The sequence below is a fragment of the Pseudanabaena biceps PCC 7429 genome, from assembly GCF_000332215.1.
Classification (GTDB): Bacteria; Cyanobacteriota; Cyanobacteriia; order Pseudanabaenales; family Pseudanabaenaceae; genus Pseudanabaena; species Pseudanabaena biceps.
The window spans coordinates 1-49,310 of sequence record NZ_ALWB01000009.1 but is presented as its reverse complement, the minus strand read 5'-3'; the positions used below and the strand labels follow the sequence as shown (position 1 = coordinate 49,310).

Sequence of the window (49,310 nt, the reverse complement as noted above, 5' to 3'; positions counted from 1 at the left end):
CTGAAACCTCAACAATGCTAACCAGTTGGAAGAAGCAAGAGGACTTGCAATTTCTTAATGAAGTTAGCAGTGTGCCGTTACAGCAAGGGCTAAGACATTTACAATCCACGTTTACTAATTTCTTCGCAGGACGGGCAAAATATCCCAACTTCAAGAAAAAACATCACGGTGGGAGTGCTGAGTTTACCAAGGCTGCTTTCAAGTGGAAAGATGGCAAAGTATTTTTGGCTAAATGTTCTCAACCTTTGGATATCCGTTGGAGTCGTGAACTTCCTGAAAGTGCAGAGCCATCAACAATTACGGTGAAACTCTCGCCCTCTGGACGGTGGACTGTATCTTTGCTAGTTGATGTCGTAATCGAAACATTACCTGAATCTCCTAATCAAATTGGCTTGGATTTGGGCATTACTAGCCTGATGGCTTTAAGTAATGGCGAAAAGATTGCCAATCCTAAAACATTCAAAGCTAAGCGCCGTAAATTGCGTAAAGTACAGAAAGCGCTTAGCAGGAAAAAGAAAGGATCTAATAATCGCCACAAAGCTAGATTGAAGGTCGCTAAAGTTCATGCAGCAATTAGCGATGCTCGGCTTGATTTCCTTCACAAGTTGACAACTCGACTGGTTCGTGAAAACCAAGTGATTGCAGTCGAAGATTTGTCTGTGAAGAATATGGTCAAAAATAGAAAACTCGCTCTCTCGATTAGTGATGCTAGTTGGGGTGAAACAGTCAGGCAACTGGAATATAAGTGCAACTGGTATGGTCGTACTTTTGTCAAAATTGATCGTTGGTTTCCTAGCTCTAAAAGGTGTGGAGATTGCGGTTATGTTGTGGATAAGTTGCCTTTAAATGTCAGAGAGTGGGATTGTCCTAAGTGCAGTACGCATCACGATAGAGATGTAAATGCTGCAAAAAATATTCTTGCCGCAGGGCTTGCGGTTAATGTCTGTGGAGCGACTGTAAGACCTGAAGAGAGCAAATCTCGGAAGGCTGGTGCTATGAAGCAGAAACCTAAGTCGTGAGTCTTAGGAATCCCTGTCACTTCAGTGCGGGGTGGATGTCAATAGTGATTAGCTTAACTTACAGCGCTTTGCGCTCAAACCCAAACCAAGGAAATTTTTGAAAGCGTTGCTTTGCAACGCTTTCAAAAATTTCCTTGTGGTTCGTTTGATCGGTAATTGCTGTAAGAAATGGCGTAGCCATTTCTTAACTTGGTATTAAACGTTAAATTAAGAGGCTTGTCGTCACGGTTTTGTGAAAATTTAGTTTTGCGGCTTCTCCACTTGCCCTAATGGCGCTTATGATTACAGTCAATGATGCAATTTCATCTTGAAAATGATTGGCAAAGTAATTAGCGGCAGATACCAAATTATCCAAAACCTTGGAGGCGGAGGTTTTGGGCAAACTTTTTTGGCGGAGGATTTGCAATTGCCAGATCATCATAAATGCGTGGTTAAAAAGCTAAGTCCGACATCCAACGATGCTTTTGTTGTCAAAATCGCTAGTCGGCTCTTTGAAACGGAGGCGAGGGTTTTACATCAACTTGGTAGTCATGATCGCATTCCCCGTTTGCTAGCACACTTTGAAGAGGATAGTGAATTTTATCTAGTCCAAGAGTTAATTGAAGGGGATGACTTGACCCAAGAACTGATCGCCAAAGATCGCACAGTTGATGGCTATCCCGTAGGACGAATGAAAGAGACCCAGACGATCGCCTTTTTGATGGACATATTAGAAACTCTTGATTTTGTGCATCAGCAGGGGGCAATTCATCGGGATATTAAACCTGCAAATTTAATGCGTCGCCATGGCGATGGCAAAATCGTATTGATTGATTTTGGCGCAGTTAAACAAGTAGGTACAGCAACAGCTATTGGCTCTACGGTTGCGATCGGGACTGATGGTTATATGCCCAACGAGCAGGCGATCGGGAAGCCTAGACCCTGTAGCGATCTCTATGCCGTAGGCGCGATCGCCATTCAAGGACTGACAGGGCTTGCGCCCAATCTCCTATCTGAAAATCTGGAAACAGGAGAATTAGCTTGGCGCAACGCTCCAGCCCATGCTGCTTTTAAATATCGTGCAGTGGTTAGCGATGGATTGGCAAGGATCATCGATAAGTTAGTTAAATACGATTTTCGCGATCGCTATCAGTCTGCCGAAGCGGTATTGACAGATTTACGCAAATTAGATTCAGCGATCGCGCCCACACTCGTATCTAATACCAAGCAGACGAATTTTCAAGAAATAACTTCATCCTTTGAGGCGCATGACAATGTGGCAACTAAGTTCTCGCCACTGAAATCGCCAAGGGATTATTTCCCAATCAATCGTAGAAAAAACCAATTGGTAGCGATCGCCCTAGGAATTGTCTCGGCGATCGCCCTTGTGGGGACAGTGATGTTTTTGCGTCCATCTTCCGTAATCAACAACAATGTGAATGTCAGTTCGCCCAATTTTAAATATCTATTCCTATCTGAACGCCCGATTGAGATCCAAGATGTAGCAGGCAAAAGTGAGTACGAATTGGATATCATGCGCAATGAAATATTTGCCAGATACGGTCGCCGTTTTCAAGATCCTGAATTGCAAGCTTATTTTAATAAGCAGCCTTGGTATAAACCCATCTACGAACCCGATCGATTTCCTGAAGGTTTACTCACTTCCATCGAGCAGCAAAATGTTGATTACCTGCTTAACTTTCAAGTTCGTTCTGCTCAAAAAACTAGTAATGCGAATACCTGCGATTACACTAAGCGGGTAATTTCCGATCCCAATCCGCCAATCAACGTCCGCCAAGGAGGAGGTGTGGACTATGCGATCGTGGGTAAACTGAATAATGGTACGCAGATTACGGTGACAGGTGAAAAACAGGGTTGGTTGCAAATTTCTGACCCGATCGCAGGTTGGGTTGCGGCGAATCGGACAAAGCCAATATGCCTCTAAATTTAGCCTTTTAAATTTAGCCTTTTAAATTTAAAAGGCTAAATTTAGCCTTTATGTACGACCCTGAAGAACGAATCACGGTAAAATTCAATCTATAGCAATGCTTTGCGCGAACCTAAAATATCGCTTAAAACCTTGATTAAAATCTCACTTATTGGATTGATGCTGTGACGACTGAAATTTCTGATTGGAGCGATCTAGAAGCCGAACTCCAAGAAACTAAAGCCCTATTAGAAGAAGTCGAACAGCGTTTTTTGCAGGTTCGTCGCGATGCGCTCCTACAACAGGAACTGAAAACAGAACGCGAACAGATTCGATCGCAAATTGATAATATTGCGGATGCGCGTCCCCAAAAAAATAATTCTCATAAATCAAAACTTGGGCGTATACCCGATCACAAACATGGTCGAGTGCCTGCGAATAACGCCAATAACTATGCCAATCTCTCGAAGGACGAACTTTTGAAACAACTTCAAGAAGTAGGCGATCGCCTCGAGCAAGTGGAGGCAAATCTAGAAAGTCGCTTGCTCTCTTGGAGCAGTTTTCGCGAACCCTTTTGGCAGATCGTCCGTTTTGGGGGACTCGGCATCATCATTGGCATAGTTTTACGCAGTTGTGCCTCTTAAGTAGTTAACCCAGAAGAGAATACCGTCTGCGGAGCAGATGGTATTCTCTTCTGGGTTTTAAGTTTACTTATGCTTAGCTACTATAGCTACCGCCAGTTTTGTTAGAACACAATTAAAACCCAAAATAGTGTTGCCGCGCAGAGCGCGGCAACACTATTTTTTATGTCCTGATACAGTCGATGGCAACTATAAAAACAAAATACTTTGAACCTTTTGAAAGTGAATTCTGTCAAAACCCCTGTACAGATAATTAAGCCTTCTACAAAAGGGGAAAACCAAATGTTTCTTAACATCAAAAAGTTGGCAGCGATCGCTTGTGTAAGTATGGCGGTTGGAGTAGCTACAATTCCTAGCATTGTCTCGGCTCAAAATTCTTCTCAACCTAGCAGCACCGAAACCCGTAAACCTCATAATGGTAATGGCTGGAAGAAGTTGAACTTGACAGATGCTCAAAAAGCTCAAATGAAAACTATTCGTGAGAATGCGAAGACTCAAACCGATGCCGTATTGACTCCCGAACAACGCGACATCCTCCAAAAATCACACCAGTCTGGTGATCATAAGGGGGTATGGAAGTCGCTGAATCTCACTGATGCGCAAAAGCAACAACTGAAGACGATCAGGGAAAATACTCAAGCGCAAATGAAGAGTGTCTTGACTCCCGAACAGCAACAACAAGTTAGTCAGATGAAAAAACGTTAATTCTTACAATAAGGAACTTGCTATAAGTAGCTAGAGAGCGTACCACCCGCGTAGCGGGCGGTACGCTCTCTAGCTACTTAATCCAAAGATGAGTGGCGGCGCGCCACTCATCTTTGGGGTTTTGACTATCTCTTATACCAATTCACGAAAGTGTGACAACGCTTTTGTGAATTGGTATTACTCCTCTTGGGGAACTTCTTTCCATAAATTGGACATTTCGCGAATACTAGAAAAGGTTCCATTTCCTAAAATTAAATGATCCAAGAGTGGAATACTTAACATTCTTGCCGCTTCAAGCAGTTGGCGAGTAAGTTTTATGTCCTCAGTACTGGGATTTGTATTTCCCGAAGGATGGTTATGGGCAACGATTAGCCTGACCGCACCACTCTTTAAAACTTCCCGAAAGATATCGCGGGGATGGGCGAGGGTTTCGGTCGCTGTACCAATCGTGATCACCCTCTGGGCAATAATGCGATTTTTACTATCTAGCATCACTACAGCAAGACGCTCTTGGGTTTGCCACATGAGGTCTTGACTGAGAGCAGCAGCAGCGATCGCAGGATCAGTAACTTCAGTCAGATCGGGCGGTTTAGCATAGAGCGCTCTTTTACCTAACTCGATCGCCGCCAAAATAGCCGTTGCCTTTGCGGGACCAACTCCTTCAATTTGCATCAATTCCTGTGGCGAGATATTTTGTAATGCAGCAACAGGATCGCTGGTGCGGTCTTTACCAATGGTTTGCAAAATTAACTGCCCCAGCCCCACAGCAGAGAGTTTGCCTGCCCCCTGTCCCGTCCCCAGCAAAATAGCAATTAATTCGGCATTAGATAAACTGCGAACTCCTTGACTGAGTAATCTCTCCCTTGGGCGATCACTCTCAGCCATATCTACAATTCGCAGAGAATAAGTCATTTTAAGAATCCCAGAAATAAGCACATAGATATTCTGTAAGCATCGCATTGGATAAACCTATGCGCTGAGCATCCACATTAGAAATTTGGGTTTGCAGAATGGTTTGACACTGAGGTACAAACTTTTGCTTTTCTGGTGCTTTTGCCTTCAATTTTTTCAACTGACTTACGGTTGCAGGATTGACATTATTTGCCAAAGATTCAGCCCTTTGTTGTGTTTCCGCCCATTTACTAATTTGCGTTAGCTCGTTGCGATAGGTCTTGAGGCGTTTTTGCGCATCGGGATAGAGAATAGAGTCGGTGGGAATCTCTTCCAACATCTTGATCGCTTGCTGCCGCTTCTCTTGGGCTGATTTCCAAACGGTAAATTTATGGGGTGGATTTTGGGTCGATTTCGCTGCATCAATAGTGATGTTTTTGGCAGATTCTAATTTTTTATTGGCATCCTGTTCGATATTTATCCTGCGATCAAAATCCGCTAGTTTGGGACGTAAGGTGGTTAACTCAGCTTGAGCATCTGCGTATAAAGAAGCTGGGCGATCGGGAATATTTTCTAACTGGGAAACTATACTTTGCAGATTATTGCGAGTTTCAGCAAGGGTTTCTAGTTTAGAGATCTTTTTAGGATTGACATCTTGATTGCTAAAGTTGCGCGCATTGGCTAAGAACTGCTGCTGATTAGAGCGCTCCCACACTAACCAACAACAGAGCCCCAGTACAGTGACCGCCGCTAAGGCAAAAGCACCCGAAAAGAGTAAGGATTTATTGCGCGGATAGGCGGTTTTAACGGGTTCAATCGCTGTCTCAACCTCCGAGACAACTTTTTTAGGGATGCGTTTGGTCGGTGGCAGTGGTGGTGGCAGTGGCATGGGTAAGGATGCAGGAACCGCCACCGTAGGCATATCTAGGCTAAAGTCTTCATCGTCGAGCAAGTCATTTTTCTGTTCTAGAGGCGATCGCTCTTGGCGCTCTTGGCGTTCTTGGCGTTCTTGACTACTTGTGCCACTACTTAGATCGAAAGGCTCGGTTTCAAAGGACTCCAACTCAAATTCATCTTTGGGGATACCCTCCAGCTTAAAGGCTTGCAGATCGAGATTGTCAAAGTCAAAGTCCCCATTACTAGCTCTCACGGTTTCATGGCGCTCAAAACCGTTATTGCCGTTATTGCCATTATTGCCATTATTGGCTGAGGTTTTAAGATCCTGATCGATACTGCTCTTAAAACTGCTTAGCTCATCCGCAAGCTCTGTTTCCAGATTTTTATGCTGAATCTCAGTTTCTTCCCCATCATCAGGAAATACCAGACTACCAAGCTCACTGATACTATCAAAATCTTCTAGTTCATCGGGATCGAGTTCAATTAATGGCAAAGGTGGTTTAATATCGCCAGTTCTTTGCCACTCAGGATGTTTTGCCCCAGCTAGCCTGCCATAGACAATTAAGCTATCCGCGCCATCAATTGGCAATCTATCAATGCGGCGTTTCACAATATCATAGAGGGATGCATAGTCAAGATCGTCCCCCTCAGATCTGGTAATCAAAACGTGTAACTGAGATTCCTTGCGGCGGATTTGGGTTTTTACCTTATAGTTTTGAAGGTCTTCTTGTAGAGCACTGACAATGCTAGCCTCGTCCATCTTGAGATCCTCATCCTTGCGTTTCGATCGCACATATTAAACGAAAAGTCTGACAAATGACTACAAAAAGATGAACTTTTTGCTTCAAATTTATAATATATCTCGACGCTGGTGGACAGAGTTTTCATTGCAAACAAAACTAATGGCGCTAATTACGTTACTAGTTTCTTTGCTCATGAGTGCTGTCACCTTTTGGGCAGTTAACGACATTCAGACTGATGCGCGACTTAATGATACGCGCTTTGGCAAAGATTTAGGGTTGTTACTTGCGGCTAATGTTGCGCCCTTAGTTGCCAAAAACGATCTCGAAGAAGTGACCCGTCTTTCTAAAGAATTTTACGATAGTAGCTCCAGCATTCGCTATATTCTCTATGCCGATCCTGATGGAGAAATATTTTATGGTATTCCCTTTAATTCTAACGAGGTCAAAAATTCTTTAAGCATCAGAAGACGTATTCAGTTACCCGAAGATCCGATGATGCGTCCCGATCGCCCTTTAGTGAGACAACATATCACACCGCAGGGTGAAGTCACCGATATTTTCGTCAATTTACAGCATGGCGGCAAGGCTTTAGGCATTATCGCGATCGGCATTAATCCCAATCCTACGGCAGTTGCCTCATCGAGCCTGACTCTAGATGTGACCACGGCAGTATTTGTCTCGATCTGGGCTATGGTAATTTTGGGTGCGGCTTCAAATTCGGTAACCATTACCCGACCGCTGCGGGAATTGGTCGCGGGGGTACAAAATATTGCTAAGGGGAATTTCAAACAAAGAATCGATTTGCCTTTTGGCGGAGAATTGGGGGAATTAATTCGCAGTTTTAATGATATGGCTCAGCGCCTCAAAACCTATGAGGAGCAGAATATTGAGGAGTTAACCGCCGAAAAAGCAAAGCTCGAAACCTTAGTTTCCACGATCGCGGATGGCGCATTGTTACTTGACTCGGATATGCGGATTGTCCTTGCTAATCCTGCGGCAATCAAAATCATGGGGTGGGAACAGGATTTAGAAAAAAATAATTGGCAAGGTAAAAGCATTCTCAATATTTTGCCCGATCGCCTCAGTGCCGATCTGGGGAGATCGCTAATGCAGATTGCGACGGGTGATCGTGAAGGGGGTGAATTTCGGATCATGGCTTCTGGGGAAAAAGATTCGGTGCTTGCCCATGCCTTTAGAATCTGGATTACGAGCGTTTTAAGTTCCAGCAATGCTATTAAAGGAATCGCGATCACGATTCAGGACATCACCCGCGAAGTGGAGTTAAATGCAGCTCAGAGCCGTTTTATTAGCAATGTCAGCCATGAATTACGCACGCCCTTATTTAACATCAAGTCCTTTATCGAAACTCTGCATGAATATGGCGATGAGTTAAGCGACGATCAGAAAAAAGAATTTCTCGGTACGGCAAATAGCGAAACCGATCGCCTTACTCGCCTTGTTAATGATGTGTTGGATTTATCGCGCTTAGAGTCTGGACGGCAATACCATTTCACGGCGATAGACCTCTCGGAAACCGTAGAACAAACGGTACGCACTTACAAACTGAATGCTTCCTCTAAGGGAATCGATCTGATCTATGAAATTGCCCCCAATTTAGAAAGAATCTGGGGCAATTACGATTTAATTTTGCAGGTTTTATCGAATCTGGTGGGTAATGCCCTGAAATTTACGGATATGGGCGGTAAAGTGATCATTCGCATCTATCCTTGGCAAGACCAAACCACTACTCAGCCCCATCGTACGGTCAACTATGTGCGGGTAGAGGTGGAGGATACAGGCTATGGCATCCCTGCGGAGGACTGCGATCGCATTTTTGATCGTTTTTATCGCGTTGAGGATAAGGTGCATACCCTTGAAGGCACTGGTTTGGGGCTATCGATCGTCCGTAATATTGTCGAAAAGCATCACAGTGTAATTAATATCAAGAGCGAAGTTGGTGTTGGTACGACCTTCTGGTTTGACCTCAGTGTCTATCAAGATCGCTGTGAGTTACCTGTAACGGCAGCGATCGCGGCTCCCGTCCAAGCGATGACGATTTAGGAATTATGACTAAATGTTATTTTAGGGTTGTTTTAGGAGATTAAGTCGATGATTGCTCAAGCAAAGCTAATTCCAGAAGTAAGCCAAGAAGATCATCAAATCATTATGTCTGCTGATGAGTACCTTGTTTGGGAAAGTCAGCAAGAAGAAAAATATGAATATGAAAACGGTAAAATCATTGCGATGACAGGCGGCACAGTCCCTCACAGCCAAATTCCTGCCAATTTAGCAGCCTTGTTCATACCGCATCTGCGAGGAAAAGGATGCAAAGTATCGGTCAGTGAGGCCAAAGTTCTTGTTAGATCTCGAAAATATTATTATCCTGATGTGGTCGTGTCCTGTGACAATCGCGATCGCTTCTCCCGTGATTTTTTGCAATATCCTGTGCTGATTGCGGAAGTTTTATCTCCTACTACCGAAGCACGCGATCGCGGTATTAAGCAGCAAAGTTATATGGCGATCGATACGCTGCAAGCCTATATCCTGATCGACTCAGAGCGTCCTATTGTCGAAGTTTATCAAAGACATAGCGATCGTGCTTGGGAATATCAGTCTATAGCGATCGAGCAGACAACTTTTGAGCAAGATGATCCTCTTATTCATATAACTAGCATCGATCTCCAATTCCCTTTATCTGCCCTCTACGAAAATGTTGATTTTCTTGATAGCTCGCAACTGTAGGGTAGATATATTGTTAGTTAATCAAAATTGCGCTGCTCCAGTTCAGGCGATGTCTGTTTAGTGGTGTCGCTGCTGCCACAGCAATTATCTCTGGGTTAGCATTAGATCATGAAGTAATTCAAAGGTTACTCAGGAGTGAGATCATGGAAGAATCAGTTGTCTATCAAGAAATTTTGCGCGAAGGTTTGGCGAAAGGAGAAGCTAAGGGCAAGGTTGAAGCAACTAACCAAATTGCGCTAAATATGTTGCGTTCCAATATGTCTCCAGATTTAGTAGCTCAGGTAACTGGGCTAACCCTAAAACAAATCCAAAAACTCCAAAAAATCTCTACAAAGCAGTCTCGGACAAAAAAATCACCTTAATTAAGATAATTAACTCACGCCACTATATAAACACTTAGTAAAATCATGAACGATATAAAAGCTATTGAATCTGCAATCGGATTAACATTTCTCGATAAAAATTTACTTTGGCAATCACTAACTCATACAACTTATGCACGATTTATTGGTACTCCTGAAGCTCATAACGGATGTTTAGCGATTTTGGGAGATACTTTGCTTGACTTAATTGTGGTTGAGCATCTCTATAAAATTTATGGCAACCAGCATGGCAAGCAATTTATTTCTGATGAACGGGATAAATTGGTAAATAAGGATGAAAATCTAAACTTATTTTCAGAAAAGATTTGTCTCAATAAACTTGTCAGGGCTAAAAAGACCAATGATCTAATTAGCTCAGAAGATATTATCCGCTCTTTTAAAGCATTGTTAGCTGCAATCTATTTGGATCAAGGATTAGGTATAGCCCAAAATTGGTTTATAAATCAATTTCTCTCGCATCTAGACTCAGATAGAAGTAAGACTATAGAGAATAAACTATCAATAGTTGATATAGCAGTTATTGAAAAGGCAATCTCGCATGAATTTTGCAATGAAGCATTCCTTCAAACAGCAATTACAGAGCGTTCTTATGCCGTGCGCTGGAAAAATGCTGGTGACCATAATGAAGGTTTGGCACTTTTAGGAGATTCTTTGTTAGATTTCATTGTTCTCGAATACCTCTACAACCTCAAAGGTAAATATGGGAAAGGTAAGTTGTCGAGTAATCGAGACAAGTTGGTGAAGGATAACACACTAGAATTTATTGCTAACAGATTGGGCTTAGCACGCTTTATTCGCCACGATGGAATGTTGGGGACTAAAAATTTGACGGATGGGTTAGAAGCTATATTAGGGGCAATATATCTTGATGGGGGACTGAATGTTTCAAGAGATTGGCTCTTTAGGCAGATCCCAAAAGAAATCATTACTCAGATAGAAAATCAGTTTTGCCAAGATGAATCTATGTCGCAGTTTTTACCTGCAAATATTTTCAGTACAGATTCTTTAATTTCATCAATAGACATAAGCTATAGCAAACTTAATGATTTATTGAGCAAGGGACAATGGCAAGATGCCGATCTAGAAACAAAGGAATTGATGTTGCGTGTAGTCGGTGAAGTCAATTATTTGCCGAGCGAATTAATTGATACTTTTCCCTGTGATGATTTAGAAATAATCGATCAACTATGGACACATTATTCAGAGGGAAGGTTTGGTTTCAGTATTCAAGTCAAGATTTTGAAAGAGGTAGAAGAAATTTGGGACAGTTTTGGAGATCGCGTTGGTTGGCGAGTCAATCAAGTTTGGCAATCTAAGAATGACCGCATCTATGACTTGAATGCCCCTAAGGGACATCTTCCCTCAGCAGCCATACGTGCTGCGGGGAAAGGCGCTAAAACTAGGATGCAAGTCTTGAAACGGGCTGAAATATGTAGATTGTAAAAAATTTGACTCGGATCTTTTTGATCCACCACTTTCAAGGTAGAAGTTTGACTTATGCTAATTCAAAAAATTATTCAAGAATTGCAAGATATACCAGAAGAAAAACTTGCTGAAATTTATGACTTAATACATTACTTTCGACTAGGTTTAAATAAAGAGCGATCGCAACCTCGCATCCCCGGTTTATTAACAGGAAAACTTGGCGATGCATTTTTTGAACCATTGCCAGAAGAGGAACTTCAAAAATGGGAATGAGCTATCTAATTGATACTCACATCCTTTTGTGGTGGATTTTTGACGATCCAAAGTTAGATACAAATTGTCGAGATATTATTCGTAATCCAGACAACACAATTATTGTCAGCAGTGTATCGGCTTGGGAGATCGCAACCAAATATCGCATTGGTAAATTACCTGAAGCCAAACAAATTGTCGAGCAGTATTCAGATATTTTGCGTCAAGCCAAATTTGTTGAAATGGCGATCGCCACAAACCATACGCTACGAGCAGGAAGTTTACCAATTAACCACCGAGATCCATTTGATCGGATGATTATTGCTCAGACTGAAATTGAAAACTTACCTGTTATTAGCTATGATGCAGCTTTCTGCACTGGACTGATTCGGGTAATTCCTTCGTAAATCTTGCAACTCTCCAAAATCTATGGCGATCGCCCCAATTCTAAAAGCTGAAAATATCTCGAAATCCTTTGGCGGTATTCATGCCGTAAGTAATGCCCAGATTGAAGTCCCTGCGGGAAGCATCACAGGACTGATTGGTCCCAATGGGGCAGGAAAAACCACATTTTTTGGATTGCTGTCGAACTTCCTCAAGCCCGATCGCGGCACAGTCCAATTTAACGGAATGCCAATTCAAGGCAAGCCTCCCCATGCGATCGCCAAACTCGGTATGATTCGTACCTTTCAAGTGCCGCGAGTCCTGTCGCGATTATCAGTGCTAGAAAATATGTTGCTAGCCGCACAGGATCAAGTGGGGGAAAAGTTTTGGAATACTTGGTTCCAAGGACAAAAAATCGCGATTCAGGAACGGGAAAATCGCGAGAAGGCAAGACATATTCTGGAATCTGTAGGCTTAATTAGGATGGCGGATGACTATGCAGGTTGCTTGTCAGGTGGTCAGCGTAAATTATTGGAGATTGCCCGCGCCTTGATGACCGATCCCAAATTAATCCTGTTGGATGAGCCTGCGGCGGGAGTAAATCCTGCCTTAATCGAAGAGATTTGCAGCTATATCCAAACATGGAATCAAGAGGGAATGAGCTTTTTGATTATCGAACACAATATGGATGTGATTATGTCTCTGTGCGATCGCGTCTGGGTCTTAGCCGAAGGTCACAACCTTGCTGATGGCTCACCCGCCGAAATTCAAACCGATCCTAAAGTTTTAGAGGCATATTTAGGCTCATAGACACGTACAATGTACTGTACATATAATCACTAGGTGACTAGTTATGAATGCAGTTACTTATACCTACGTTCGCAACAATCTTGCAAAAACCTTAGAAAAGGTTTGTGATGATCATGATCCTGTAATTGTGACCCGCCAAAATCAAAATTCGGTGGTGATTATGTCACTTGAGGACTACGAAGCTCTTGCTGAAACAGCTTATTTATTACGTAGCCCCAAAAATGCTCAGAGGTTAATTAGGGCGATCTCTGATCTAGAATCTGGTAAGGGCAAGCAGAGAGAACTTGTCGAATGACGATAACTTTCTCTGATGATGCATGGGAAGACTATCTTTACTGGCAACGTACCGATCCCAAAATCCTCAAACGCATTAATACGTTAATCAAAGAAATTCAACGCACTCCCTACGAAGGCATCGGTAAACCCGAAGCTTTAAAACATAGCTTTGCGGGATATTGGTCAAGACGTATTACTGACGAGCATCGCATTATTTATAAAGTGGAAACTGATTCTTTGCTAGTTGCTCAACTTCGTTATCATTACTGAATTTCATGCAGCTACAATCTTTTAATGTCTTACTACTAGTGCCGACTGGCATTAATGCTGCAATTGGTGGCTATGCAGGAGATGCCTTGCCAGTGGCGAGAGCGATCGCTTCCATTGCCGACCATGTAATTACCCATCCCAATGTACTAAACGGCGCGAGTTTATATTGGTCGATGCCCAATGTTTTATATACCGAAGGCTATGCGCTTGATCGCATGGCAAGGGGGGACTGGGGATTGCGTCCTGTGAGGGCTAATCGCATTGGCGTAATTCTTGATCGCGGCATGGAGTCAGACCTAGAATTGCGTCACCGTCAGGTGATCGCAGCGGCACAGGCAACACTGGGGTTAAATATTACCGATGTAATAGTTACGGATTGCGACCTTGGGGTGGAGCTGCGGTCGGGAGATTCGGGGGCAACATGGGGGACGATCGCCAATCTCGATAGTCTGTTGAGAGCCGCCGACAAATTAATTAAAGTTTCGCAAGTACAGGCGATCGCTGTTGTCGCCAGATTTCCCGACGATCCCGATAGTGAAGCCTTACAAAACTATCGCCAAGGTAAAGGCGTGGATGCCCTCGCAGGAGCCGAAGCTGTCATCAGTCATGCGATCGTTCGCGAATTTGCGATTCCCTGCGCCCATGCGCCTGCCTTGCAACCTTTGCCCCTCGATGCCAGTGTTGCGCCCCGCGCCGCAGCCGAGGAGTTAGGCTATACATTTTTGCCCTGTGTTTTGGTGGGATTGAGTCGCGCTCCCAAGATTATTCGCGATCGCACTTGGCTTAAACCTGAAGATATTACGGCTGATGATATTAGCGCGATCGTTACGCCCTATAGGGCCTGTGGCGGTGCGGGGCTACTCGCGTTGAATCCGCTTCCTCATGTGCAAACCATCTTTGTTAAGGAAAATCACACAGCCCTAAATGTTACCCCTGAAATGCTCGGTTTGAAGGGAATTACCGTTACAAATTATTGGGAAGCGATCGGGATACTGACCGCCATCAAAGCAGGAATTAATCCCCAAAGTTTGAGGTGATTACCACCCTTAAATTTAATCCCAAGAAGAGAAGGTTGGCGCGAAGCACCAACCTTCTCTTCTTGAGGTTTTATGCTTGCTATAGAAAAAATCAAATCCGAAAAATGAAAAACATAGATGCGGTACGAAGTACCACATCTATGTTTTTGACAGCAATTTTCGATCAAAAGAACCACAAGAAGCTGTTTGAAAGTGTTGCAAAGCAACACTTTCAAACAGCTTCTTGGTTTGGATTCGATCGCCAAGCGCTGTAATTTTTATGTCCTAAAAATCAAAGTAGATAAAGGGGAGTTTGTTATCAGGGCTGAGAATGCTAACGAGAAACAGGCTAACGGGAACTAGAAATAATTTTACTTGCCAATGTAATTGCCACTTAGAGCGATCGCATCGATAGGCAATTAGCGATAAAAACACGATCCCCCCCATTAATAGCGAGATCTGCCCCACCGTAATCCCAAGGGACTCCACGTAGATTTTTACCCCAAACTGAGGATCGCTTTGATAGCCCCAGAGCCTTTGTAAAAACATATTTGTATCCGCTAAGTTGGGTAAACGAAAAGGAATCCATCCCAAAAAGACGACCAACTGTGTAATTGCGATCGCCAGAATTTGCATGGGCAATGGCTTCCAAATTTTATTTAAGCCCTCAAATACCGAGCAAACCTCCATCCAGAGACGATGTAACACTAGCGCCGCCCCATGCCAAAGCCCCCAAATAATAAAGCCCCAGTTTGCGCCATGCCAGATCCCGACCACTAACATAATAATCATCAAGTTGAGGCAAGTGCGCCATAGCCCACCCCTAGAACCGCCAAGAGGAATATAGAGATAATTTCGCATCCATGCGCCGAGGGTCATATGCCAACGTCGCCAAAAGTCGGAAATACTTGCCGAAAAATAGGGGAAATCGAAATTTTGCGGCAGCTTGAAGCCTAATAACAACGCACTACCCCTCGCCATATCGATATAGCCACTAAAGTCGCAGTAAATCTGAATCCCATAGGCAAATAGGGCAAGCCAGAGATCGACGCTACCAGCGCGTTCTGTATTGCGAAAGGTAAGATCAACCAGTCTCGCCATATTGTCAGCAACGATGCCTTTTTTGACAGCGCCACAGGTAAAGAGCCAAACTCCTTCGACGATATCGAGTAAAACGGGGCGCGATCGCGTGACAAGTTGAGGCGCAAATTCTTGATATCGGGTAATTGGTCCCGACAGCAACTTAGCAAAGAACAACTTGTAAGCAGCAAAGTTCAGAAAATTCTTAGCAGGAGTATTTCCCCGATAGGTATCAATTAGATAGGCGATCAGCTCAAACACAAAAAAGCTGAGGGTAATCGGTGGCACAATGTTTGTCTTTGCCCAGATCGCCAGCGAACTTCCCGCAGGTAAGCCCGTAATATTGCCGATCGCCGTCGCCACAAAAGGAATGTATTTAAATCCAAACAGTAGCAGCACATTAAAAAATATCCCCACAAATAGCAGCCACTGCTTTAGGAATCGATCGCCTTTACGAATTTCTCCGCCCAACCAAAAGTTAATTGCCAGCATTACCAATAACAACCAAACATATTGCCTCTGGATAAATGAATAAAACAATAAACTTGCCGTCAAAATAACTAACAAGCGTGCTTGTACATTTGGTAAGAGCCAATAAATGATCGCCGTAATGATCAGGAACTGAGCATAATCAAGGGAAAGAAAATCCATTTTTGCGCCAGTTACAAACTGAACAAAATGGAGGTAGAGAAAATCCATTGTTAGGAAACTACTTCAGGTTCGGGCAAAACAAGCAGCACCGACGGATTTTCAAGGGATTCAGCATCAATTGGATCGATTGACTTGATCGGAACCCAGCTTGGCAATGTCGGACTCGCTTCTTCTACCTGTAATTGGACACAGGGAATTGTATCTGAAAGTATGGAACTTGCCATCATGCCTGTATGAATCTCAACATGCGCTGAGGCGATCGCCTCAAAGATCAGATTTTGTCCTGGAAACACAACTCGCTCAAAATACCATTGCGGCACATTGGTAATTCTGGCAATTTGAATTTTGCTGGTGGCATTTACATAGGAGCAGACAATCTTTTCGTCGTGTAAATCAGCAGGTAACGGATCAAATATGGACATAGTATTTTTTATATAAAGTTATTTAAGCAAAAATCAACAAGACTTTTGAAGATATAAGCTAACCGTAATTGGTCGCAAACCTAAAAGTATTCTCAATTAACCCAAATAGACCCTGCCGATATGTTTGGAATTAACAAGAAGAATAATCTTGACATTTTGCCCATACATAAAGCTAACACTCAATATGAATTAGCGATTGTAAACACTACTACCAACTAGTAACTAGGCGATCGCCAATTTGATCCCCATCACCTTAACGAGATCCCGACCACAGAACTAGCAATAAAGTGAATATAATTAAGATATGTAAAGACTTAGCGGGTAATGCGCAACGATTTCCAAAGATAAAAATCATCGCAGAAACCTGAAAAATAATAAAACGAAATAAGAAATAATTTAGATTCAGAGATAAAAATTAATGACAGGCATAAATTTTATAAAAAACAATGACACGGAATTTAGGGATCGCAGGGATCATGATGGAGAATCGAAAATACCTCAAGAGTGCGATCGCATTCTCTATATCCGCCTCCCATGCAACCCCATTTTTCCGATTGGCGTAGTTTATTTATCCGATCACATCCATAAGGTCGCCCCTTCGGTGCAGCAAAGCATCTTCGACCTAGGCACCGTGCCCCCGCTGGATTTTTATGCGGCGCTAGATCGCGAGATCGATAGGTTTCAGCCCAACCTATTAGTTTTTTCATGGCGTGACATTCAGATCTATGCTCCCGTGGGCGGACGAGGTGGCAACCCCCTCCAAAATGCCTTTGAGTTTTACTATGCCAAAAATCCTTTCAAGAAATTGCGCGGAGCAGTGAATGGCTTACGCCTCTTTACCTCTTACTACACCGAGCTATGGCGCAATTCTCAGCTCATCAAACGGGGTTTAAGTCGCGCCCAGCGCTATCAGCCCCAAGCTAGAGCCGTAATCGGTGGCGGCGCAGTCAGCGTTTTTTACGAGCAGCTAGGTAATTTCTTGCCCAAAGGCACGATCGTCTCCGTGGGCGAAGGTGAATCCTTACTAGAGCGGTTGGTACAGGGACGGGAAATCGCTAGCGATCGCTGCTATGTAGTGGGTGAAACCAAACCCCGCGCAAGGCTCATCCACGAGCAGCCTGCACCGATCGAAAAAAGCGCTTGCAATTACGAATATATCGAATCGATTTGGGAAGATTTTAATTACTATTTTCGCGATCGTGACTTTTATATCGGCGTACAAACTAAGCGCGGATGTCCCCATAACTGTTGTTACTGTATCTATACCGTCATTGAAGGAAAACAAGTCCGCATCAATCCCACCGATGAAGTAATCAAGGAAATGCAGATTCTCTACGATCGTGGCGTTCGTAATTTCTGGTTTACCGATGCTCAGTTTATTCCCGCCAAGAAATTCATTGATGATGCCATTGAATTACTGGAAAAGATCAAGGCTTCAGGTATGACGGATATTCACTGGGCAGCCTATATCCGTGCGGACAATCTCACCCCCTATCTCTGTCAGTTAATGGTTGAGACGGGCATGAGTTATTTCGAGATCGGCATTACTAGCGGCTCCCAAGAATTAGTCCGCAAAATGCGTATGGGCTATAACCTCAAGTCCGTCTTGCAAAATTGTCGCGATCTTAAAGCAGCGGGTTTTAATGAGTTAGTATCGGTCAACTATTCCTTCAATGTCATCGATGAGACGTTAGAAACCGTTCGTCAAACGATCGCTTATCATCGCGAACTAGAAGCAATTTTTGGTGCTGACAAAGTGGAACCTGCGATCTTCTTTATCGGCTTACAGCCCCACACCCATTTAGAAGACTATGCTTTCAAGAACAACATCCTCAAAGAAGGCTATAACCCCATGAGCATGATGCCTTGGACAGCCAAGAAATTGCTGTGGAATCCCGAACCCCTCGGCTCCTTCTTTGGCGAAGTCTGTCTAGAGGCATGGAAGCGTGATGATGACGATTTTGGTCGTACCGTAATGAATATTCTCGAAGAACGTCTAGGACGCGCACCATTAGAAGAGGCCCTAGCTGCTCCGATGAAAGAGTTAGTCAATGTCTAGGTAGTTCTAGGCAAGGATTTATAGCTAGCTGCTGTCAACTGTATCAGAACATAATACCAATTCCAAAAATGGCGTTGCCATTTTTGGAATCTCAAAACCTTACTGGGTTTGTTTTATACCAATTCACTGAAGTGAGGCAACACTTCAGTGAATTGGTATAAAACCCAAAAGAGGGTTGCTGCGCGGAGCGCGGCAACCCTCTTTTGGGTTTTGATTTTGTCCTAACAAGAATGGCGGCAGCTATAATATGTAACCAGCATGTAAAATAACATTTATGGTTCAAGCCGCTAGTCCCCAAGTCAAGTTCCTCTCCTACGCAGAATACTATACCTATGATGACGGCAGTGATAATCTCTACGAGTTGGAGGATGGAGAATTAGTTGCAATGCCACCCGAATCAATTTTTAACTCTGATGTATCAATGCGACTATTGTTCGCATTAGGTAAATTTATCCCCTCCCATTTATTGAGATATAAAGAAGTCTCCATTGAGGTAAGCGGTCGTCGAGCTAGGGTCAGAATTCCCGATCTAATCGTCTTAGGCGAAGAATGTCGGGCGGCGCTAGAAACCACGAAAAGAGGAACAATTACCCATGATATGCCCCCACCATTAATGGTAGTTGAAGTAGTATCTGCTGGGCATGAGAATGAAGTTAGAGATTATCGCTTTAAGCGCTCTGAATATGCGGCACGGGGGATTGCGGAATATTGGATTGTTGATCCTGTGCGCAATCAAATTACCCTTCTATCTTTAGTGGAAGGGTTTTATGATCAAACAGTCTATATGGGGGATATGGCGATTAAAAGTATGGTCATCCCAGAAATTGAAATTAGTTTGAGTGATATTTTGGGCTAGATTTTTCATGCAAGATTATCCTCAACAAGTCCGCGATCGCCTAATTAATTATCGCCAGCTATTTCAAAAGGAACTAATAGAAACAGAACTATCGCAAATATCAACCCTTGAAGAGAAGTTAGATAAAACCACGATCGCGATCGCCGTTTTCGGTATGGTTTCGCGGGGAAAGTCATCAATAGTTAATGCACTTCTAGGGCAAAAGCTGAGCGAAACAGGGGCGACCCATGGCATAACACAGGATATTGCCATATATACATGGAATGCTAGCAACAAAATTCAACTGCAATTAATTGATACGCAGGGCATTGATGAGGTGGGCGGTGAGGAAAGAGCGGCGATCGCGCTAGCCACCGCTAAGCAAGCAGATCTAATTTTGTTTACGATCGCTGGTGACATGACGAGGTTAGAACAAGAAGCGATCGCCAATCTGCAAAAATTTTATAAGCCGATCTTGTTGGTATTTAATAAGGTGGATCTTTATCCCGATTGCGATCGCCTTGTCATTTATCAATCATTACAAAGTCCTGAATTGCAAAAGCTAATCTCACCAGAGGAAATCATCTTGGTGTCAGCAGAGCCAAAACCCGTCAAGGTGCGCGTTCAATATAGCGATGGGCGCAGTCAAGAGATTTGGGAACCGACATTTCCCGATATTCAAGACTTAAAGCAGAGAATCCTCGATCTCTTAAATATAGAAGGGAAAGAACTCTTAGCGATGAATGTATTGCTCTCGCTTTTAGAGATTCAAAACTCCGTTACCCATCGCCATTTAGCAAAATTACGCAGTGCCACAGCGATCGCGGCGGCAATATTCATCACTGAAGCGATCGGGGTATTGATATCGCCTCTTCCTTGGCTAGATGGGGCGATTAGTTTCGGATTTAATGGATTGTTAGCCTTGTGGGCGATCGGCAAATATCCTACACAAAGGAATTATTTATGGCTCATGGCAATCATCGCGATCGCTTGTGGTACTGGTGGACTTGGCATTCAGAATGAAATAGCAAGATATATCCAAATTTTGGGCGCGGGATTAAGCATCCATTTCCTATTTCAAGGATTGATGAACGATATAGACCACAGCCGAGCCTCTGGTATGTGGGGAGCTAAAAATCTCATCGCGGATATCCTCCGCCATGTCTCCTCAGGTTCGATATTGCAAAGATTTCATCAATCAGGGGAAATCTAGAAATTCCAATCGCGCCGAAAAGTAAACCAATTACTGAGCTTTTCCTGTTTGGAATGATGGCGATGGAGTTTTGACCATTGCTCGGTTAGATGCAACTCTTGTAAAACCTCGATATTCTGGATTTTTATTTTCCCCTGCATCGCCATCGCGATCGCTTCGATCACTAATTTTGCTCGCTCCCCATACATACTCGCCCCCAGAATTTTTCCTTGGCGATCGCAAATAATTTTGCACATACCCATATTTTCATCGGCACTTTCTAAAACATAGGTAGAATGCCCCAAGTTCTTCGCTACGGATTCCGTGATCCCAATTTGGGAGATTGGCGGAATGGAAGGTACATGGATCGCAGCAGGAACTTCCGATCTAGTGGGCAAATGCCAAGGATGAGTCCGCAAGCATTGGTAAAGGATCTGGGCAATATCTTGTTCACGGTGACATTGATAGATATAGCTTTCGTGGGGAACATGCCAAGTCCTTGGGGCAATAGGAACGAGCAGGCGATCGCATTCCAGCGTGGTATTATCTAGCCAAATCCGCGAGCGATCAAACTGGATTTTACTTACCGCCGTAACTCTGGCATTGGTATAAATCTCAATTCCTTCTGCTTCGAGCTGTGCTTGCAATGTCCTCGCGATCGCCACATCGATAGAGGGCAAGATAGGGCTGTAATCTGCGAGTAAATAGGTTTTTACGCTGAGAAAATTCAAGTTTTGGGCGATCGCACAGGCATAGACATCGTTGCCTAAAACCGCGATCGAGTTGGGTAGATTTTCTAAATGCAGTAGTTTGCTTGCGGTTAAGTAATCACTATCGGCAAGTCCAAAAATTTTACTTAACGGTGTGGGCAGATCGTCAGCGATCACATAGGTTCGGGAAGTCAAACGCCGTTGAGAGATCCGATCGGTGGCAAAAGCATCGGACTCAGTCACTTCTAAACCATAGAAATTAGGTGATTTACGATCAAATTTGCATGTCCCAATAATTACATCAACACCTATTGTTTGCACCATATCCAATAAATCATCTGGGCAAACATCCTTTAAAGCCAGCTTAATTTGTTGGGGAAATAGGCTTAATTTCTCAGCCGTAGAATATGCAAACATCCTACTTTTTAATAGTTGCAAAACATCCAGAATCTGAACAATATTTAGATCGGTTAGATCGTAACTATGGCGATCGCAGATCCATGCAACTCTAGCTCCACTTTGGACGGCGAGACAAACTAATTTGAGGGCATAAGCTCCCATACCGATCGCTACGAGGTCATAATCGACAGCCATTCTAGGTAATTCCTCTACAAGCTAGCATTTACAGTTGTATCGTCATGCAATATATCATCGTGCCATATACAGTGCTTTGCACTGCGATCGAAACCAGAGAATTTTTGCAAGGTTTTATAAAATGCAAATAATCTCCCAAGAAGCCCTAATTTCTCCGAATATCCATAGATATTCCTATAGATATTCGGAGAAATATTTATAGGAATATTTATAGGAATACCTATAGGAATATCTATAAATATCCTTTAGGATTATTATAGATAGCTTAACGACCTTAGCAATCGCTATATAATAGGGAGGGGGAATATTTCTAATTAACTTAAAACCAAACCAATGCTATTAGAAAAAAGCATTTACCTCGATCTAGCCATCGATCGCGATCCGATTATAATTTCCCCCGAAAAATCGGTATGGGAAGCGATCGGTATCCTAAATCGGCTAATTGATGCGGTTGAATTCGATCATTCCTGCGATCGTCGCCTACTAGAAGCAAGGACAAGCTGTATTTTGGTAGTTGATGGCGAGCGATTAATGGGAGTTTTTTCCCAACAAGATGTATTGCGTTTAGTTGAGAAACAAGTTAATTTCGCCAAGTTACCCATCGCAGAAGTACTGTCAACTGACACTCCGAGCATTAGAGAGTCCCAAGTACGAGATCTAGAATCAATCCTCGATCTCCTCGAACGGAAGCATTGCCGTCACTTACCCATTCTCGATGACAGCGATCGCCTGATCGGAGTGGCAACCCTAGAGAGAGCCCTTTTCGCCAAAAACAAACTAACTGAAGATTCCTTAACCAATGTGGAATCTCAGAAAAGAGCTGTGCTCACCGCAATCCCCGACCTAATTTATCGCGTGAGTGTTGATGGAATCTATCTAGAGTGCTTCTCTAGTCACTATGTCGCGGATCTGTTCGCTTCCGATTTCGATCCCATTGGCAAACATTTTTTAGACGTTCTCCCCATCGATTTAGCCCATCGGAAATTAAAAGCGATCCAACAGGTAATCTCTACGGGCGAAATTCAGACCTTCGAGCAGCAATGGTTGATTAACGGCAAAGTCCAGTATGAAGAAGTACAGATCGTGCGCGTTAATGAGCGCGAGGTGCTGACTATTATTCGTAATATTAGCGATCGCAAACAAGCAGAAGAAGCCTTGCGCGAATCGGAAATGCGCTTTAGGAGTGTTTTTGACAATGCAGGAGTAGGTATCTCACTGGCTGCCCCCAACGGGAACCATATTGCGGTCAACCAAGCCCTATGTCATATGCTGGGATATTCTGAGAGCGAATTACAGGTTTTAACCTTTCAAGAGATTACCCATCCCGACGATCTCAAAGTTGACCTCTTTCATTATCAAAAATTACTTGCCAATGAGATCGATAGCTTCCATATTGAAAAGCGATTTCTCCACCAAAGTGGGCAATTTATTTGGGGATTATTAAGTGTTTCTATAGTTCGCGACGCGCAGGATCGACCAATGTACGATATCGCCCTAATTCAAAATATCAACGAACTTAAAATGACGCAACAGGCTCTCTGTAAACTCAATCAGGAGTTAGAACTTAGAATCGAACAGCGTACTGCCGATCTCGCTGAAAGTGAAACTCGCAAACGGGAAATACTCAATGCTATTCCCGATCTATTGCTCCGTCTCAAAACGGACGGAACCTGTCTAGATTGCATCATGCCGCATATCCCCGACAAGGAAGCATTCATCCCGATTAAACATCACATTTCTGAAGTCTTGGCTCCTGATATTATTGCCAACCAAGCTAAAGCCTCCGAATTAGCGATCGCTACGGGAGAAGTCCAAATCTACGAACATAAGCTCCAAAAGCATAACGAATGGGTCTATGAAGAGGTACGAATTAGCCCCTGTGGCAACGACGAAGTCTTAGTTTTGGTGAGGAATATTACCGATCGCAAACGCGCCGAAGCCGCACTCCAATTGAGCAATGAAAGGCTAACTGCTACGAACAGAGAACTCGAAAGGCTCACACGCCTTAAGGATGAATTTTTAGCCGCCATGAGTCATGAGTTACGTACCCCACTCAATGCAATCTTAGGAATTTCCGAAGGATTAATTGAAAAAGCCTTTGGCGAACTCAACCAACGCCAACAGGGCTCGCTCAAGACCATTCAAAAAAGCGGGCAGCATCTTTTAGAACTAATCAACGATATTCTCGATGTTGCTAAGATCGAATCGGGAATGTTTACCCTCGAACTGCGATCGGTCTCCGTCCGCGACCTATGCGAAAGCAGCCTTAGCTTTGTCAAACATCAAGCCGCTCAAAAAAATATTCAACTAAATCTCGAAATCTATACCAATGTCCCCAAAGTGATTGTTATGGATGAACGGAGAATGAGGCAGCTACTCATCAACCTATTGAGTAATGCCGTAAAATTCACCCCAAAGAATGGCAAGGTGTTGCTAGAGACAAAGCTAACCCATAACGAACTTTTTTTCTCTGTATCCGATAATGGAATCGGAATCTCGCAGGAAGATCTAAAGAGGCTATTTCAACCCTTTGTACAGATTGATAGCAGTCTGAGTCGCCAATATTCTGGTACGGGGCTAGGTTTAAATTTAGTCAAGAAACTTGCCGAGCTGCATGGTGGAGAAGTCAGCGTTAAGAGCCAAGTGGGTGAAGGCAGTTGTTTTATGGTCAGATTACCCTATGAATCCCTTGCGAAGATTTAGCGCCATAGCAACGTAAGGTTTGCTTGCAGCGCTTTGCGCTCAAACCCAAACCAAGAAGATTTTTGAAAGCTTTGCGAAGCAAAGCTTTCAAAAATCTTCTTGTGGTTTGTTTGATCGATAATTGCTTTAAGAAATGGCGTAGTCATTTCTTAAGTCATTTCTTAAATTGTTATTAGAGAATACGCGGATCGATGATGAGACAATTCGGAGCTTGCTTGTGGGCGTTTATGGTTCAGTTTCGTTGCAATTAGTTGAAATTATTAGTATCGCGATCGGCATCTGACAGATTACTTTGAGGGATCTGTGTGTCATCAATATGCTTCAATCCCCAAACAGTGATTACCTTCAAAACAGAACGTAAGCTTTGTCCCTTCTCGGTGAGTTGATAGTTCATGCGACGGGAATGATTACTGTAGGGATGCTTTTCTGCTAAACCTAATTCTTCAAGCAGCTTGAGGCGGTTTGCCAAGATATTAGTCGAGATTCCTTCAGGGGATTCTAAAAACTCTTCAAAACGTTGCTTACCAAAGAACATCATGTCTCGGATGACAAGTAATGTCCAGCGATCGCCAATCAGATCTAATGTGCAGGAGATGGGACAGGGTGAGCGTTTTGGTTGAGGCATAGCAAGATATAGAGACTTATTACTTGCATTTTACAATCTATCCTTGCTACAGTACATTGTAAATTGCAAGTTAAAAGTTAAAGATTGAGATTATATGATTAAACTTTACTACTCTCGTCCCTCCGCCTATGCCCGTCCCGTGTGGTTGACACTATTGGAAAAACAACTTCCTTTTGAGTTGATTTCGGTTAATTTGGGTGGTGAACAGTTTGAGCCTGAGTTCTTATCCTTAAATCCTTTTAGTCATGTTCCAGTTTTGTTTGATGATGACTTTAGGGTGATTGAATCCTTGGCGATTTTAGATTACTTGGAAGCGAAATATCCTTCTCCATCTCTATTACCAACAGATGCACAGGCTTTAGCAAGGGTTCGGATGGTGCAGACGGTTACGTTCAATGAGTTACTGCCTGCAATCTTCGGGTTGCTTGTTGGTAAAGAAAACTCAAACGAAAAATCCTTAGAGTTTGAATATGCTCAACTACGGGCAATTAACACCCTCAATTTCTTTGAGGGATTGTTAGGAAATTTATGCTACTTTGCTGGAGAACAACTGACAATGGCTGAAATTGTAGCTGGAACGCTTATTCACAGAATGCCTGATTTGGGAATCACTTTGACTAATTATCCAAGCCTGAATGATTGGTCGGAGCGGTTATTGACTCGACCTACTTGGCGAGAGATTCAACTGAGTCCAGAGGAATGGAGCAACTTCAAGCGTTTTATGCGAGTGATTCCTAAGATTTGGCGGCATCGTCGTCATCAACGCATCAATGCTCTATCTCAACGATAACTGATTGATTGATATCTTGATTGACATCCATCATTGTTTAGTTCCGAATCAGTTGTCGGCGATCGCCTAAAAATCAAGACTCACAATAATAGCGATCGCAAAGTTAAGGAATTGATGGCAATCGAAGTAACACATCATTGGAGTAGGCAAAATTGTGATATTTTAGCTGAGAGCAAAAATTCTTCTGCCGCTGAATTAAGCGGTTAGCCTGCTCACCGCTAAGGGCATACAACAGTTTCGGTGGGTTACTCTGTGAGACAGCGAAGACAAATCGGTAAAGTATTTCGTTTGGGACTGCTCCTAGTTATCAGTCTGACGATCTTGATAGCAATCCTAGTGTTCTCATTTGGACCATCTTTCGTGGCAAAGCGATTTAATCCGATTAGCCCCTTAGTTCTTCAACCCCTTAGTTCTGCTTCTCAAGCCCTACACGATTCTTTAAATATTGTTGACTTACATGCTGACTCTCTGCTTTGGGGAAGGGATCTCTCTAAACTGGAAAACTATGGACATGTTGATGTGCCTCGTTTGCTCCAAGGCAATGTTGCTCTGCAAGTCTTTACAGTCGTGACCAAGGTTCCTACACCTTTGCTCTTGGAAGGGAATAATGATCGTAGTGACAACATCACAAAACTGGCAATCCTTCAACGGTGGCCGATCCGATCGTGGTTTAGTCTCAAGGAGCGGGCCCTCTATCAAGCCAGACGACTTCAATCCCTTGAGCGAGAGACTTCAGGTAAATTTAGGATGATCAAGACCAAGCAAGACTTGAACGACTATCTTGCCCAAAGACAAAAGAATCGAGAAATTACCTCAGGGCTGTTGGGTTTAGAGGGGGCACATGCGCTGGAAGGTCAGATTGAGAATGTCAACCAGTTTTATGAAGCAGGCTTTCGGTTGATTGGATTATCCCACTTTTTTGATACTGAGGTAAGTGGTTCTGCTCATGGCGTTGATAAAGGAGGACTATCTCCCTTTGGGCGAGAAGTTCTTAAGCGAATGGAAGCTTTGGGCTTAATTATTGATTTAGCCCATGCATCGGCTCAAACCATGAATGAGGTGTTGCAGATAACTAGCCATCCTGTGCTAGTCTCCCATACTGGTGTACAAGGGACTTGTAACAATGCCAGAAATCTCAGCGATCGCCAGCTTCAGCAGATTGCCCAATCTGGTGGGGTGATCGGAATTGGTTTCTGGGAAACAGCCGTGTGTGGAGAAGATGTCAGCGCTATTGCTAGAGCGATTCGATATGTTGCTGATAAGGTTGGTATAGACTACGTTGCGATCGGCTCAGATTTTGACGGTGCAGTTCGAGTACCGTTTGATGTTGCTAACCTTGGACAGCTCACCCAAGCCTTACAAAAGGAGGGCTTTTCCGAAAAAGAGATTGAAAAGATTATGAGCTTAAATGTGACTCGTCTCTTGCAAAAGTTGCTTCCAGATTAACTCTACATTAGCGATCGCAAAGTTAAGAAGTTAATAGGCGATCTAAATACCGCAAACCTTTGACAGATAGATAAATTTAGGTGATCGCCTATAACTCACGACTCACAGTAATAGCGATCGCTTTTAAGAGATAGATATCACCTTTAATACCAATTCACGAAAGTGTGACAACACTTTCGTGAATTAAAAATCAAACCCAGTAAGGGTTTTCAAAGCTCAAAATGGCATAACCATTTTGAGCTTTGGTATATAGAGATAGATTGTTATGTGATCGCAAACTAATCAATTCCCTTAGAACCACAAAGTTCTAAACAACTCGCTGACTAACTCAGTAATTTCTTTATGTAATACTAACCCAAATGTAAAAAAATTGATTTGAATAGTATCGCGATCACCTGAAACAGCTCCGCAGATAGATCATTTTATTTGTAGGAAATCTGAGCAATCATCCAAGCCAAGCAAGGCATAACAGAAAGATAAAGCCCACTAAATACTAAACGCCAGCCAATAAAGTCTTTAAAGCCCTTACTATTGTTGAACCAGAAAAAAAGGCTTAGTAAGATGCTTCCTATTCCAGTCAACGCCAGTGAATTAAGTATCCTATAATCGAGTTTCCAACCGACACAAATTAAAAAACCTGTAATCGTGGTTGAATAGGCAAAAATCAAACTACAGTAAAGGGTATATGGCACAGCTTTTATTTTTATCTCAGAAGTTTTAAGGGCAATAAATTCACTGATCGCTTGTAATTTATTCATCTCTCCTGTTTCTAAAATTACAGTATCCTCAAATGTTAGTTGAACAGAGATATCAACACCATTAAATGCTGGATCAAGAATTACTTTGCCAGAAAAAGCGTGGTCTAAAAAGTTATGGACTGGTTTCTTGATAAGCTTATGGAAGCTTATCAATTGCCTCTCATAATCCTGAGAAATTTCCACCTGAAACTCCAAATGATTCAGCTTCTGCTCGATCACTTGGGTATATCCCATTACCGAACCCTGCAAATGATTTCTGTATTCCACAGTAGGATTGACAATCCAAAACTTAAAGCTAGGTTTGCCCTTAATAATCTTGCTGTAAAGGATTTCTATCAGGAATACGCTTACATTGCTTACAATTAGTCCAACTGAAACTACAACCTTGAAGAATGGCATTGTCACAAATGGATTAAGCGCTATTCTCGATAAATAAGAGAGAATCCATGGTGATATTAATATAAAAGATAAGCTGATACGCCAGTAAAGTCTTTCTCTTTCCTGTTCAGTCATACTAAGTATCCGTGATTTTAGTAGCTTTGTTAAAGCAATTCTGCCATAATTCACAAGTATTTGAGTATTGTTTTATAAGACTCTATAGATTAAATATGGTCAACAAGGGACAAATTATTGGAGATTTTCTCTATGGTGTGAGCGAGCGCAAAGACAAATAATTATTCAGCGATCGCCTAAAAATCAAGACTCACAATAATAGCGATCGCCTTTAGTAGATAGATGGATTGCTAAGGCAATCGCCAGATCTCTTAAGGCTATGCTGTGAGGCAGTATTTAGCCCGTGATGAAGGAGATCAATAAGCAGAACTAGACGCTTTGCTTAATGCTGAAATATGGGCGGCAACTGTATAAATATTTATATAGTATTTATATAGTGCAATTCAATTTTTGCATCCAAGCAAGAATTGATTGCGATATACTTGCATATATGAAAATTTAAAGTCTTATGTCGCAATTAACTCCCGAACAAGAACAGCAAATCCCTAACTATGCTAAAAAATGGCATGATATTGCCTATTCTACTGAGCCAATTGATCGAGAAAAAGTTAAAGAGATAATTAGTAGGGCATATTCCCTGCTGGACAAAAAAGCACCTCCCATCATCTTTTGTGGCAGTCCTTTTGACTACTTTCAAAAAATTTCTATCTTTGCTAACAATTCTCAGCCACTAGATTTTTCGCCTATAGCAGATAGACTTAATCTACATTTTGGCAAAATATTTCAAGAGTTGGGAGATTTTCATAAACAGGCAACCGATCTTGCTAAAGAATCTTTTGGACTAAATCCAAAGATGCAAATGTCAGTCGATGAGGTCTTACAAGAAAGTTTTCCAGAGGTGTTTAATCTTGATGAATTAGAATCGAATGTAGAAAAGTGGCAAGAAGAAAGAAAAGAAGCCTCGCAACAATTTCAACAAGAATTAAAGGAAAGTTTCCCAGAGTTTGAACTTCCTGAGGAATTTGGAGAGGGATTGAATACAGCATTAAATTATCATAATGAAGTTCAGGGTGAAATTCTTAGGCAGATAACCCATGAACAGAGAAGCTATATTTCAGAATTGCTTGGTAATAGAAGTACGTTCAAACCACGTATACTATACAATTTGATTGATAAAGCTATTCGACCCTATAGTCAAAATTTAGCTCCAAGATTAGTCTACAACTCAATCTCTAATCTTTCTTGTGCAGATAATTATAACTGGTTTGATTTCAGCATCTCTGTTCTTGGCTGCGATTGCGATCTAGAATGGTGGCAATCTTCAGTAGATATCATACAAAATTGTGGATATGTATATCCTTTTGAAAATATCTGTTACGTTTGCGATCGCCCCTCCAAAATCTTGTTTGATAACAATGAACTCGCTCATGCGTTAGGCGAACCAGCAATTGAGTATCGTGATGGATTTAAAATCTTTGCCTATCACGGAACTTTATTTCCAGAGAAATATATTTCTGTCCCGACCTCCCAATGGCAGCCACAATGGTATAAAGAGGAGAAAGAAAGCCGATTGAGAGAGGCTCTAATTGAAGTTTTACTTTCCCACCAGCTACAGGTTGAATGGCTATTGACAGAAGAGAATACAAATCTTAGGCAACTTTTGGCAGATAAAATTGGATATGAAAGGATTTTAAACGATATAAAAATTAATGACGATTTAAATATTCTATCTCAATCACTTCAAGATAATTCCGCCTCAAGTCTTTGGGTAGCTTATGCTATATTAAAAAATCAATTGGAGCCAAAAGTCCAAAAGGTCATTCAAGAATGGAAATTAGCTAGAGGAACTTTTAGAGAACTTCTACAAATGCTTTTAATCGATTCCTTGGATCGTATTCTAGCTTGGCAAAACCAAAATGTTCCTGATTATGAAGACGATTTTCAACGGGGATTAACCTACGAAGAAATTGAAGAAAAGGTAAAAGATTTGCCGTTCAAACTACCGAGAGAATTTTATAATCTTTATCAGTGGCGCAATGGTAGTTCCCGTGAATCAGGGATTTTTCTCTACCTATATCATTGTCCAATTGAACAAGCTCTAGAATATAACGAATATATTAATTATCCTGAATCAATTGGTATGAGAATAGAAGATAATTGCTCTCCCTATCTTTTCCCGCTTTTTGACTTTGAGGGTGAATACTTTGCTATTCAGGGAATTGCGAATGAGGTTGAGACATCTCCTGTTTATCATATTGGAGCAGATGGAGGTGGAGAAAAACTTGTTTTTAATAGCTTAACCACTATGATGATGGCGATCGCAGAAAGCTATGAATCTGGAGTTTATATTTATGAGCCAGAATATAACAGTGTGAGTTGGGAAGACATGGAAAAGTCTGGACAAATCCGCCTCAAGTACAATATAGGAACAGTAGAAAGGATTTACGGGGAAGGCGGTTAAAATATTGTTACTAATCTTCAGTCAAAAATCAAAACTGACAAAATAGAAATAACCGTTAGAAGCGCTCGCCTAGAAATCACGACTCACCGTAATAGCGATCGCCTTTATGAAGATAGATTGTTGGGGTGATTGCACTTGAATTAAAGTATGACTCTATTGTTAAACTAGAGTCCCAAGATCTTTGGTAAATTTGCGATCGCTCGTTTGAATGGTTCGTTATTACCCAAACATCTAGATACAATCAACGCTCCTTCAATCTGGGCGATCGCATCTTCCGCATTGCAGCGAGCGACTTTTGCATCCTGTCCTGCCTCAACTAGCACCTCTGCCAATGCATCGATCCATGCGGAAAGAGTTTGCTGAAGTGCAGATTGAAATAGAGGTTGGGCTTCCCCAAAGGATAGAAGCTCTAGGAAGCAAGACGAACGACCGTTGTTGTAAAATAGATCGAGGGTTTTACCCATGGCACGAATCCGATCTAAGGGTTTCCCCTTTCCTTGCAGGGGTTTTAATAAATTGGTTTCTAAATTTGCATAGAGGCGATCGAGGACGGTTGCTGCCATTTCCTCTTTTCCTTTAGGGAAGTAATGGTACAAACTGGCTCGACCCAACCCAGTTGCTTCGGAAATCTTAGAAAGTGACGCACCTTCATATCCATGATGGCGAAACACATCACTTAATTTAGCAATCACAGCATCTTTAGACATTTAATTCCCTCTCATCAAGTGTTACACCAATTCACGAAAATATGACAACACTTTTGTGAATTAAAAACCAAACCTAGTAGGGTTTGAAAAACTAAAAATGGCGTAGCTATTTTTAGTTTTGGTATTATTAGGAAGCATATCCGCAGGCTAGCTTTTCACCTAATTTTAGCGACAAACTTAGTAACACCCTCTTAAATATTACACCAAATGTTCGGTAGATATAGCTATATTCACTTAAGTCAGGACATCAAACCCAATAGAGAGTTGCGCCGCAACTCTCTATTGGGTTTGATTTTTGTCCTAACATTACTGACTATAGCTATAAAGGGATATGAGCTGATAAGTTACAGCTAAAATTTAGTTGTAAGTAAATTTCACAAGGAGTGTTTATGGATGCAAGCTTTTGGCATCAAAAGTGGGAAAAGAATGATATTGCTTTCCACAACCAAGAGGCTAACTCACTAATGGTCAAATCTTTTAAAGAGCTATCTTTAGTAGAGGGGAGCCTTGTATTTGTTCCACTGTGTGGCAAAACTCTTGATATTTCTTGGCTGCTTTCTAATGGCTACCGAGTTGCTGGAGCTGAATTGAGCAAAATCGCCATTGAGCAATTGTTTGTAGAACTTGGGGTGGAACCCCAAATCTCAAAAGTTGGTGAATTGGAGCGCTACAGTGCGACGGATATTGACATATTTGTGGGTGATATATTTCTTTTGTCTAGCGAGATGCTTGGCGTAGTCGATGCAATTTATGACAGGGCTGCTTTAGTGGCTCTGCCTGAGGCACTACGCAATCAATACACAGCACACTTAACGAAGATTACTCATAAAGCACCGCAGTTGCTAATTTGCTATGAATACGACCAAAGTTCAATGGCTGGACCTCCTTTTTCAATTAGTAACGACGAAGTAAGCCAACACTATCTGGATAGTTATAATTTAACTCTTCTCAGCAGTACAACTGTTGATAGTGGTTTGAAGGAGAAATGTGCAGCAAGAGAGAATGTTTGGCTGCTGCAAAGTAATTAATCCAAGAAGAGAATGGTATCGCAAAGCGATGCCCCATTCTCTTCTTGGGGCTCATGCACTAATTGATTTCGTTGATGAGTTCGGATAATTTCTAGGATATCGCCCAGAGATCTCGACTTATCGTAATAGCGATCGCCTTCAGAAACCCTTTTAGCAGATGGATAAATGAGGCGATCGCACTTGACTTAAAGTATGACTATGCGGTACATAAAGTGCAATTGCTTTAAAACTACCATCTCTACTAAGCTAATGTCATCAGAGACAACTACTCACCGCGAATCTATTGATGCTGATAAAGTCAATGTGGCAATTGAAGCATTGGCAAGTGGCAACATCGGCAATGCAGAGTCCCTTTTATTGGAAGTCATCGCGAATACACCATTAGAATACTCGAATTCAGAAGAAGATGACGAAGGAATCTCAATCAAGTTCTGGGATCAGACTAATTTCATCCATTACGTCACTTGGCAGAAAAAACAAGGTCTTCTAAACAAAAATATCTGTTGGATTGGCAACGCATATCCTCGTGCCCATTATTACATGGGCTTCCTCTGCGTAAAACAGAAGCAATTTGATCGTGCGATTGAATTTCTCAGCAAAGGGCAAAGTCTTGAACCAACCAATCCTAATTTTGTATTCGAGATGGCGCTGGTATTAGTGCAGTCAGGACGGAGGAAAGAATCCCTCGCCCTGTACGATCAAGTAACTGAGATTACCCCATATGTTAGCCTGAAAGATCTTGCAGTAGCTTGTCGTGGTCGGGGATTCGTGTTTATCGAAATGGGTGAGCTTGACAAAGCTGAAGTTGCCTTCAAATCTTCGCTTCAGATCGAACCGAACAATGATGTAGCATTGAATGAACTACAGTATATCAAACATTTGCGTCAAGGCGGCTCAACTACCTTCGCAGAGGCAGTTCCATCAACCGTTTCAGATCTTTCACGTTGTTCTGTGTGTGGTCAAGAGTTCAATAATGGAACTGTTGTATCTCTCGACGGAATGCCGATCATTATCTGCAAACAATGCGATCCAAAGCTAACAAAGAAATGGTGGCAGTTCTGGAAATGACGGCTCGGTTCAACATTTCAGCATCGTTAGATTGATTTTCATGGATCGTCGCTTCACTTAAAGTTTCTTTACTTAAAAGTCAAACAAAATCGACAAAATAAAAATGATCGTTAAAAGTGATTGCATGGAACTCACTACTAGCGATCGCCAAGACAAGCAATTGAGAAGCGATGGGTATAGCACAACATTGAAGTGGACAGAAGCATAGTATTTTAGTTGAGAGTGAAAGATTTCTTGCCGCTCAATTCAGCCATTATTCAGCAATGCAAAAGATAAGTCACGTAGGAAAAATTACTCATGAAATCCAAAAAAATGATCATGAATAGTCTTAAAAAAATAGAGTATATCCTAGAGAAAATACTGAAACTCGATAGAGATCCGAGAAGACAGTCTGAACTAATAGCGGGACTGCCAAAACAAGAGATAATTGATACTTTTGCCAACCATAAACTATTGCCACCAGATTTACTTATTCAGATTTATGAAAAATATAATGGTATATTATGGTTAAATCCTTTCTTTAGTTTTCTCTCTTTGGAAAGCGCATTTGAGCTATACAACGCTTATCGTGATATTAAAAAAGATTGCAATGATTTTGCTTGGGAGAGTACATGGTTTCCCATATTTGATCAAAACGCTGATATTCAGATATGTATAAATTTAGAGAATCTCTCCCTTATAACTGTAGATCTTGAATGCGATTCTACTGAAGTAATAGCAAATCACTATGAAGACTATTTAGATGCCTTGGTAGAAGTGTTTGAGATGGGAAGTTACATACTTCAACCATACGACTCAATAGAACTAGATGAATTGGTATGGGATGAGTTGAGGGAAAAATACAAAATATAAAACATGTGACAAAATTTAAGTATTTAAACCAAGAATTAAAAACATAATTATTAAGTTCTAACTAAACTGCTACCTTCGCTCTTGTTTCTAAGCTGGATTATACAAACAGAGATAGTTAGTTCTGTTGTTGAGTTCAGAAAAGTTATTGGCGATTCCTTTCAGGATGCGTTCCGCCGCAAAATTAAGAAATTGATAGGCGATCGGGAAATAACAAATCTACTTGGATGTTTAGTTTCGATAAGTTATTGGCGATCGCGAAGTTAAGAAATTGATAGGCGATCGAGTACAATACATCATTGGAGCGGATAAAATGGAGCGGATAAAAGCATGATATTTTAGTTGAAGCGAAAGTTTTTTTGTCGATCTATTAAACCGTTAGATTGCTATGAAAAAGATATATGAGGCTTGGGAAGATGAAACTTGTAGTATCGCTTTTTCCAATATTGAGAGTATAAATACACAGTGTGCTAAAGGTCTTCTCTCAGAGAAGGCAAAGTTGTTGCATCGAGTTGAAGCGGATACTTGGGAAGAGGCTATGTCCGAGCATCATATTAAAATGGGTTGGGAACCTTACGTCCCTGTGGGTGAGCCTCAAGAATGTCCGAGAGAATGTGGCGCGAGCTTCTATCCTGAAGGAAGTGGTGCATGTCCAAATTGCGGGAATGTCTGTTGAATTAAACAGAGTAATCTAACAATTCATTCAATCGGACTCGCAATAGCGCGGCTTTTAAATTCCATATTGATTGCGTGTAGGTTAATTCTGCTGTTATGCCTTAAGCTAGGTGAGAATTGGTGGAAGTATAATTGATGACAGAATGCAATTTAACTTGTATAAATATTTATCCTGTAATCTGCAAAATAATATATAGTTATTGATTCTAAAAACATGCCGACGAGGTCGTTTGGACAATGGTTACACGATCAATCGAATGTGAAGACTGCGGCATGGTTGCGTCTCTAGCGATCGGTCAATCTATCAACAGATCGAAACTTGGTTGGTATCAATCAACCCGTTGCGAAAACTGCGGCATGGGTATTGAGGCTGACGATGAGGGGCTACCGCCAAAAGACATTCGCAATCAAATAATTGAGTTAAACGGTAGGTGGGGATTAAGCATCCTTGTTGAAGACTCGCAACGGCTTGAAGTTTATAAAATTCTTCGCTGTGCTCTTAACATAACAATGGAAGAACTACGGCAGATGAAACAACGCATGTCCGATGTTGTCTATACTGGAACGAAAACGGAAATGGAATGGTTGTGCAATCGGTTGTCGCAATTCGGAATTGATTCATCGGTTCTTCCGCAGAATAATGACGAAGATGCCAGATCTATCGACATCAATGATTTGCTTAGCTGTTGAGTTTCGAGAAGTTATTGGCGATCGCAAAGACAAATAATTGATAAGCGATCTTTAAATCACAGTATTATTCATCGCCTAAATTAAAATCATTAGCTAAAATCATTGGCTGATGGTTTTAGCTAACTATTAGCCCATCTTGCACAAAAATCTTACGCTTGGTTTGGGCGGCGATATCTGGCTCGTGGGTGACGATGACAATTGTGATGTCTTGAGTATTGAGAATACCAAACAAATTCATTACTTCCTGCGAAGTTTGCGAATCTAGCGCACCCGTTGGCTCATCAGCTAGAAGTAGCGCAGGTTGATTGACCAACGAACGGGCGATCGCAACTCGTTGTTGTTGTCCACCAGAGAGTTGATTGGGGCGATTGGATAAGCGATCGCCTAAACCCACTTTGACTAAAGCTTCTTCAGCACGCGATCGCCTTTCAGTCTTAGATACCCCTGCATAGACCATTGGCAACATTACATTTTCTAGAGCTGTAGCTCGCGATAAGAGATTAAACTGTTGAAAGACAAAGCCAATGCGTTGATTGCGAATGTAGGCGAGATCTTCTTTGCCTAAAGTCGTGAGGTTTTGTTCTTCAAGATAATATTCGCCCCTCGTAGGGCGATCAAGGCAACCAATGATATTCATTAATGTGGATTTACCCGATCCCGATGCGCCCATAATCGAGACATATTCCCCCGAGTCGATATGCAGATTAATCCCTTTGAGAATCGGGATATCAACCTCACCGAGTCGATAACTTTTAGTGATATTTGCCATTGTAATCATCGTAAGCTCTCCCTATTCACTTCGCAAAGCGGTAATTGGATCGAGTCTGGCAGCATTTCTGGCGGGAATCACTCCTGCGACCAAACCGACAGAAGTTGACAAACCGAACCCCAATAAGATCGAACTGGTAGAAATAATAAATGGGAACTTAAACACAGTTGCCGCCGCAAAGGTAATTCCAATCCCGATCGCAATGCCAACCGAGCCACCAACTACGGAAATAACCACCGACTCAGTCAGAAATTGACTCAAAATAGCATTATCCGTTGCACCTAAAGCTTTGCGAACACCGATTTCGCGAGTACGCTCGACTACAGAAACTAGCATGATATTGGCAATGCCGATGCCGCCGACGATCAGCGATATCCCTGCGATCGCCACCATCATGAGCGTAAACAGACTCAAAATCGTATTGAAAGTTTTGAGAATATCGGCTTGATTGGTAATCCGAAAATCATCATTGTCAGGAACATTAATGTTATGACGCAACCGCAAAATATTGGTAACTTGAAACTTTACGATGTCTAATTTGGTTTCATCCTGACCCTTGACATAGATTCCATTCACAGAAACTCCTGTTAGCGAATTATTGCCAATGATCCGCGCAGACATTGAGGTTAAGGGAATATACACCGCATCATCGCGATCCTGAGGACCTTGAGAGCCTTTGGCTTCCATTATCCCAATCACATTATAAATCTCACCTTGGATTCTGATTTTTTGTCCGATGGGATTGACGTTATTTGGAAATAGGTTTTTCCTGACTGTCGGTGCGATTACCGCGACCGAAGCAGCCGTATCTAATTCTTCAGCATTAAAAAATCGCCCCTCCTTCGGAAAGGTACTTCTTGCCGTAGGATAACTTAAATCGGTTCCATAGATGTTGGTTAAAGTATTCTCCGCATTATAGACAACCTGCGTACTACCTTGGAGATAAGCGGAGACTACAGTTGCGGAAGGCGCTTGAGTCGCGATCGCTTTTGCATCCTGCCAAGTCAGTGTCGAGACCGAACCCATCGCCTTTCTGACTCCACCACTTTGGGCGGCTCCAGACATGACCTGTAAAACATCAGTACCTAAACTCCGAATATTTTCTTCCGTAGATTTTTGTACGCCTTGCCCGATGGAAGAGATACCAATCACAGAGGAAATGCCGATAATCACGCCCAACATCGTTAATCCACTACGGAGCTTATTGCCCCAGAGGGAGGCGATCGCCATTTCTGCAATTTCCCAATAGGAAATATTGTGAGGGCGTAAAGTCATAGAATTCATACCTCGCTAATTTTAAATGAGTTGATCGGTAATTTAAATTGCTCTTTAGCGTGGTTGAGGCGGCAGAACTCCCCCTGAGGAACTAGATTCTTTCTTAGAAGGAGGACTGACGAGGACTTGTTCATTACCTTGGAGTCCAGATTTAACTTCCGTAAAACTGCCTGCGGTATTTCCCGTTTGGATCGCTTGGAATATCGGTTGGCGATTGTTGCCCAAAATATAAACACCCGTTCCATCAGCTTGTTTAACTACGGCTGCATTGGGAACCAATATCGCATTATTTAAACTGCCAACCTCAAACTGAGCCTCAACATTCATGCCAGCTTTCAACTTGGCGACTTCCGTAGAAGTAATCCCCACGCGCACCTCAAAACTGGTTACATTTTGGGAAACCGTCGCCTGCGGGGCAATTTGTTCGACTTTACCCGTAAATACTTCGTTAGGGAAGGCATCAACTTTTACCTTTACTGATTGTCCTAATTTGACTTTGGCAATTTGAGCTTCGGATATATTGACGACCACTTGAAGGCGATCGTTGGCAAGGGTCAAAATTGACGATGACGATGCCGAGTCGCTACTTCCAGACATGGAAGGACTAACAAATGCTCCGATATCGGCATATTTTTTGATGACGATGCCATCAAAGGGCGCGACTATTTTGGTGTCGTCAAGGGAAGTTCGAGTAGTTTGTAAGCTTCCTAACGCAGACTCTAGCTTTGCGCGAGCTTCGTCAATATCTTCACTGCGCGATCCTGCTTGAGATAATACTAACGATTGCTGTGCTTGTAACACGGAGGCTTTAGCGGTATCGCGGGATGTAACTGCTTTTTGGTAGGTTTGTCGAGAAACTGCGCCTGATTGATAAAGAGATTGATTGCTAAGGAGATCTTCTTCCGCCTGACGCAGTTCTACTTGAGCGCTGTTGAGCTGAGCCTTAGTCTTAGCAATTTCTTCAGGACGGTTACCCGCGATCAACCGCTGCAAATTTGCTTCCTGTTGTGAAACTTGTGCTTCCATTTGGATGATTTGCCCGCGCAGTCCCGAATCGTCCATTTCGGCTATTAATTGACCTTGACGTACGCGATCGCCTTCTTTTACCAGCAAAGTTTTAATTGTCCCCGTTGATTTGGGGCTGAGATTGATCGAACGTTCAACCTTGATCGTGCCATTGGCGGTAATGGTAATCGGCAGAGTTTTGCGTTCTACAGACTGAGTGATAAGATCGTTTGGAGAATTGTTTACCGATGCCGAATTTAAAAATTGCCAACCTACTCCGCCAATTCCTAAAAATAGTAAAATCGTGGGTAATCCAAATTTCAGCCATTTCCCTCGCGGTAAAGATTTCTGATCTGGCTTCTGGCTGGAAGCATTTGTAGGAACTGGTTCGGATAACATGATTTTCCTCCAAAAAACAAAAGGAATACGTAGAGATTCTTCAATGGCTTGAAGTGTAAGTACTTGAAGTGTAAGTAATTACTTACTAATAACTGGTGTTACGTGAAAGTTTACAAGACCCTCATCCTATTAATTTAAGATCCTATTAATTTAAGTGTCTGTGATTTCGATTCCGCTCAGCCAATGTTAGCTGAGCAGAGTCGAAGCGATTCTTATCCGCAAGGGGCTTAGCTAATTGAGTGAAAAATAGATGGATTATAATTGGATTATTTTGGGGAATTAGATCTTCTAGTTTGTCGAGATGCCGACCAGAGACTGTTTCCCAATTTCGGTAAATTAGTAGTTCCACTCATGACATTGCCATTAAGGACACCTTCAAATTTGCCAGCCCAACCCTGCCTCTTGGTAGACTCAATCGTAAAATTCACTTGGAGATTGCGAGAAATATTCCCTTTAAGGGATAAATGCTCGCTAGAATTAGCGAAGGTTCCACCGATCCTGTCACCATCTTGAACTATTAGCAATGTTGCCGATAGTTCACCTATGAAAAGCGTCCAGCTACCATCAATAGTTATTGTTTCATCCATAGCAATACTTAAGACTTATTTTGAGTCGGTTTTGGTGCTAGCCCATCCCATAGGGTTTCAATTAAGTGGTGAATAAAAATGGATGGCTCGACGAAGGTATGCTTCATCGACGGAAGTGCAATGGGCATTTTCTGATCCATATTACTCAACACGATATAATTGATAATTGGACCGACAATCATGTGAGCTACGGTCAAGGTATCGCACGATCGCAGATGCTTTAAAGCGATCGCTTTATCCAAAAAGCTAGCTAGTAAATAGGTATCTCTTAGGTGCGGAGGTGGCATTGGAGGTGGATGAGGTATATCACCTTGATTCATGAGCATAAATACTCTGGGCATCACCTCCAGATAGAATGCCAACATTTGCTCACATATCACGATCAACTCTTCCTTAATTGCCGCAGTAGGTGTTTGACTGGATAAGGTCTTAACCCACTTTGGATTTTCTGTAATGCCGATAGCAGCCAGAAATAATGCTTGCTTAGTTGCAAAGCGTTTAAAGATAGAAGCTTCGGATATTCCAGCTTTTTCCGCGATCGCCAATGTTGATGCGCCAAAACCCTCTTTTAAAAAGATTTCTCGCGCCGCAGTCAAAATTTCTTCATTGGTGATTTTAGGAGGACGAGCCATAAATAAGTAAGTACTTACTTTTTAATAATAGGTCTAAGGCTAAGTGCTTGTCAAGTTACTCAAAACGGAGGACAAATTAATATAAAGCTTATTATTCATAGCTTCTAGCATTTTGTTGCAATTCCGAAGGGATTTTTTCACCTAATTGGGTGAGGTCGATCGCATGTCCTCCTGTGACCAGATAAACCTTATCGGCAATCACCCCAATTTTGCGACTCAGACCACCGAGGCGATCGCGAAATATTCTCCCTAACTTATATTCTGGTACGAGTCCCCAGCCCACCTCTTCCGCGACAAAGGTGATATCGACAGTACAGACTTGAATTGCTTGTAAGAGTTCTGTTTCTATTTTGCTCCAAGCCAGTTCATCCTCTTCCAAAAGATTTGCTAGCCATGTGCCAAGCGAATCAACCAAAATATAATGGGAATCGCTTCTGATTCCTAAAATAGCTTTAGCGAGTTCAATGGGAACTTCCAAGGTTTGCCAATTCTCAGGACGGCGATCGCTATGTTTTTGTAGTCGAGATTCCCATTCCGCATCATCGGGATAACGAGTGGCGGTGGCGATATAAATTACATTTTTTGGCGATCGCATTGCTAAATGCTCAGCCCATTCACTTTTGCCTGAACGAGTTGCGCCTGTCACTAGAGTAATCATCAGAGTAATTATCCTTGTTACCATCAATTGCCCCTTGTTATACTATTACGATATCGCTCATCGTAGGGATCCATCATGACTCAAGCGATCGTTGCTACACCTGAAACCACGAATAATTCCATAGCCACAGAAGCATCAATCTCTAAGCCAGAAGAGCAACTTCTTTGGACTAGTGCTGACTTAGAACTAATGCCCGACAATGGCAACCGTTATGAAATTATTAATGGAGAACTTTACGTGACTAGAGCGCCTCATAATAAGCATCAAAAAACTTGCGGTAGATTTTTTACCGTTTTAGACATTTGGTCACGGGCTACAAAGTTAGGTGAAGCAGAGATTGGGGCAGGATTAATCTTTGGGGACAATGATGATGTCATTCCTGATGTGATCTGGATGAGTAAAGAGAAATATGCAGCTTTGATTGATGATGTGGGACATTTTCGTGGTGCGCCCGATCTGGCGATCGAAGTTTTATCTGCGGGTACTGACAATGAAAAGCGCGATCGCGAAGTAAAACTTAAACTTTATTCATCGCATGGGGTATTGGAATATTGGATTGCAGATTGGCGGGCGAAACAAATTCAAGTTTATCGGCGTGAAAATGGCATTCTCAAACTAGCGATGACTTTATTTGTAACTGATACCCTAACATCGCCACTTTTACCAGAGTTTTCCTGTCTAATATCCCAGATTTTTGAATAATATAAGCAGCAATCCCCACTGCCCATAGATATTTATGTAAAAAAGATAAAAATATGAAAAAAGTTTTTTATGGTATAGCTGCGATCGCCCTTAGCTTTAGTTCTAACTTTGTTGCCGTCAAATCTGCCCAAGCCCTCGAAGCAGGTAGCTATTGGGGTGGTGGTTCGCGCTATATCAGTATTTTTAAACAGACAAATCCCACGGGCGATCGCTATTGTTATAGTGGCTCCTCATCTAATGGCACAATGATTACTTCTCTCCATCTCAAGATTCCTCGTTATCTAACAGGGATTGATTATGAAGTTTATAAATTGCATGAAGCCGATGATTTATCTATTCAGCAATATGCTTTCCAACCTGATCAGATTATCTTTGGAGATTTAGTGGGAGGCTTTGTGCGCGGATTGGTGTATAAACGTGAACGGGATGTGGACACAGAGCGATCGCCTGAGTTGCAAGAATGTCTCAACTCGACTCAGCCTTACTCTAAAAAAATCTTATCAGGACGCGATCGCAGGTAAAACATAATGGTTACTCAACTCGCCCAGAAAACTTACACCGTTGACGAATACCTAGAGCTAGAAATAGCGTCAGACATCCGCAACGAGTACCGTAATGGAGAAATTATTCCAATGACTGGTGGAACACCCAACCACAATGATATTTCTGGTAATTTATACCTATTGCTGAAACCACTACTAAAAGTAAAAGGGTTTAGGGTATTTCATGTGGATCAGCGACTTTGGATTCCTGATGTCCAAATACATACCTATCCTGATGTGATGGTTGCACCTAAACCTTTGGAAATGCAGGATGGTCGTAAGGATACAATTACCAATCCTTGCTTCATTGCGGAAGTGTTATCTAAATCCACCCAAAACTACGATCGCAGTGAAAAATTTGCTTCTTACCGAACTATTAATACTTTTCAGGAATATTTATTAATTGATCAGTATCGTGTTCATGTAGAGCATCATGTCAAAACTGCGGTTAATCAATGGTTATTTTCGGAATATGATGACCCGACCGTGACTATTTCTCTAAAGTTTGCAGATGTGCAAATCCAAATAGCCGATCTTTACGACAATATTGATTTCACTTAACCCTATAGGGTGGAGGTGCTTTGCACTTTCAGCCTAATCATAGTACAGATAAATTTTAAAAGCGCTGCTTAGCGGCGCTTTTAAAATTTATCTGGTTTTTAATTCAGTGCGTTGCGCTGGCAATAATTAATTTTTATAGCCCAGCTTATCTCTGCCTATAAGCACTAGCTTTACAGTGCTATGATCTCAAGATGCTAGGAGTGTCTGTGAAAACCAGACTGAGAGCAAATCCTTAGAACCTGAACCGATTGACATCGGCGTAGGAAAGCACATTATTTGAGGAAATTTACATGACAGTTGGACTAAAGCTTAGCTCTGCACCCACAAGGCGCGGAGAATATCGCGGTACGCAAATGCACTGCGCTCGTCAAGGCATCATCACTGAAGAGATGCAGTATGTGGCATGGCGTGAAAATCTGCCCGTCGAATTAGTACGTGCTGAGGTTGCTAGAGGTCGGGCAATTATTCCCGCTAACAAGAATCACACCAATCTCGAACCCATGGGAATTGGCATTGCATTTCGATGCAAAGTGAATGCCAATATTGGTGCATCGCCTAATTCCTCTAATATTGATGAAGAAGTTGCCAAGCTCCATCTATCGGTCAAGTATGGTGCAGATACCGTCATGGACTTGTCCACGGGTGGAGGCGATCTAGATGTGATTCGGACTGCGATTATTAATGCTTCGCCAGTTCCCATCGGTACGGTTCCCATTTACCAAGCGCTCGAAAGTGTGCATGGCAGAATGGAAAATCTCACGGCGGATGACTTCCTCCATATCATTGAGAAACATGCTGAGCAAGGCGTAGACTATCAAACTATCCATGCAGGAATTTTGATCGAGCATCTTCCTCTTGTCAAGAATCGTCTCACGGGTATTGTGTCTCGCGGTGGGGGGATTTTGGCGCGTTGGATGTTGCACCATCACAAGCAAAATCCTCTCTATACCCATTTCAATGACATCATCGAAATCTTCAAGAAACATGATGTTTCCTTTAGTTTAGGTGATTCTCTCCGTCCTGGATGTCTGCATGACGCATCTGATGCAGCCCAGCTTGCAGAGTTGAAAACCCTCGGACAGCTAACTCGTCGTGCTTGGGAACATGATATTCAAGTCATGGTGGAAGGTCCTGGACATGTGCCAATGGATCAGATCGAGTTCAATGTGCGTAAGCAAATGGAAGAATGCTCTGAAGCTCCTTTCTATGTACTTGGTCCTCTGGTCACAGATATTGCGCCTGGCTATGATCACATTACTTCCGCGATCGGGGCAGCGATGGCTGGTTGGTATGGTACTGCCATGCTTTGCTATGTCACACCAAAGGAACATTTGGGCTTACCGAATGCCGAAGATGTCCGCAATGGTCTGATTGCCTATAAGATTGCCGCTCATGCGGCGGATATTGCTCGCCATCGCCCTAATGCTCGCGATCGCGACGACGAACTTTCCACAGCCCGTTACAACTTTGATTGGAACAAGCAATTTGAATTGTCACTCGATCCTGAGCGTGCTAAGGAATATCATGACGAGACTTTACCTGCGGATATTTATAAGACCGCAGAATTCTGCTCGATGTGTGGACCGAAGTTCTGTCCTATGCAAGAGAAGGTTGATGCGGAGGCAATTAGCGAGCTTGAGAAGTTTCTGGCAAAGGAGCCTGTGACCTCAGTCTAAATTAAATATAAAAACCCAAAGCCTGTAGCGCACGCTGCGCGCGCTACAGGCTTTGATTCTGGGTTTTCAAATCTCAAAATGGCTACGCCATTTTGAGATTTAAAAACCCTTACTGGGTTTAGTTTTTAATTCACAAAAGTGTGACAACACTTTTGTGAATTGGTATTAACTATGCCCAGCTAATTATGAGTGAATATTATGAGTGAATATACCGATCGCCTGTTCGCAACTAAGAAACGTTATCCTTTTGCTCGATGGATTGCAAATACCATTGAGGATTATAACGAACTATCCTGTAAACCTTATATTGCAGCTTTTGACACCCTCATCGATCATCTTGTCGCTTTGGGTGAGCAAGCTTCTACCGAAGCAAAACTAGAGGCATTTCAGGAAACTGTGGAAACCCTCAATGACCTTAATGATAATGATGGATTGATCGAAACGGGAGAGCGGGAAGACCTATGCGAGATTTGCAATATTATCGCCATCGCCGCAGGAATCGATCCAACGAAATATGGTGGTGGCGAGGGGCCAGCGAGTGAATGGCGTGACTGGTAAAATCTTGCGATCTCCATAACTTCCTGTTTGTGGCGCATACTCGTGAAACAAAAGCAACTTGCTGCTAGTCTAGTTAGACATGTTTGCCAGATATCTTGTTGGTGTCTCGATATGAATAAGTTTCCCTGTCCTAGTCTTATTAATATAGTCAATCTAGTTTTTGTATTGTCCCTCACCACTCCTGCTATGGCCTGGGCGCAGACTGCCCAACAAAAAATAGTTTTTGTCTCGCCCCAAGGTGCTGATACGGTGGGAGCGGGCTCTCAAAATCAAGCATTTCGGACGGTCACCGCAGCGATCGCGGCTAATCCCGAAGCTGGGACAATCTTTCAATTAAGCGATGGTAAATATAGCGAAGCGACGGGTGAAAGTTTTCCGATTCGCCTTCCTCAAGGAGCGATCTTGCGCGGTAATCCCAATGCAAATGGAACGGTTGTCATTAGTGGCGGTGGGCGCTTTGTTAGTTCTACCTTTGCTAGTCAAAATATTGCGATCGTTGCGGCAAATGACTCCCGTATTGAAGGCGTTACGGTTACCAATAGCAATCCGCGCGGTTATGGACTATGGCTAGAGTCTAGTCGCAATGTCGTCATTGCTAATAACAGTTTTATTCGCAATACCCATGATGGGATATTCCTAACGGGAAGTTCTAATGCTTATATTAGCAATAATCTATTTACGGGGAATACGGGTAGCGGCATCTCGGCCTTGGGAACCAGTACGGGAGAGATTCGCGATAATAGATTTGAGAATACGGGCTTTGGACTATCCATCGGGCAGCAATCGCAGGTCTTTTTGACTAATAACAATATTTCTCGAAATGTTGATGGTGTTGTAATTTCTAACACGGCTCAACCGACGCTTCGCGGTAATGCGATCGCCGATAATCAGCGCAATGGACTTGTTATTCTCAGTGGCTCGAATGGTGCGCCTCGCCCCGATGTGGGAACAACGATTTCTCAGGGTAAAAACACCTTTCGCAACAACGGCGAATTTGATATTAATAATGCTACGACAATTCCTCTAGTAGCGGTAGGCAACCAAATTAATCAAGCTCGCGTTCGGGGCGCACTCGATCTTCGAGCTGCGAATTCACCAATTACTAATGCGATCGCCAATCCTATCGCTTCGATTCCACCTGCACCTTTGCCATCAATTCCTTCTACATCGGTAAATAACAACAGTAATAGTAATAATAGCGGTGGAGCGATTCCTATTCAGACCAATCCTAGTCCCAGTACTGTATTTGTTCCCAATGCTCCAAGCCAATCTTTGCCAAGTCCCGTGATTTCCCCTAAACCCAGTAATAATTCTCCCACAACTATTATCATTGAGCGCGATTATGGCAATCAGTCCAGTGCGGGAACGCCAAGATTTCCCACTCAGGTCGCAACTCTCCCACCAGCAACGCTCGATCCCACAACAGGCAAGCCATTCCAATATCGCGTGATTGTTTCCGCAACTTCTACTGTCATCGTCCAGAAGGTCAAGACGATCGTTCCCGATGCTTTCCGTATGTCCCGTAGTGGGAGAACTGTACTTCAGGTGGGAGCCTATAGCGATCGCCCAGCGGCTGATCAGTTGGTGCAAAGATTAACCCAATCAGGACTGATTGCGGAAATTATTCCATTTCGGTAATTTATATGGTTAAATTCCACGCTAATGTCAATGGATAGCTACTCCCTTCCCAGTCAAGAAATAGCGGTGCGCGCACCGCTATTTCTTGGTTTTATTAGGACATAAAACGCGAAATATGAGTGGCGGCGCTTTGCGCCGCTACTTATATTTCGCGTTTGTTCTAGCTATCCATTAGTTGGGGCGATCTCGTAGGTCATAAAATCATGGGCAGGGATGGTATTTGCAAAGATACTCCTTGCCTCATTCACTAAATCTTCCAATAGAATTGGATTGCCTGGGGAATAACGCGGACTGAAATGGGTCATGATTAATTGCTTGACATTAGCCAATTGCGCCACTTGAGCCGCCATTGTGCTGGTAGAATGCAGGCGCTGAAAAGCCATATCGGCATCTTGATGGGCAAAGGTAGATTCATGAATCAGTACATCGGCATTTTGGGCTAGTTCTACGGAACTATCACAAAAAATTGTATCGGTGCAGTAGGCAATCTTGCGCCCAATCTGAGGAGCGCCACAAAACTGTTTGCCATCGATTTTACGTCCATCGGGAAGGGTAACAATCTTGCCTTGTTTGAGTTCGCCAAAGATGGGACCTGGGGGAATATTCATGGCGATCGCTTTATCGACATCAAACTTACCAGCGCGATCGCGCTCCACCAAGCGATAGCCATGCGCCGTCACCTTATGTTTGAGCGGAGCTGCTACCATATAAAACTCCGCATCTTCACATACTATGCCTGCCTTAACCCGATGCACCTTGATCGAATAAGAAAGGCGTGTCTCGCTATAGCGCAAACAGGCATCGAGATATTCCCCCAAACCCGTCGGTCCATAGATATCGATATGGCTGACATTTCCTGCCATACCGCAACTTGCCAGCAGTCCTGGCAAACCAAAAATATGATCGCCATGCATATGGGTGACAAAAATCTTGGAGATTTGACTGATTTTGACATCACTTCGTAGCAATTGGTGCTGAGTTGCCTCGCCACAATCCAGCAGCCAAACTTCAGCACGTTGAGGTAAGCGCACGGCTACACTGGAGACATTGCGTCCGCGAGTGGGTACACCCGAACTAGTACCGAGAAAAGTGATCTGCATATCTAGTCATCTACAAAAATCTCGATGCGGCGGTTACTCTTGCCATTATTGTCACCAGCGCTGCCAGATAAGGGACGACTAGTGCCATAACCGATCGCCATCCAATAATAAGTTTGCTCGCCGCGCAGTCTCGCTAAATATTCTTTAACCGCTGATGCGCGTAAATAGGAGAGAGTTAACTCATCTACTGTACCACTCCCATCCATATGACCATTAATTCGTACCTTTTTGCCAGAGGCTAAAGGCAGTTGGGCGGCAACTTCATCTAGTAACCGAAAGCTTTCGGGACGAATGCTTGCCTTATTAGGGTCAAATAGGGCATCGGCGGATAGGGTAAACTGTTGTTTTTTGTAATTTAAAAAATTGAGCGAAGGTTGCCAAACCAAGTCTGGGCGGATAAAGGCGATCGCAAGTCCAATGCTAGTTCCTGCGATCGCGCTTGCCCCAATCGCTACAATCCGAATAATAAATGACAAGACCGAATTTCCCGCTTGGGTGAGATTACCAGACGGCTTGCCCGAAGATTTACCTATTGACTTATCTGGAGTCGGTAAATTTGCCACAATTATTTCTTTTTAGATTTAGAACTAACAGTAGTATCGATTAGTTCTAACTCATTTGCACGAAATGATACAATCTTTTCCCAGTTACCACCGCCAAAAATTACCGCAACGCGACCATCGGTGACCCGTTGTACTTGCCCCTGAAATCCATAGTAGGTATCGCCCTCATTCACAACGCGCACTGCCGAGCCTGGAAAAATGATTGGTTGCATATTTGTTATGTTACTCCCTGATTTTGACTAGGTTTATTCTATATCCTTTGACGATCTGTCCTTATTGCTTTTTCCAATGATTATCAGTTGGCTTAGAGGTAATGAATAGCTAATAAAGTGCGATCGACGTATTTGTGTCTTTTTTGTCCCTATAGAATGGGCATTTCAGCCTCTATCATTTTTTAAGCTGTCTAATGCTTTAAGTAACTAAACGTGAGTTCGGGATAATTTGAAACGGGCTTTGAGGAAGGGTTTGCTACGCAAACCCTTCCTCAAA

General features: G+C 42.6%; 50 protein-coding genes and 1 riboswitch. Of the genes, 33 read left to right on the top strand and 17 right to left on the bottom strand.

Annotated elements, in window-relative coordinates:
• The 4 genes from PSE7429_RS02145 to PSE7429_RS02130 form a co-directional block, all read left to right on the top strand.
• On the top strand, positions 1-1,019 hold a 1,019-nt coding region (locus PSE7429_RS02145), incomplete at its 5' end, for an RNA-guided endonuclease InsQ/TnpB family protein (protein WP_040687034.1).
• 313 nt (positions 1,020-1,332) lie between these two features.
• A complete protein-coding gene (locus tag PSE7429_RS23235; protein WP_009625396.1) occupies positions 1,333-2,943 on the top strand; it encodes a protein kinase domain-containing protein in 1,611 nt (536 codons plus the stop codon).
• Positions 2,944-3,110: 167 nt separating this feature from the next.
• Positions 3,111-3,569 (top strand): hypothetical protein, encoded by a 459-nt coding sequence (locus PSE7429_RS02135; protein ID WP_009625395.1) that lies wholly within the window; start codon positions 3,111-3,113, stop codon positions 3,567-3,569.
• A 279-nt stretch (positions 3,570-3,848) separates the two neighbouring features.
• Positions 3,849-4,271 (top strand): Spy/CpxP family protein refolding chaperone, encoded by a 423-nt coding sequence (locus PSE7429_RS02130; RefSeq protein ID WP_009625394.1) that lies wholly within the window; start codon positions 3,849-3,851, stop codon positions 4,269-4,271.
• A 177-nt stretch (positions 4,272-4,448) separates the two neighbouring features.
• Here the strand turns inward: PSE7429_RS02130 and radC are convergent, their stop codons facing one another.
• Positions 4,449-5,183 carry a RadC family protein gene (gene radC / locus PSE7429_RS02125; RefSeq protein WP_009625393.1) on the bottom strand — a complete coding sequence of 245 codons (735 nt, stop codon included), beginning with the start codon at positions 5,181-5,183 and terminating at the stop codon, positions 4,449-4,451.
• 1 nt (position 5,184) lies between these two features.
• Positions 5,185-6,852: a hypothetical protein gene (locus PSE7429_RS02120; RefSeq protein WP_144052477.1), complete on the bottom strand. Its 1,668-nt coding sequence runs from the start codon at positions 6,850-6,852 to the stop codon at positions 5,185-5,187.
• 37 nt (positions 6,853-6,889) lie between these two features.
• Here PSE7429_RS02120 and nblS point away from each other — a divergent pair, with 37 nt between their 5' ends.
• The 10 genes from nblS to PSE7429_RS02070 all read left to right on the top strand — a co-directional run bounded on the left by nblS (position 6,890) and on the right by PSE7429_RS02070 (position 14,381).
• Complete coding sequence (gene nblS, locus PSE7429_RS02115; RefSeq protein WP_009625391.1) at positions 6,890-8,863, top strand: two-component system sensor histidine kinase NblS; 1,974 nt, start codon at positions 6,890-6,892, stop codon at positions 8,861-8,863.
• Positions 8,864-8,911: 48 nt separating this feature from the next.
• Positions 8,912-9,544 (top strand): Uma2 family endonuclease, encoded by a 633-nt coding sequence (locus PSE7429_RS02110; protein ID WP_009625390.1) that lies wholly within the window; start codon positions 8,912-8,914, stop codon positions 9,542-9,544.
• Positions 9,545-9,687: 143 nt separating this feature from the next.
• Complete coding sequence (locus PSE7429_RS02105; RefSeq protein WP_009625389.1) at positions 9,688-9,906, top strand: hypothetical protein; 219 nt, start codon at positions 9,688-9,690, stop codon at positions 9,904-9,906.
• Between the two features lie 45 nt (positions 9,907-9,951).
• Positions 9,952-11,370: a GUN4 domain-containing protein gene (locus PSE7429_RS23230; RefSeq protein ID WP_009625388.1), complete on the top strand. Its 1,419-nt coding sequence runs from the start codon at positions 9,952-9,954 to the stop codon at positions 11,368-11,370.
• Positions 11,371-11,424: 54 nt separating this feature from the next.
• Entirely contained in the window at positions 11,425-11,625 is a 201-nt protein-coding gene (locus tag PSE7429_RS02095; protein WP_009625387.1) for a hypothetical protein, read from the top strand.
• On the top strand, positions 11,616-12,011 hold the full coding sequence (locus PSE7429_RS02090) for a type II toxin-antitoxin system VapC family toxin (protein ID WP_009625386.1): 396 nt from the start codon (positions 11,616-11,618) through the stop codon (positions 12,009-12,011). The genes PSE7429_RS02095 and PSE7429_RS02090 overlap by 10 nt, the downstream gene beginning before the upstream one ends.
• A gap of 22 nt (positions 12,012-12,033) precedes the next feature.
• Positions 12,034-12,798, top strand: a complete 765-nt coding sequence (locus PSE7429_RS02085) for an ABC transporter ATP-binding protein (RefSeq protein WP_009625385.1) — start codon at positions 12,034-12,036, stop codon at positions 12,796-12,798.
• Positions 12,799-12,841: 43 nt separating this feature from the next.
• Positions 12,842-13,093, top strand: a complete 252-nt coding sequence (locus PSE7429_RS02080) for a type II toxin-antitoxin system Phd/YefM family antitoxin (protein WP_009625384.1) — start codon at positions 12,842-12,844, stop codon at positions 13,091-13,093.
• Entirely contained in the window at positions 13,090-13,344 is a 255-nt protein-coding gene (locus tag PSE7429_RS02075; RefSeq protein WP_009625383.1) for a Txe/YoeB family addiction module toxin, read from the top strand. The genes PSE7429_RS02080 and PSE7429_RS02075 overlap by 4 nt, the downstream gene beginning before the upstream one ends.
• 5 nt (positions 13,345-13,349) lie before the next feature.
• Positions 13,350-14,381: a DUF3326 domain-containing protein gene (locus tag PSE7429_RS02070; protein WP_009625382.1), complete on the top strand. Its 1,032-nt coding sequence runs from the start codon at positions 13,350-13,352 to the stop codon at positions 14,379-14,381.
• A gap of 264 nt (positions 14,382-14,645) precedes the next feature.
• Here PSE7429_RS02070 and PSE7429_RS02060 read toward each other — a convergent pair whose 3' ends face one another.
• Together PSE7429_RS02060 and PSE7429_RS02055 are read right to left on the bottom strand one after the other, a co-directional pair.
• Positions 14,646-16,091: an MBOAT family O-acyltransferase gene (locus PSE7429_RS02060; protein WP_040687024.1), complete on the bottom strand. Its 1,446-nt coding sequence runs from the start codon at positions 16,089-16,091 to the stop codon at positions 14,646-14,648.
• A gap of 50 nt (positions 16,092-16,141) precedes the next feature.
• Positions 16,142-16,513, bottom strand: coding sequence for a DUF1830 domain-containing protein (locus tag PSE7429_RS02055; RefSeq protein ID WP_009625380.1), 372 nt, complete (start codon positions 16,511-16,513; stop codon positions 16,142-16,144).
• A 418-nt stretch (positions 16,514-16,931) separates the two neighbouring features.
• Here PSE7429_RS02055 and PSE7429_RS02050 point away from each other — a divergent pair, with 418 nt between their 5' ends.
• The 3 genes from PSE7429_RS02050 to PSE7429_RS02040 all read left to right on the top strand — a co-directional run bounded on the left by PSE7429_RS02050 (position 16,932) and on the right by PSE7429_RS02040 (position 20,620).
• Entirely contained in the window at positions 16,932-18,572 is a 1,641-nt protein-coding gene (locus tag PSE7429_RS02050; protein WP_009625379.1) for a photosystem II high light acclimation radical SAM protein, read from the top strand.
• A 274-nt stretch (positions 18,573-18,846) separates the two neighbouring features.
• The gene (locus tag PSE7429_RS02045; RefSeq protein ID WP_009625378.1) at positions 18,847-19,428 is read left to right on the top strand and encodes a Uma2 family endonuclease; all 582 of its coding nucleotides are present in this window, start codon (positions 18,847-18,849) and stop codon (positions 19,426-19,428) included.
• Positions 19,429-19,435: 7 nt separating this feature from the next.
• Positions 19,436-20,620, top strand: a complete 1,185-nt coding sequence (locus PSE7429_RS02040) for an Era-like GTP-binding protein (protein ID WP_009625377.1) — start codon at positions 19,436-19,438, stop codon at positions 20,618-20,620.
• On the opposite strand, the gene PSE7429_RS02035 is transcribed toward PSE7429_RS02040, so the two are convergent.
• Entirely contained in the window at positions 20,617-21,903 is a 1,287-nt protein-coding gene (locus PSE7429_RS02035; RefSeq protein ID WP_009625376.1) for an NAD-binding protein, read from the bottom strand. The two genes, PSE7429_RS02040 and PSE7429_RS02035, sit on opposite strands and share 4 nt — an antisense overlap.
• Positions 21,904-22,236: 333 nt before the next feature.
• Here PSE7429_RS02035 and PSE7429_RS02030 point away from each other — a divergent pair, with 333 nt between their 5' ends.
• Positions 22,237-24,606 carry a PAS domain S-box protein gene (locus PSE7429_RS02030; RefSeq protein ID WP_009625375.1) on the top strand — a complete coding sequence of 790 codons (2,370 nt, stop codon included), beginning with the start codon at positions 22,237-22,239 and terminating at the stop codon, positions 24,604-24,606.
• 247 nt (positions 24,607-24,853) lie between these two features.
• On the opposite strand, the gene PSE7429_RS02025 is transcribed toward PSE7429_RS02030, so the two are convergent.
• Positions 24,854-25,231, bottom strand: coding sequence for a winged helix-turn-helix transcriptional regulator (locus PSE7429_RS02025; protein ID WP_009625374.1), 378 nt, complete (start codon positions 25,229-25,231; stop codon positions 24,854-24,856).
• Positions 25,232-25,325: 94 nt separating this feature from the next.
• Between PSE7429_RS02025 and PSE7429_RS02020 the strand changes: the two genes are divergently transcribed.
• Genes PSE7429_RS02020 through PSE7429_RS02015 form a run of 3 tightly spaced genes read left to right on the top strand, consistent with a single transcriptional unit; the run spans position 25,326 to position 27,467 of the window.
• The gene (locus PSE7429_RS02020; RefSeq protein ID WP_009625373.1) at positions 25,326-26,021 is read left to right on the top strand and encodes a glutathione S-transferase family protein; all 696 of its coding nucleotides are present in this window, start codon (positions 25,326-25,328) and stop codon (positions 26,019-26,021) included.
• Positions 26,022-26,054: 33 nt separating this feature from the next.
• Positions 26,055-26,228 carry a hypothetical protein gene (locus PSE7429_RS26160; protein ID WP_158467602.1) on the top strand — a complete coding sequence of 58 codons (174 nt, stop codon included), beginning with the start codon at positions 26,055-26,057 and terminating at the stop codon, positions 26,226-26,228.
• A gap of 45 nt (positions 26,229-26,273) precedes the next feature.
• Positions 26,274-27,467: a dipeptidase gene (locus PSE7429_RS02015; protein ID WP_009625372.1), complete on the top strand. Its 1,194-nt coding sequence runs from the start codon at positions 26,274-26,276 to the stop codon at positions 27,465-27,467.
• A gap of 422 nt (positions 27,468-27,889) precedes the next feature.
• On the opposite strand, the gene PSE7429_RS02010 is transcribed toward PSE7429_RS02015, so the two are convergent.
• On the bottom strand, positions 27,890-28,738 hold the full coding sequence (locus PSE7429_RS02010) for a hypothetical protein (RefSeq protein ID WP_009625371.1): 849 nt from the start codon (positions 28,736-28,738) through the stop codon (positions 27,890-27,892).
• 448 nt (positions 28,739-29,186) lie between these two features.
• Between PSE7429_RS02010 and PSE7429_RS02005 the strand changes: the two genes are divergently transcribed.
• Positions 29,187-31,139 (top strand): SMI1/KNR4 family protein, encoded by a 1,953-nt coding sequence (locus PSE7429_RS02005; RefSeq protein WP_009625370.1) that lies wholly within the window; start codon positions 29,187-29,189, stop codon positions 31,137-31,139.
• 164 nt (positions 31,140-31,303) lie between these two features.
• Here PSE7429_RS02005 and PSE7429_RS02000 read toward each other — a convergent pair whose 3' ends face one another.
• Positions 31,304-31,846, bottom strand: a complete 543-nt coding sequence (locus PSE7429_RS02000) for a TetR/AcrR family transcriptional regulator (RefSeq protein WP_009625369.1) — start codon at positions 31,844-31,846, stop codon at positions 31,304-31,306.
• A gap of 389 nt (positions 31,847-32,235) precedes the next feature.
• Between PSE7429_RS02000 and tmpT the strand changes: the two genes are divergently transcribed.
• From tmpT to PSE7429_RS01975, 5 genes are all read left to right on the top strand, one after another.
• A complete protein-coding gene (gene tmpT, locus PSE7429_RS01995; RefSeq protein WP_009625368.1) occupies positions 32,236-32,874 on the top strand; it encodes a thiopurine S-methyltransferase in 639 nt (212 codons plus the stop codon).
• A 198-nt stretch (positions 32,875-33,072) separates the two neighbouring features.
• The gene (locus tag PSE7429_RS01990; protein ID WP_144052476.1) at positions 33,073-33,942 is read left to right on the top strand and encodes a tetratricopeptide repeat protein; all 870 of its coding nucleotides are present in this window, start codon (positions 33,073-33,075) and stop codon (positions 33,940-33,942) included.
• A 297-nt stretch (positions 33,943-34,239) separates the two neighbouring features.
• Positions 34,240-34,794, top strand: a complete 555-nt coding sequence (locus PSE7429_RS01985; protein WP_009625366.1) for a Cell wall assembly/cell proliferation coordinating protein, KNR4 — start codon at positions 34,240-34,242, stop codon at positions 34,792-34,794.
• A 385-nt stretch (positions 34,795-35,179) separates the two neighbouring features.
• Positions 35,180-35,467: a hypothetical protein gene (locus PSE7429_RS01980; protein ID WP_009625365.1), complete on the top strand. Its 288-nt coding sequence runs from the start codon at positions 35,180-35,182 to the stop codon at positions 35,465-35,467.
• 236 nt (positions 35,468-35,703) lie between these two features.
• Positions 35,704-36,156 carry a hypothetical protein gene (locus tag PSE7429_RS01975; protein ID WP_009625364.1) on the top strand — a complete coding sequence of 151 codons (453 nt, stop codon included), beginning with the start codon at positions 35,704-35,706 and terminating at the stop codon, positions 36,154-36,156.
• A gap of 115 nt (positions 36,157-36,271) precedes the next feature.
• Here PSE7429_RS01975 and PSE7429_RS01970 read toward each other — a convergent pair whose 3' ends face one another.
• From PSE7429_RS01970 to cobU, 6 genes are all read right to left on the bottom strand, one after another.
• Positions 36,272-36,934, bottom strand: a complete 663-nt coding sequence (locus PSE7429_RS01970) for an ABC transporter ATP-binding protein (protein ID WP_009625363.1) — start codon at positions 36,932-36,934, stop codon at positions 36,272-36,274.
• A 12-nt stretch (positions 36,935-36,946) separates the two neighbouring features.
• Positions 36,947-38,200, bottom strand: a complete 1,254-nt coding sequence (locus tag PSE7429_RS01965; RefSeq protein WP_009625362.1) for an ABC transporter permease — start codon at positions 38,198-38,200, stop codon at positions 36,947-36,949.
• A gap of 54 nt (positions 38,201-38,254) precedes the next feature.
• Positions 38,255-39,604, bottom strand: a complete 1,350-nt coding sequence (locus PSE7429_RS01960; protein WP_009625361.1) for an HlyD family secretion protein — start codon at positions 39,602-39,604, stop codon at positions 38,255-38,257.
• A 266-nt stretch (positions 39,605-39,870) separates the two neighbouring features.
• Positions 39,871-40,191: a hypothetical protein gene (locus tag PSE7429_RS01955; RefSeq protein ID WP_009625360.1), complete on the bottom strand. Its 321-nt coding sequence runs from the start codon at positions 40,189-40,191 to the stop codon at positions 39,871-39,873.
• Between the two features lie 8 nt (positions 40,192-40,199).
• Positions 40,200-40,823 (bottom strand): TetR/AcrR family transcriptional regulator, encoded by a 624-nt coding sequence (locus PSE7429_RS01950; protein WP_009625359.1) that lies wholly within the window; start codon positions 40,821-40,823, stop codon positions 40,200-40,202.
• Between the two features lie 91 nt (positions 40,824-40,914).
• Positions 40,915-41,505, bottom strand: coding sequence for a bifunctional adenosylcobinamide kinase/adenosylcobinamide-phosphate guanylyltransferase (cobU, locus tag PSE7429_RS01945; protein ID WP_071590096.1), 591 nt, complete (start codon positions 41,503-41,505; stop codon positions 40,915-40,917).
• A 51-nt stretch (positions 41,506-41,556) separates the two neighbouring features.
• On the opposite strand from cobU, the gene PSE7429_RS01940 reads away from it, so the two are divergent.
• From PSE7429_RS01940 to PSE7429_RS01915, 6 genes are all read left to right on the top strand, one after another.
• Positions 41,557-42,183 carry a Uma2 family endonuclease gene (locus tag PSE7429_RS01940; RefSeq protein WP_009625357.1) on the top strand — a complete coding sequence of 209 codons (627 nt, stop codon included), beginning with the start codon at positions 41,557-41,559 and terminating at the stop codon, positions 42,181-42,183.
• 53 nt (positions 42,184-42,236) lie between these two features.
• The gene (locus PSE7429_RS01935; RefSeq protein ID WP_009625356.1) at positions 42,237-42,704 is read left to right on the top strand and encodes a hypothetical protein; all 468 of its coding nucleotides are present in this window, start codon (positions 42,237-42,239) and stop codon (positions 42,702-42,704) included.
• Positions 42,705-42,710: 6 nt separating this feature from the next.
• The gene (locus tag PSE7429_RS01930; RefSeq protein WP_009625355.1) at positions 42,711-43,286 is read left to right on the top strand and encodes a Uma2 family endonuclease; all 576 of its coding nucleotides are present in this window, start codon (positions 42,711-42,713) and stop codon (positions 43,284-43,286) included.
• Between the two features lie 186 nt (positions 43,287-43,472).
• Positions 43,473-43,569, top strand: a riboswitch (TPP riboswitch).
• Positions 43,570-43,576: 7 nt separating this feature from the next.
• Entirely contained in the window at positions 43,577-44,962 is a 1,386-nt protein-coding gene (gene thiC, locus PSE7429_RS01925) for a phosphomethylpyrimidine synthase ThiC (protein WP_009625354.1), read from the top strand.
• Positions 44,963-45,160: 198 nt separating this feature from the next.
• Entirely contained in the window at positions 45,161-45,520 is a 360-nt protein-coding gene (locus PSE7429_RS01920) for a hypothetical protein (RefSeq protein ID WP_009625353.1), read from the top strand.
• A 42-nt stretch (positions 45,521-45,562) separates the two neighbouring features.
• Complete coding sequence (locus PSE7429_RS01915; RefSeq protein ID WP_144052475.1) at positions 45,563-47,158, top strand: DUF1565 domain-containing protein; 1,596 nt, start codon at positions 45,563-45,565, stop codon at positions 47,156-47,158.
• 164 nt (positions 47,159-47,322) lie between these two features.
• Here the strand turns inward: PSE7429_RS01915 and PSE7429_RS01910 are convergent, their stop codons facing one another.
• Genes PSE7429_RS01910 through PSE7429_RS01900 form a run of 3 tightly spaced genes read right to left on the bottom strand, consistent with a single transcriptional unit; the run spans position 47,323 to position 49,033 of the window.
• Complete coding sequence (locus tag PSE7429_RS01910) at positions 47,323-48,258, bottom strand: ribonuclease Z (RefSeq protein WP_009625351.1); 936 nt, start codon at positions 48,256-48,258, stop codon at positions 47,323-47,325.
• 2 nt (positions 48,259-48,260) lie between these two features.
• Positions 48,261-48,821, bottom strand: a complete 561-nt coding sequence (locus PSE7429_RS01905) for an OmpA family protein (protein WP_009625350.1) — start codon at positions 48,819-48,821, stop codon at positions 48,261-48,263.
• A 2-nt stretch (positions 48,822-48,823) separates the two neighbouring features.
• Positions 48,824-49,033, bottom strand: a complete 210-nt coding sequence (locus PSE7429_RS01900) for an NAD(P)H dehydrogenase subunit NdhS (protein ID WP_009625349.1) — start codon at positions 49,031-49,033, stop codon at positions 48,824-48,826.
• Between the last annotated feature and the right edge of the window lie 277 nt (positions 49,034-49,310).

Excerpts from the sequence above, each read along its gene's own strand:
- PSE7429_RS02075 (WP_009625383.1), top strand. The coding sequence starts at position 13,090 with ATGACGATAACTTTCTCTGATGATGCATGGGAAGACTATCTTTACTGG.
- PSE7429_RS02050 (WP_009625379.1), top strand. The coding sequence starts at position 16,932 with ATGACAGGCATAAATTTTATAAAAAACAATGACACGGAATTTAGGGAT.
- PSE7429_RS02005 (WP_009625370.1), top strand. The coding sequence starts at position 29,187 with ATGTCGCAATTAACTCCCGAACAAGAACAGCAAATCCCTAACTATGCT.
- PSE7429_RS01990 (WP_144052476.1), top strand. The coding sequence starts at position 33,073 with ATGCGGTACATAAAGTGCAATTGCTTTAAAACTACCATCTCTACTAAG.
- PSE7429_RS02020 (WP_009625373.1), top strand. The coding sequence starts at position 25,326 with ATGATTAAACTTTACTACTCTCGTCCCTCCGCCTATGCCCGTCCCGTG.
- PSE7429_RS02040 (WP_009625377.1), top strand. The coding sequence starts at position 19,436 with ATGCAAGATTATCCTCAACAAGTCCGCGATCGCCTAATTAATTATCGC.
- PSE7429_RS02110 (WP_009625390.1), top strand. The coding sequence starts at position 8,912 with ATGATTGCTCAAGCAAAGCTAATTCCAGAAGTAAGCCAAGAAGATCAT.
- nblS (WP_009625391.1), top strand. The coding sequence starts at position 6,890 with ATGAACTTTTTGCTTCAAATTTATAATATATCTCGACGCTGGTGGACA.
- PSE7429_RS02025 (WP_009625374.1), bottom strand. The coding sequence starts at position 25,231 with ATGCCTCAACCAAAACGCTCACCCTGTCCCATCTCCTGCACATTAGAT.
- cobU (WP_071590096.1), bottom strand. The coding sequence starts at position 41,505 with ATGGTAACAAGGATAATTACTCTGATGATTACTCTAGTGACAGGCGCA.
- PSE7429_RS02070 (WP_009625382.1), top strand. The coding sequence starts at position 13,350 with ATGCAGCTACAATCTTTTAATGTCTTACTACTAGTGCCGACTGGCATT.
- PSE7429_RS02080 (WP_009625384.1), top strand. The coding sequence starts at position 12,842 with ATGAATGCAGTTACTTATACCTACGTTCGCAACAATCTTGCAAAAACC.
- radC (WP_009625393.1), bottom strand. The coding sequence starts at position 5,183 with ATGACTTATTCTCTGCGAATTGTAGATATGGCTGAGAGTGATCGCCCA.
- thiC (WP_009625354.1), top strand. The coding sequence starts at position 43,577 with ATGACAGTTGGACTAAAGCTTAGCTCTGCACCCACAAGGCGCGGAGAA.
- PSE7429_RS23230 (WP_009625388.1), top strand. The coding sequence starts at position 9,952 with ATGAACGATATAAAAGCTATTGAATCTGCAATCGGATTAACATTTCTC.
- PSE7429_RS02105 (WP_009625389.1), top strand. The coding sequence starts at position 9,688 with ATGGAAGAATCAGTTGTCTATCAAGAAATTTTGCGCGAAGGTTTGGCG.
- PSE7429_RS01935 (WP_009625356.1), top strand. The coding sequence starts at position 42,237 with ATGAAAAAAGTTTTTTATGGTATAGCTGCGATCGCCCTTAGCTTTAGT.
- PSE7429_RS01985 (WP_009625366.1), top strand. The coding sequence starts at position 34,240 with ATGAAATCCAAAAAAATGATCATGAATAGTCTTAAAAAAATAGAGTAT.
- tmpT (WP_009625368.1), top strand. The coding sequence starts at position 32,236 with ATGGATGCAAGCTTTTGGCATCAAAAGTGGGAAAAGAATGATATTGCT.
- PSE7429_RS01910 (WP_009625351.1), bottom strand. The coding sequence starts at position 48,258 with ATGCAGATCACTTTTCTCGGTACTAGTTCGGGTGTACCCACTCGCGGA.
- PSE7429_RS01940 (WP_009625357.1), top strand. The coding sequence starts at position 41,557 with ATGACTCAAGCGATCGTTGCTACACCTGAAACCACGAATAATTCCATA.
- PSE7429_RS02060 (WP_040687024.1), bottom strand. The coding sequence starts at position 16,091 with ATGGATTTTCTTTCCCTTGATTATGCTCAGTTCCTGATCATTACGGCG.
- PSE7429_RS01980 (WP_009625365.1), top strand. The coding sequence starts at position 35,180 with ATGAAAAAGATATATGAGGCTTGGGAAGATGAAACTTGTAGTATCGCT.
- PSE7429_RS01930 (WP_009625355.1), top strand. The coding sequence starts at position 42,711 with ATGGTTACTCAACTCGCCCAGAAAACTTACACCGTTGACGAATACCTA.
- PSE7429_RS02055 (WP_009625380.1), bottom strand. The coding sequence starts at position 16,513 with ATGTCCATATTTGATCCGTTACCTGCTGATTTACACGACGAAAAGATT.
- PSE7429_RS02030 (WP_009625375.1), top strand. The coding sequence starts at position 22,237 with ATGCTATTAGAAAAAAGCATTTACCTCGATCTAGCCATCGATCGCGAT.
- PSE7429_RS01975 (WP_009625364.1), top strand. The coding sequence starts at position 35,704 with ATGGTTACACGATCAATCGAATGTGAAGACTGCGGCATGGTTGCGTCT.
- PSE7429_RS01970 (WP_009625363.1), bottom strand. The coding sequence starts at position 36,934 with ATGATTACAATGGCAAATATCACTAAAAGTTATCGACTCGGTGAGGTT.
- PSE7429_RS01960 (WP_009625361.1), bottom strand. The coding sequence starts at position 39,604 with ATGTTATCCGAACCAGTTCCTACAAATGCTTCCAGCCAGAAGCCAGAT.
- PSE7429_RS02010 (WP_009625371.1), bottom strand. The coding sequence starts at position 28,738 with ATGACTGAACAGGAAAGAGAAAGACTTTACTGGCGTATCAGCTTATCT.
- PSE7429_RS01900 (WP_009625349.1), bottom strand. The coding sequence starts at position 49,033 with ATGCAACCAATCATTTTTCCAGGCTCGGCAGTGCGCGTTGTGAATGAG.
- PSE7429_RS02130 (WP_009625394.1), top strand. The coding sequence starts at position 3,849 with ATGTTTCTTAACATCAAAAAGTTGGCAGCGATCGCTTGTGTAAGTATG.
- PSE7429_RS02090 (WP_009625386.1), top strand. The coding sequence starts at position 11,616 with ATGGGAATGAGCTATCTAATTGATACTCACATCCTTTTGTGGTGGATT.
- PSE7429_RS01920 (WP_009625353.1), top strand. The coding sequence starts at position 45,161 with ATGAGTGAATATACCGATCGCCTGTTCGCAACTAAGAAACGTTATCCT.
- PSE7429_RS02095 (WP_009625387.1), top strand. The coding sequence starts at position 11,425 with ATGCTAATTCAAAAAATTATTCAAGAATTGCAAGATATACCAGAAGAA.
- PSE7429_RS02035 (WP_009625376.1), bottom strand. The coding sequence starts at position 21,903 with ATGGCTGTCGATTATGACCTCGTAGCGATCGGTATGGGAGCTTATGCC.
- PSE7429_RS02000 (WP_009625369.1), bottom strand. The coding sequence starts at position 31,846 with ATGTCTAAAGATGCTGTGATTGCTAAATTAAGTGATGTGTTTCGCCAT.
- PSE7429_RS23235 (WP_009625396.1), top strand. The coding sequence starts at position 1,333 with ATGATTGGCAAAGTAATTAGCGGCAGATACCAAATTATCCAAAACCTT.
- PSE7429_RS02045 (WP_009625378.1), top strand. The coding sequence starts at position 18,847 with ATGGTTCAAGCCGCTAGTCCCCAAGTCAAGTTCCTCTCCTACGCAGAA.
- PSE7429_RS01950 (WP_009625359.1), bottom strand. The coding sequence starts at position 40,823 with ATGGCTCGTCCTCCTAAAATCACCAATGAAGAAATTTTGACTGCGGCG.
- PSE7429_RS01965 (WP_009625362.1), bottom strand. The coding sequence starts at position 38,200 with ATGACTTTACGCCCTCACAATATTTCCTATTGGGAAATTGCAGAAATG.
- PSE7429_RS02085 (WP_009625385.1), top strand. The coding sequence starts at position 12,034 with ATGGCGATCGCCCCAATTCTAAAAGCTGAAAATATCTCGAAATCCTTT.
- PSE7429_RS01955 (WP_009625360.1), bottom strand. The coding sequence starts at position 40,191 with ATGGATGAAACAATAACTATTGATGGTAGCTGGACGCTTTTCATAGGT.